Consider the following 57,671-nt stretch of genomic DNA (forward strand, 5'->3'; position numbering starts at 1 on the left):
AAAACATGGGTTCGACGTTTTTGTGCTTTGATTCCTTCGTTCTCTCATTTAAAGTGGATGTTTGAGTGGTTTATCCGGCACACTACCTTTGATTTCGCTACTCTCCAGATGTACGGAGTTTTTTCAAAAATCAAATAGGAGTCCTATATACTCAATTGAATTAAATAATAGTTTTTACTAAACTTCTTAAACCAGAATGAATTTCAAGATAAGCTTTGCACTAAGGGAAATCTCAATCTTATGTAATTATACTAAGCTTTCATAGACCTTACCTAATAAACTAAATAAATTTTAGTCAAGTGAGATTAGTATTTAGTATTAGCTATCTTCTGAGCGCACTTTGGCAATGGCTTTGCCCTGCCTCACGAGGTTTCTAAACTAACTACAGAACTACATAATTAAGGTGTGTATTTGCAATTCTCAAAAAAACTGTAATTTAACTTTAACAATGGGGAAATATAAAAGTAACATTTTCTCTCATAATCAAAGCCGAACAAAAAGGTAACAATTGCCTTCGTGTTCCAATTATAGATTGTCTATGCAACTTAGTTATCTACCGCTTGCTTGGCTCAAGAACATTGAGCAGTCTATTGTCAAACAACAGTTGATTTTGAAGCCAGACACACCTTTGCCGCAAATCCTGGCATTGATGAAAAGAGCGATCGCTCCCATGCGGTTGAGTTGTACAGCCTTTTTCAGAATAATCCCGCAATTGGAAGGCAACTCATGTCAGGCATAAGCCCATTTTCTGTTTCTAAGCAACCACCACTGATCTTAGTGGCTGATGATGACAAGACCATCCGAGTATTGTTGCGTAAAGCTATGGAACAAGAAGGTTATCGAGTGGTTGAGGTCAATGACGGTAAGCAATGTTTAGATGCTTACGAGACTATCAGACCTGATATAGTTTTGCTAGATGCTATAATGCCTGTCATGGATGGCTTTACCTGCTGTAAGCACTTACTCCAAATTGCCAGGAATAATTTAATCTCAGCCCTTGCAACCTTTGATACTGACTCGACCCTTAATAATAATGTCATCTCCAAGATATGGGAGCGTACTCCCATATTGATGATCACATGCTTGGACGATGAGGACTCCGTAAACCGTGCTTTTGATGCAGGGGCAACTGATTATGTCACTAAGCCAATTCACTGGCCTGTATTGCGTCAGAGGTTGCGGCGACTGCTACAGCAAGCGCAAGTATACAAGCAATTAGGTGCTGCAAACCAAGCTTTGCAGCACCTGGCCAATGTTGATGGCTTAACTGAGTTGGCTAATCGTCGCCGTTTTGACGATTATCTCAATACTCAGTGGATTAATCTCGCACAGGAGGGATCTCCTTTGTCAATGATTTTGTGTGATATCGACTATTTTAAATTTTATAACGATAAGTATGGCCATCCTGCTGGGGATATCTGTTTACAAAAGGTGGGTGCTGTCTTAAACACGAAGGCACAAAAACATCAAGATTTAGTAGCACGTTATGGTGGCGAGGAATTTGCTGTGATTATGCCATACACCAATGCCTCTGGTGCAGTTCACGTGGCCAAAGTGATACAAGCGGGAATCAAGGATTTGCAAATTGTTCATGATGGATCTGCCGTGAGTCAGTATGTCACTCTCAGTATGGGGGTGGCGACTGTTGTCCCTACTTGGGAATCTTCACCTTCAGATTTGATTGTGCAAGCAGACAAAGCACTCTACCAAGCAAAGGCGGGAGGACGCGATCGCATTGTGTCAAGTGATTAATTGTCATTTGTCATTTGTGAATGACCAATCCTTAAGAAGGATAAACTGGCAGTGTGAAGTGGAACCATGCTCCGTTATTGGGGGCAGAGTCCACCCAAATTTGGCCATAATGTGCCAAGATAATACGTTGGCATAAACAAAGACCAATGCCGTAACCTTCTTTACCTTCATCCCGTTGCAGGCGGAAGTGGTTTTCAAAAATGCGATCGCGATTCTCTACAGGAATCCCAGGCCCAGTATCGCCAATACTAAACTGAACTTTTTGAGTAGTGCGGTGCAATCCGGCTACGCTAATCTTGCCACCTTCTGGAGTGTATTTGATGGCATTATCCAACAGATTTACTACCACTTGGCGGATGCGTTCTGGGTCAGCATATACATAAGGTAAGTCACTAGGAATATCTGTTTCTACCTCTTGGGCTTTGGCGGTGTAGCGATCGCACAATTCTTCGATTACATCCAAGCATACTTTACCTAGTTGTACTTTTTGTGGTAGTACGCGAAATTCTGTATCCTTACCACGACCTACCTGCAAAAGGTCGGCAATCATTCGGTCAATGATCTTAGTTTGATTGCGGGCTTGTTTTAATAAATGCGCCGTCATAGTTGGTTTGAGGCGGTGGAATTGCCCTGTCTCTAGATTATAATTAGATTGGAGGGTTTCCATTGCGATCGCGGCGGCAGTTAGGGGATTGCGAAGATCGTGCGCCAGCATAGCAATCACCCGGTCTTTAAACTGTAGCTGCTCTTGGAGATTATCTTTTTCCTGTTTCAAGCGAAAAATTTCGTCTGAAAGTCGGATTAATTCAGCAGAAACAGCAACTGAATGGATAGTAGATTTGGGTAATATCGCCCGACCATTTTCGTCCATACGTTCTTGCAAGTCTTCCTGTAATTTTAAATAAGCGTCTACAGCGACTTGCCAGCGAGGCCACCAGTTTTTCAGTTGCGCTATGATATTACTCCCAGCTAAAACCTGTCGTGGTTCAGGATGGATTTTGATTAAAGCTGGCGTTGCTACCAACTTAAAATGTTCTGCTAAGTAGGGTTGTTGTTCAACATCAATAGTTTGAAGTTCAAAACTATACTCAGCCTGCAATTCTTTTAAGTAAGCGCGTATTCGCTGCACCTGTTGTCGAGACTTTGGGCGGCCATCGACAAAAAGTAACAGCTGGAGTGGAGCCTCAGAATAAATAGGCAGATCCTGGGAAGCTTGCATGTAATCGTGTTTCAGCACTGGTAACAACCCGGTGACGCTTTACAGAAAGTAAAATGGACTGACGGTTGTCGATGGTCGTTGTTTTCTCTTCAATTCAATTTAATATCTATTTTAGATTTTTAATCCTCTTATCAGTTCTGCGTTTTGAGATAAGACATATCTTTTCAGCCTTTTGCGCTCTTTTGGGTAACTTTGTCTCCAAAAAACACCCAAGTCCCTTGAATATAAGTCTTAATTTGCCCTAGATAAAAATTTTTCGCTAGAGCCAGCACGTGAAAGGTTTAATACTATGTCAAATCAGCTAGTGGATCGGCATGTCAATTTGAATACTCGCTTTGAACAAGGCATCGCCCAACCAAACGCAGATGCTAATTGTATCTAATCTATCAGGAAGCTGTTGATTGTTCAGACCAAATTTGTAGAGGGTTTTCTCAACCGCCAGTGCATCAGATGAAGTGTTTTTTTGCCTTTACCCAATCATTGGTAAGATTGAGAAAACAGCTATAGCTGACCTTTGCACTGCCTCTATAACTTGCGAAACATACTCTGTAGCTAGCTTTTATTTTAAGAACCGCTACCCTATCCCAGAAGAACAGGGAGGGATTGCCTAAGAGAAAGCTTGGGATAACATAGAGGCGATCGCACTTTTAGAGTTAGTACTCACTGCTTTCGAGACTCCCAGGAAGCTCTTGACTTACAGCACAAGTAACACTTTCCCCAGGAAATCTATTTATAGATATTAGGGAAACTGTTGCGACACTTGACTGCTTTGCCTATAACCCCAGTCGCCAACAATAAAGAACTTACGCCAAGTTCCTGGAATTGCTTAACACTGGCATTTTCCAGCTATTGCCTTATTAAGCTTACCATCGTCAGATGAATAATTTCCAGAATCGATTGTAAGCCAATATTTAGCGAACTCTATTTGTTCCCCTCCTTGGGTGATGCTCAGGGGGGCTTTAGTCCTAGTCTATCACTTCAGTTGCTTGGCGATCGCATTAAGCTAGTGCAACACGGCGGAATTCAAAATGACGCTCTCTGCGAGACGTTAAAAGCGAACGATGACTCGCTCTAAGCGTAGCCATGCCGTAGGCTTTACGCTGCGTTATCCACCAGTCGCACAGAATTCAATTCTGTTAGTGGTAGCGGGGCGTTTAGCCCATTCTGGCTCTTGACTCCTGAATTCTGTTTGATAAAACTCTTGTATAGCAAGTATTTCAGATTTATTTATATTTTTTTCCAAAAATGTTAGTTTGCCAGAATTTTAGGGAATTCTATAAGTAAGCATGGGAATTATCAAAACCTAATGGCTGTAAAACAAAGACAATACGGTAGCTTTTGCTACCGTTTACTCATTTTTAGAGATATCATCTTCACCAACAGAGATATTTGCTAAGAATGAAGTGCTGAGTCGGTAGTGTCTTTAGATGATATTGAGAGGCAAAGGAGCAGAAAAGAGTCATGAGAGAAAATTCCCAATGCCCAATTAATGAACAGTCTGCGCTAGGGTAGGAATTGAAACTCAATTTGTGATTTCCTGTGCTTCCCTGTAAACGTCCAGCTGTATTTCTAATTTGGGCTGTTCTACTGACTTCTTTAACAGCCTGTGCTAATAGTCCAGTCGCCAAAAATCTTGAGGAATCTTTGGCGGCAGATCCTAAGCTACAAAGCAATCCAGTTGTTTTTGGAGAATCTCAGCGTAACCAACCACAAGCACAGTCAAACGCATCAACAGTTCAGTTACCATCTGATTTTCCTAAAGATATCCCACTATATTCCAATGCCAAGCTACAGGAAGTTACACCTGCTAGCGGCTCAGAAAATAAAGTCTCAACTCGCTGGTTGACTTCCGATCCCAGCAACTTTATTGCTAGCTTTTATCGCACCCAGTTTCAAACAAATAACTGGCAGATTTTGCAACAGCCAACAGATGATACGGGAGGTGCTTTTGAGGCACGTCGCAACAATTTGCTGTTGAAGGTTTCTATTCAGCCTAAATCAGTTACTAACGCCACACCCAATCAACCCCAAACCGCCACTGAATTAGTGATTGAGTACGTACCTAATAGTATTGCTACGGCACAACCTACTCCAACTACAAATTCTAACGAAACGACTACCGTCATCCCTCAAACAGCAAATCCACAGTTCATTGGCCCATTACCACCTGCAAACTTGGCAGCACAGCCACCAAATCCGACTAATAACCCAACAACTCCTACAGCCACAACCGAATCTCAAGAATTTAACGATCTGAATAAAGTACCGCAAGAATGGCGGCAACATATCCAAGACTTAGCCGCATTAGGTGTTTTATCCCTAGAGCCAAAGGCAACTAAGAGTAATTCTACTATCACAAATAACCAGTTTGAACCCGGTAAAATCGTTACACATCGGGAATACGCCCGTTGGCTAATTGCTGCTAACAATGCTATGTATGCGAGCAATCCAGCTAAACAAATTCGCTTGGCATCAGAAAGCACTCAACCAGTTTTTAGTGATGTTACCGCCAAAGACCCTGATTTTCCAGCAATTCAGGGATTAGCCGAAGCTGGGTTAATTCCCAGTCCTTTGTCTGGAGATTCTACAGTAGTTTTGTTTCGTCCTGATGCACCCCTAACGCGGGAACAATTACTGCTGTGGAAATTACCTTTAGACACTCGCCAAGCCTTACCCTCTGCTAACTTAGATGCAGTTAAACAAACCTGGGGTTTCCAAGATGCAGCGCGAATTGACCCCAAGGCTTTAAGAGCGGTGTTGGCTGATTACCAAAATAGCGAGCAATCAAATATTCGGCGAGTGTTTGGCTATACGACTCTGTTTCAACCCAAAAAACCAGTAACTCGTGCTGAGGCTGCTATGACTTTGTGGTATTTCGGCAGTCAAGGTGAGGGTGTGTCAGCTACTGAGGCTTTGAAATTAAAACGAAATTAAAGTGATGTCTACAAAGGGTTACGCCATTCTGTTGCGGTTGGTTCATCAATAGCAGAAAGTGGTAAATACCCACGCCTTAGCATGGAAAGTTTGCGATTTCTTTGTAATAGACTTATTTTTTATCAAGAAAATGTAAATCTAAGTATTTTCAGCGTTTTTACCTGTGTTTGATGAATTTTTGAGGCATAGTTAGGTAAAACAACGTAAATTAACTCAAATACACGTACTTAGTTTGAATTAACTCAAAGGATGAGTTGTGAGCGATCGCCTTTTCATTACTTTGAAACAAACTAAAAAATACCACAGGTAAAACAAATATGAAAAAACAAGCTGTAGCGGCAGGATTTGTTCTATTTTCTTTCATGTTGCCGACCAAAGCCTCGGCTGCGAGTTTTGATCGGCTTTTTGTATTTGGCGATAGTCTTTCTGATACACGCAATACATACAATGCTACTGGTAAAACATTTCCTCAAAGCCCACCTTACTTTGAAGGACGTTTTTCCAATGGGCCGCTTTGGGTAGAATATCTGGGAGATCAGTTAGGGTTAAAGCCTACTTTATTCACTACTATTCCTGCCACACCTCCTACCCAAGGAATAAACTTTGCTTTCGGTGGTGCTAGCTCTGGTTTAGATAATGCTGTTGTTCCCAATGTGGGATTACCGGGAGTACTCAAACAAGTCCTTGGTTTTGCTGGAAATCTGCAAGCAAATAATCAAACTGCTGACCCAAATGCACTTTATACATTGTGGGGAGGTGCTAATGATTTCTTTTTTCTTAACCCCGAAGACTCGACCACGCCAATCAGTAATATATCCCTGGCGTTAAATACTCTGGTAGGAGTCGGCGCGAAAAATATTTTGGTGTTTAACTTGCCAGATTTGGGACAGCTACCAGCAGCTAAAATCAACGATCGCAATCCTGCAACCCTTAGCAAATCTACTAATGATTTTAACTTAATTTTAGCACAAACTGTCAGCGCTTTGAATCAAAACCCGAATCTCAACATCATCTCGGTTGATACTTATTCTTTATTTAATCAGGCAAGTGCATTAGGTTTTACAAATGTAACCGAGTCTTGTCTATCTAGGCTAGATATATGTGACCCAGGTAACAACAAGTTTCTCGTCTGGGACGGTTTCCACCCAACGACTGCTGCTCATAAGGTGATAGCAGATGTTGCACTGGCGGCGATTGAGGCTAAGTCTGTTCCTGAACCTGCGATAAACTTGGGGATTTTAGCGCTTGGTGCTTTTGGTGCAGTAGGAATGCTAAAGCGTCAACAAAAAAGATCGGTACTTATGACAACAGGTCGGGTTGTTGATGCACAATTGTCTCATACAACAGTTGAAAATTAAACTAACTGTATTGATGTGGGATTACGATCGCTTATTTGAAATTATTGAAGAATTAGTTATGCACCACTCTCCTAGTGGTGCAGAAGCTGAGATTAACCAGTTGTTGATGCAAAAATTTGCAGCGCTGGGTGTAGAAGTGTGGTGCGATCGCGCCGATAATATTATTGCCAAGATTCCAGGGAAAAATCCAGACCGTGCGATCGCAATCACCGCACACAAAGACGAAATTGGCGCAATTGTCAAGAGTCTCGGTGATGCAGGTCGTGTGGAAGTCCGTAAACTCGGCGGTTCTTTCCCGTGGGTTTACGGCGAAGGTGTTGTGGATTTATTGGGAGATAACCAAACCATTAGCGGTATTCTCAGCTTTGGTTCCCGCCATGTTTCCCATGAATCTCCTCAAAAAGTCCAACAGGAAGATACTACTGTGAAGTGGGAAAATGCCTGGATTGAAACGAAGCTCACATCTGCTGAATTAGAAGCAGCTGGCATTCGACCTGGAACTAGAATGGTAATCGGCAAGCATCGCAAGCATCCAATTAGGTTAAAGGATCATATTGCCAGTTACACCTTGGATAACAAAGCCTCTGTTGCCATTTTGCTAGCTTTGGCTGAAAACCTGAAACAGCCAGTTGTTGATGTTTATTTGGTAGCTTCAGCCAAAGAAGAAGTAGGAGCAATTGGGGCACTATTTTTCACCCAAAATCAACGCTTGGATGCGTTAATTGCTTTAGAAGTTTGTCCATTATCCGAGGAATATCCTTTTAAAGATGGGGAAAGTCCTGTACTTTTATCTCAAGATTCTTATGGGATATATGATGAGGGGCTAAATGGACAACTGCGCCAATCTGCCAAACAACTCGATATACCAGTCCAGCTAACGATACTGAGCCAGTTTGGTAGTGATGCTTCAATTGCGCTGAAATTTGGTCATGTAGCGCGTGCTGCGTGTTTGGCATTTCCTACCCAAAATACACATGGCTATGAAATTGCTCATTTAGGTGCGATCGCTAATTGTATCGATTTGTTAAAAGCTTTCTGCGAAACTGAGTTTGAGTGATTGGTAATTAATAGGAATGCGTAGCTTGCCACCGTAGGCATCCTTTTTACAAGCATTATGCTAGATGCTTGATTTATGTCAAACTCTAGTATTGAAGAATACTTTTATCAAAGCCGATGATGGGATTTGAACCCACGGCCTGCTGATTACGAATCAGCTGCTCTACCACTGAGCCACATCGGCGTACACAATCTAAGAGTATAACATGATTTAATCATGGTAAATCAAAATCCTAAAAATCGCCTTAATCCTGAACAGTATGCCAGCCTCAAAGCAGAAATAGCCGCTCCTTATCGCGGCTTCCGACAATTTTTCTATATCGCTTTCGGTGCTTCTGGTTCACTCGGTGCATTCGTCTTTTTCTTCCAAGTCCTTGCCGGACGAAATGTTGAGAGTGCAATGCCAAGTTTAGCTCTCCAATTAGGAATCGTTGCCCTAATGGTCTTTCTCTGGCGCTGGGAACAGCGTCGGCAACGAAGCGCTCAATCGGTTAAAAATCCTAATTCCTGAAGGAATAAATTTTAACTTGCCACATTCAAATCCCACTAGTTGAAATTCAAACCGGACATCAATGACCCTGTGTTTTTATGTTTAAAAACACCTAAAATTAATAAAATTGGTTCTTCAGTACTTGTTATGCTAAACTAATAATCAAAGTGCCAATTTAATAAGCATCTTACTCTAAAATTATTAAAGTTTCTGAACCCATAAGCTGAACGCTTAATTAGCTTGAGTTTGTTATTGATGCCTTCAACAGCACCACTTGTTGTTTTATTATCAAAGTAAGCTACTATTTCATCAAACCATCGGATAAAAGTATTGTTACTATTTGGGAAATATTTTTTAGCTTTTGATAACCATATACCCAATTTAAAGACTGCCGGATACCAATCATTCGTTTTATTAAAAACTCTTCTAAGTTTCTCTTTCAATTCATGCATTAATTTTAGACTAGGAGACACAGCTTTCACCTGAATAAGTTTATTTTTTTGCTCTTCGTTTAAATCTGACTCATTTTTAAGTAAAACATATTTACTTTTATTTAATCCTGATAATACTTGCTCCTGTTTTAATTTTTCTTTTGATGTCTTTGCTTTTTTTATTAACTCTTGTATATTTCGTTTTTCTCTTTTTCTCTCTGTATCTAATTCCTTATTTATCTGAACCATAACGTGAAATCTATCTGCAACTACTTGAGCTTCAGGCATTAGTTCTGCTACCAAGTTTTTATAACCTTTCCATAAATCTATGCTGACTTCCTCTATTTTTTCTAATACCTCAGTTCCCTACCCTATAAGAGTTTCCTTTATTATTTCTTGAGTCCGTCCACTTAAAATAGCAATCAGTTTGGATGTATCTAAATCTATTAGTACTGCACAATAATTTCCTTTTCCTTTAACTAGAGCTATCTCATCAATTCCAAGTCTTTTTAATTTTAAAGGTTTTGAATCTGATAATTCTAGCGCTGCGTCTTTTAACATACCTTCTATCTCTTCTGTTGTGACTATCCCTTTTGAAGCTACAGTGTGAATATCGTTTTCTAAAACTTCTTGTATCGTTTTCTTTGCAAGCCGCTTTGTATAAGTTCTTTTCTTCCTGACAAAATCTAAATTTTCACTAAACGGTTTTTTACATATTTCACATTTGAATTGCCGCCTATTAATTTCTAAAAATACTGGCTGTTCTCCAAAAGGTAAGTCTTTAACAATATGTCGATGATTTTGATGTAGTTTCTGACTTGAGGTGCCACACCTGGGACAAGTACTATCTATTTTTTTTGATTCTGTTTGTAAAATAATTCCAATTCCATAGTGAAGGCGATGCGATATAACTTTTATATCTCCTAAATCAAGAAGTTCTGTTAGAATCTTAATATCTCTTTTGCTAGTCATGACTGTAAATTTATATAAAAATAGTCTGAATGATATTTACAGTTAACAATAAATACTCTTTATAAGTCAATCCCTATAATACTTTTAGCAGATTACTTATACTTATTCTTGACATTATTTGATATCTATTATTAATTATTTAGCATAACAAGTACTGAAGAACCATAAAATTTACAATATTGGAAGCGCCAGACAGGTAATTTCTTAGTCTGGCGTTTCTAATTTGCTAAATAGGCATTTACTGAACTGTTACCAAATAGGATGAAGGAATTGGTTGGGCACGTCCAGCATTGACGAGTGCCTGGTAAACAAAGGCAGCAACTTCGGCTCTAGTCGCTTCACGATTAGGATTGAGTTGCTTTACTGTGGGATAGTTAATTACTAGTTGTCGTGCAGTTGCGGCCGCAACAGGTGCGATCGCATAATTAGGAATCTGGGCAGCATCAGTGTAAAAGGAAAGGACATTCTGATTACTTGCAGTTAAGCCCAAACCATTAGCTAAAGCGACTAATGCCTGCACTCTAGGAATTTGCTGCTGTGGCTTAAAAGTGCCATCGGGATAACCAGAAACAAATTCACTTTGGTAAGCAGATTGAATTGCAGCATAAGCCCAAAAATTGGTTGCTACATCTTTAAACTGAATGCCTGCGCGTTTAACTGGTGGTGTTAAAGCTTTAGTGACAATAGTAGCGAATTGAGCGCGGGTTACAGGTTCATTGGGTTTAAAGCTGCCATCAGGAAAGCCAGCAATAATATTTTGAGAAGCTAAAGCTTCGATGTAGGTTTTTGCCCAGTAATTGGCTGGCACATCTTTAAAGGCTACAGGCCCTCCAGGGGGTACATCAACAGATGCGGCAACAAAATCTACTGAGCCAAAAATCTTTTTCTGATCGATATCATTACCAACAGCGACAATTCTACTGGTTTTAGTGGCGTTGTTCACATCATAACGAGTGTTATTGCGGATAAGATTGCCACCAGGATTTTCGTTAGTGCCGAGGTCGGGTTGAGCATTGACAGTCGCTACTACGCCATCGCGCTTATTGTTCTGAATGACATTCTTACGTAATATGGGCTTCGCTGACTCTGAGATAAAAAGACCATCTTGGTTTTCGACGATTTGGTTTTCCACAACTAGGGGTGTGGAAGTGCCACCGATCGCTAGACCAAAACCAGTATCCTGAAATAAGTTACCCCGAATTTCTCCTTGAGCAGCTTTAGCAATTGAAATCCCATTACCTTTGTTTTGCACAAAGAGGTTACTTTCAATTTTGGGATTGCCTGTACCTGTAACAAAAACACCTTCTCTGACACTGTTAGCAAAAGTACTGTTTTTGATAGTAGGATTAGTTGACTCTACCCACACAGCTGTACCCCGACTATTTGGGTTGGTGACGCTTACACCGGTAATAGTCGTATCTTGTTCGGCAAGGATGGTAATGTCCTGTCTGGCGAAGGTGCGACTAGTGTAGAAACCTCCACCTGTAATTAATATTGCCTGACCTTTACTAGCTTCATCACCCCGCAGTGTTACTCCTGGTTTAAGCAACAACGGAAAGGTTTCGCCACTTTCCTGGTTATAGTTCCCAGGTGCTAATTGAATAACTGCACCTGTTTGGGCTTGACTGAGAGCGAAACTGATGCTTTTGTAGGGTGCAGCTGAGGTTGTACCACGACCAGCACTATCTACACCAGCCGAGGGATTAACGTAAATTGCTGCGGCGGTTGTTGGAACTTGCGCTGTGAGAGTTGGGGTAATACCTTTTGGGTGAGTAGCACCAGCATTAACCTCACTCGGTAATAGTATTGACCCACCGGAAACAACTAGCATTGCCGTTAATCCGGCTCCCAGACGCAAAGTATATCTGAGATGACTGCTAGAAAGAAGGCGAAAATTTTTCGCAAGAGAAATGTGAAAACCCCGATATTTCATTTTTTGAGTCTGTGATGTGCTGAATTATGGTATATCAAACAAGGGCTAGCAGCCTTGTAGCTGCTATAAAACCCATGCAAAACTATACTGGATGATTAGCACTGATTCAGCTAAATTCCCTAGATAGATCACAGAACTTATACATTTTAGGGGCTACCTCGCCGCAGAAAAATCGGTATTATTCACAGGACTTACGCAAACAATAGCCGAAAATAAAGATTTTCAGGTAAGGAAAATTTCTGTAAACACAAAGTAGCTACTCTACGAGTTCTCCAAGGAAGTACCCACAGGGTATTGCCACTAACGCGTGTAGTTTTGCGTCAGTTCTAATTCAGAAGATTCTTTGGCGTGGCAATATCCCAAAGCAATTTGTCAATATTTAACGGTAAACTCTGTATTTTTAAATAGAGGGATGAATAGTAAAATTAGTCAAGCTATTGATACACAGTCTTGGCCGCAGGCTTTATGAGCCGCCTTAGCAATTTCTGCAAATTAAGACAGGCAGGTGTTGCTGATTAAATTTATTAAGAATTATTCACACAAATAAAGTGGAAGTTGATGGCGATCGCTTAGAGGGTCTATACCGTCAACTTCCTCCCTAGCAAACATTACATTTAGTAAGCTAAAGTTTCTAAAGTTTCCCTTAAATACCTTTGTACCTGCTGCTCTAGGCGAATTCCGTGTAATTGAGCATCACGTTCTAGTTGCCAGCGTTGGAAACCAGAACTAGTGGAAATAGCACATTTGAGGCTATACCAAATTTCAGGATCAGCACAAAATTGGCGATCGCTAGAAGCTGGAATTTGAGCCATAGTTCCTTATTCCTTTGTTTTAACTTCAAGGGTAATTGGGTATTGGCCATGGGGTATTAACAATTCGTAATTAGGTTACGACCTATAGAGAGAGCGAGGACTCTGACCCAACGCTTGCGGACTCGCTAACGCTGCGCTATCGGTTTAATTACGAATTAGTAAGGGATTTCCAAGGAATAAATTATCCCAAAAAACGAACCACAGAGACAAGACCGCGCTGCCGCGCAGAGAACACAGAGAGAGGAGAGATTAAGAGGATTTTTGTATCAGTTTTGGAATATTTTTTTATTTGGAAGTCCCTAATTACATCATGGCTGTTATGAATCTGCATTAATCCTAAACAAGGATTGCAACAATCGGGGGACGATTTGATTAACCCGTACCCCTAAAATAGTAAAATCTTGCTTAATCTTTTCTAAAGATAATGGTTCTATGCCAGCAAATTCTGTCTCATTAATCACTAAAACTCGCATTACACTCACAGGTATTTGTAAAAATAGATTGCTGCCTAAAAAGGCTAATCCCGCAAACACTAGTGCAAGGCTGCGCCATTGTGGAAGGAATTTGGCTGAATTTGCTACTAATGGGGCAATTTGGTAAAGATGCCACAGCACCCAAACCGACAATACTGCTGCCACTAATGCCAGAATACGATTTAACTTTGTATTAATTAAACAGAGAATTTTTCGCTGCCGTTCAGTCAGATTTTCTGGCTTTAGGGCTATTCCTAAAAGAGCAAATATATAAAAAGGGCGACGTAACTGCATCCATAGCAGGGGAAGAATACCAATGGCAGCAACTAAAGATAGCTCCATCCAGACTGGCAAAAACGGCTCGCCTACAGACAAAAACAATAAGCACAGGACTAAAAAAACAGGCAATGTCGCTAATCCAGCGACGTGAATCCACAAAATAGGTTCAGAGCGAAATGAATGCATATTATAAAAAGTTGTGAGTTAAGAGTTAGGAGTTAGGAATTAGTAGTCTTTAACTCCTAACTCCTAATTTATTACTCCTAACTTCTAACCATTTTACCCTCAACACTATCTCGTTAAGGTGAGAGTGCGGCGCTTCGTAACCATCTGATAGGATTCGATGATGTCACCTTCAACCCAATCATTGAATTTATCCATGCCGACACCGCATTCGTAACCGGCGTTGACTTCACGAGCATCTTCTTTCATCCGTTTTAGGGAATCAAGAACGCCTTCAAAGATCACCTTACCGCCGCGTCGGACTCTGACTTTGCAGTTGCGAACTAGCTTGCCAGATTGAACGTAACAACCGGCAACAGCACCGCGACCGACTGGGAAGACGGCCCTGACTTCGGTTTGACCCAAGGGTTCTTCCACCAACTCTGGTTCCAAAAGACCTTCCAAGGCATCTTGGATATCTTCTAGGAGTTTGTAGATGACGTTGTATTCTCGGACATCTACACCTGCTTCATCGGCGGCTTGTCTAGCACCACTGGCAAAGGTGGTGTTGAAGCCAATGATTACAGCGTTACTGGCAGCTGCTAAATCGATATCTGTCTCGGTGATTTCCCCAGCAGTAGCCAAGAGCATCCGAATTTGGACTTCGTTTTGGGGGATTTGCTTGAGCGCTCCCACAATGGCTTCCACAGAACCTTGTACGTCTCCTTTCAAGATCAAGTTGAGTTCTTTCAACTCGCCTTCTTGGGCTTGAGCGGACAGGGTAGTAAGGGTAACACGACCTTGTAACAGGCGGGATAGGCGTTGTCTATCGGCGCGATCGCTAGCGAGTGATCTGGCTTCTTTTTCGTTCTGGAAGACCTCGAACTCGTCGCCTGCTGCTGGCACATCACTTAAACCCAATACCTCGACAGCAAAGGAAGGAGAAGCAATGTCTACTCTCTTACTTCTGTCATCCACCATCGCCCGGACTTTACCGAAGGCCGAACCAGCTACTAAGATATCTCCCACACGCAGGGTGCCATTCTGAATTAGCAGGGTAGCAACTGCTCCCTTGGCTTTATCCAGATGGGCTTCAATGACAGTTCCTTTGGCAGTACGATCTGGGTTAGCAGATAGTTCTCCAACTTCTGCTACTAGCAGAATCATCTCTAAGAGCGTATCTAGATTTTCACCTCTGATGGCGCTCACGGGAACCATAATTGTCTCACCACCCCAATCTTCTGCGGTCAGACCATATTGGGTAAGTTCTTGTTTCACTCGCTCTGGCTGTGCCCCTTCTTTGTCAATCTTGTTGATTGCAACGACAATTGGCACTCCCGCAGCTTGGGCGTGGCTAATGGCTTCAATAGTTTGGGGACGCACACCATCATCAGCAGCCACTACTAACACGGCAATATCTGTTACCCTAGCTCCTCTAGCCCGCATCGCTGTAAAGGCTTCGTGACCAGGGGTATCCAAGAAGACGATCTGCTGTGGTTTGCCCTCATGTTCTATATCCACATGGTACGCACCGATGTGCTGTGTGATGCCACCAGCTTCGCCAGCAGCCACTTTTGTTTTGCGAATTGAGTCGAGCAGGGTTGTTTTACCGTGGTCTACGTGACCCATGATTGTCACGACTGGCGGACGGCGGTGGAGATATTCTAAGTCTTCTGCGCCGACCATTTCGGTAATTTTCCGAGCTTCTGCTTCTCGCTCGACGGTTTCAACTTCTATTTCTAGTTCTTTTCCTACCAGGGTAATTGTGGGAATATCTAGATTTTGAGTGATACTCACCGCCATGCCTTTGAGGAACAGGATTTTCACAATCTCTGTATCGGCAACCGCTAAAACGTCAGACAACTCTTGCACAGTCAAGGGGCCTGTGATCGTCACTTTTGCTGGGCGATCGCGCTTTGGATCGACTTCTTGTTGGCGACGGTTATTGTGATGGTCACGGCCAGAACCCGATCTAGAACCAGGTTTTCTACTTCCTCTAGCAGTTGGGGCGCTAACAAGGCTTACACCTGGCATCTGTACAGGTCGAGTTGCTTTTGGTTTGGGAGGACGGGCGATGGAAAGGCTAACTTGGACGGTTGCTGGTGAGTCGATATCGTCATCATCCAACAAATCTTCTTCAAATTCATCGTCCAGTATGGGCTTGATCCGCTTGCCTTTAACGCCAGCTTTAGCCTTCTCTTTAACTTCGTCGATTATTTCCTCTTCTACCCACTTTTTGCCCCCTTTGGTCGGGCGAGGTGGGCTTGGGCGTTTCAAGTTGAGGAGATCGGGTGGTGCAACTGGCTCATCACCCATTCCTTGAGATTTGCCGGCTAATCCTGACATCTGTCTGGGTGGAGTAGCGATCGGCATTGCGGCTGCTACACCTTCACCAGGACGCGCTGGCCTTGGTCTTGGCCCGTCTCCTATTGATGGTGCAGATGGTCTATTGACCCTCTGCTCTGGTCTGGTGGGTGCAGGGGTGGATCGAGCCTGTCTTTGTGGTGCGCCTGGTGCAGACTGGTCAGTTGGGAGTTTGGCAACTCTCGGCTTAACTTGTTCGCGATCGCCTTCAACAGGTTTTACCCGTTGGTCGCGTTTGATGAGAATTGGTTTATCTGCTTGAGACACCTGCTCATCTTGTACCTCGGCAACTTCAGCCGCCGGTCTTGGCGGTGGGGCAGCTAATTGCGGTTTGATCGGTTTTTCCGCTTTCGGTCTGGGTGCAACTACTTTTTCTGGTTTTTGCGATGCTACTTTTTCCGGTGCCTGATTTGGATTAGGCGTTTGTTCCAAGTCGGTGACAGGAGGTTGCTCTTGAGTCTCAGATTGAGTCCGGGGCACAGGTCGAGTTGGTGCTGCCGGCTTCATGGGTGAGACTGGTGTAGCGAAAGGCCGTGGAGGAGAGGGAGGATTAGCTTCAGACAAGGCAGCTTGGGTATTGTTGGCAACTGACGCATCAGGGGCGTTGGAGGTAGTATTTCTCAATATTGTGGGTTTGCGTATTTCCAAAATTTGCTGTTTGTGGGGTGCAGCAGGTCGGTTACGTCCGCCGTTTGGTGGTGAATTTGGTTTATGGCTGGTTGTACCTAGTTCCTTTTTGGCCGACACATTCGTAGTTGCAAGCTTTTCTGCTGCCGCCCGGATGTTTTCTGCCTCGGATTCTGAAATCGTGCTGCTATGACTTTTGACTGAGATGTCGAGCTGCTCGCAAATTGCTAATAGCTCTTTGTTATCCAAATTCAATTCCTTTGATAATTCATAAATTCTAACTTTGCCGTTGGTCATCCACTCTTCCCCTTTAATTTACAGTTTTAGCGGATGGTTGCCTGGTTTGCGACATCTCCATCCTTGGATTACTGTTTTTAGACTGCCGTTTAGTTTTTGCCGGTGCCTCCAATCAGGAAAGAGAGATGTTTCGGTTTAATAATGGCATCCCCACCAGAAATGATGGTTGAGGGATACCCATAAAAATTTTTTAAATAAAAGATTTTTATCGGAACCCTTGATGCCGAACTGCGCCTGAGCGCTACCAGGTTGCCATTTTGTAGTTTCTTGTTTTGTTGATTCTGAATCTTCCACAACACAATCGATTACATCTTGTTCTGGGAATGTTGCCTCGCCCCTCTTAACTTTATTGGAGAGCCGAATGCCTTTTACACCCATTTACTATTTTGGCACTAACCTTAACGTTTGATAGAGGATGTGATAAAAGCACGACTTCGGCTTTCGCACAATTCCTCTGGTGATAACGTCACAAAGTTGTTCCAATTAAATTTGGTTTTGGGTATTGCTGCTGGCTAGACGTTGCGACAAGCTTTGGTACAGTGCTTCTGGCACTGATGCATGTAGCGATCGCCCTAGTCGATTTTTTTTTTGAGCGGCTTGTAAGCAACTCATTTGTGGACAAATATAGGCGGAACGCCCCATGCCCCGATCTAATTGTACCTTTCCTGATGGAAAGACGCGGACAATCCGCCAAAACTCATTTTTGGAGCCTACTTTCCGGCAACTAATACAGCGCCGATAATTTGGTTTCATCAGTTTTCTGCGATCGCAGTCCAGCATTCTGAGTGTAAAAATAAGTTTTTTATTACTATTTTTTACTTATACCAAGCCGTCTTCTAAGAAATACTCCTTGAGACGCAGACTACAATCAACATTATCAAAACTTTACAAGATTGAGTAATTACTCGTCATCATTACTGTCAAAATTATCCTCCTCTTCTAATTCGTCCTGATTTTCATCTTCTAATTCTTCCTCAAAGTCAAGATCATCATCCTCTTGCTCTGCCTGATATTTTGCTCTTACAGCCGTAAATTTCTCATCTTCTCCTGCATAGTCATATTTAGCTTTGTCTTTGATGTCTATTTTCCAACCAGTCAGGCGGGCTGCCAAACGGACGTTTTGTCCTTCTTTCCCAATGGCTAAACTAAGTTGATCTTCAGCCACGAGTACGTGAGTTTGCCGGGATTCTGGATCCATTAGGCGTACTTCATCTACCCGTGCTGGACTTAAAGCATTAGCGATGTATGTTGCTGGGTCTGGCGACCAGCGAATTACATCTATTTTTTCACCGCGTAATTCGTTGACTACCACTTGAATTCGCGATCCCCTGGCTCCGATACAAGCACCAACTGGGTCTACATCGCGATCGAGGGTATCTACTGCTATTTTAGTCCGGGGGCCGACATAACGGGAAGGGGGGTTTGCCTCCCTCGCTACGGCAACAATCCGTACCACTTCATCTTCGATTTCTGGGACTTCGTTGGCAAACAGATAAACCACCAAACCAGCATCAGCGCGAGACACAAGCAACTGTGGCCCTCGTTGCTGACCTTGGGAGACTTTTTTGAGATATACCTTGAAGGTGGCATTTGCCCGATAATTATCGTTGGGCAACTGTTCCCGTTTCGGTAATTCAGCTTCTACTTCTGGCTGACCAAAATTACTGGTGACTGCCAAAACCACTGATTGCCGCTCAAACCGCAGGACTCTTGCTTGCAGGACAGTTCCTTCTAAATCTTGGAACTCTTCTTGCACCATCTGGCGCTGTTGATCCCGTAATTTTTGCGCCAATACTTGCTTGGTTTGCATGGCCGCCATCCGACCAAATTCTCCTTGGTCGGGGGTCACATCCAGTACAACAGAGTCCCCTAACTGCGCTTCGGGGGCTACTTGTTGAACTTCGTCTAGGGATATCTGATGGTCTGTGTTATTGACTTCTTCAACAATAGTTTTGGTGGAAAGAACGCGAAATCCCTCTCCGTCAATATCGAGTTCTACTTCAAAATTTTCAAAATAATCTTCGTCAAACTGTTTACGCTCTAAATTTTGGGCGCGACGATAACGTTCGTAGCCTTTGAGTAGTGCTTCTCTAATAGCTGATTGAACTGCAAGACGGGGTAAATTCCGCTCACGACTTATACTTTCAATTAATTCTTTTAATCCAGCTAAAGTAACCATTGACATAAGCAATCTCCTTTAAAAATTAGGGACTGGGGACTGGGGACTGAAAACTACGCATTAAAGCCAGGGATTAGAGAATAGCTTTCCACTAATCCCTAACCTCTAGCCCTTAGCTCGTAACCTCTAGCCTCTAGCCAAGCGGCTCTAGTCTGTAACTCCTAAGCCCTAGCTCTTTGTTTATCGGCGCTCGTCTAGCTGCACCTTCGTAATTAGGGAGCGGGGAATTTCGACTACACGACCTTTTTGGTTTAAGTAAAGTGTTGTCTCATCCCGGCGAATCAACTGACCTATCCACTCTTGTTGTCCGTCGTAGGGTGGCGAAGTGAAGATAATAACAGGAAATCCTTTAAAGGAAATAAATTCCCTGTCCGTTAACAGTTGTCGCGAAATACCAGGACTAGACACTTCCAAGACATAAGCATCTGGAACGAATTCCGCAGCATCTAAGGAGGCTTCTAAAGCACGGCTCATCCTCTCGCAATCATTCAATCCGGTGTCTTGCTGAGGATTGCGAATGTCTACCCGCAACACTGGTGGACTTTGGTGAGTGTGAAAAACCACGTCAACCACTTCCAATCCCAGTTCTTCTGCTACTGGTGTCGCCAAATCAATAATTTGTGGAACTAAAGGATGAGCCATGTGAGAATTCAATAAAAAAAGTGGGCACTGACCCACTTCCTGCGATAGGTATATCTTCCAAGAAGTCTTGTGACGAACCAATGATGGTTCGCCCTCATACGAGTTTAGCGCATTTAATGGATAGTCGAGTATAGGGCATGGGGCATTGGGGATTGGGCATTAATTCGTTATTCTTTCTCCCCCTGCTCCCCCTGCTCCCCCTGCTCCCCTGCCCTCTGCTCTTTCTACCCTTAACGTATTTCTGGGAGAGCGGTACTTTTATTAACCACTGATGGAACGGATGGTTGTGTGCGTAGCTGCCTGGTTTGCTCGATAATTTGATCTATGTCTTCTTGGGACAAACGCTGAACGTAGTTAATTTTGATTTCCTCTAAGAAGTCAAAGAGTAAACTCTGAATTTCGGAAAGTACGTGTTTTTCCTTTATTTCAGATCCCAAGGCTTCGCTAAACCTTTGTACGAGTTGACTGGTAAGTTTTGCGCCAACAGGGTCTTCAACAGCGCTAACTAAATTTTTGTAAAGATTAGTTGTGATTTGGGTCGCAAGTTGTTCGCTTAACTGGGTTTGGGCCTGTCCTACGCCAGGGAGATTCTGGAGGTTGCGGTAGATGGGGACTTGATGGAAGACGGTTTCGATGTTATGGCGCAAAATGGCAACGATCGCAGGTTGAATATCAGGTAACACATGGTAAACAATTGTTTTGACCAAAAGACTGGCGATCGCTTCCACTTCATTTACATTATTAATATCTATGTAGGGACGTAAATTTTCTTGTTGTGAGAGCCACTGTGTTAACTCACCTCGCTGAATTGAACCCTGAATCTGGTTAATTACTCTTACCACTACTACTTCTGTGAGTTCTTCGGCAAAATTGGCGACAATCCCCTGATGAATTTGCTTTCGCACTGGATGGAGATTCAATAAATGCGCTCGATCGAGGCGGACTAATACAGGTAAGATTCGTAGCCAACGCCAAAATGGTAGTATTAAAAATAGGTCGTACCAATGCCACAATAGTGCTTCAAACCAGCTTAAACCAGGATGTCGGCGTTTGATGAAGAAGGTACGTCCCAGTAATTCTACGCCAAATAACATCACAAAGGGTAAGTCAAGAATCCAAAAATTATCAACCAAATCGCCATTTTCACCGATTTGGCGGTAGTAGTTTGTGGCAATCAAAGGGCGAATGCTTTCGTTGAAAAAAATTATTTCTTTAAGCCAGCCATTTTGTGATAGGTAAGACTGACTCCAAAAAGTGGCAAAGGACTGTTTTGCAGATTCATTACCGATGTGCGATCGCATCCGCTTTTTGATTTTTTCTAGAGTACCACTCTTATTGGCTCCCGCAAACGGGTTACTATCAATCATCTCGCTGCTAAGACGACTTATTTGTATTAGCGTGCTATTTACCTGAGAAGACTCTAACCCTGTTTGCCTGACTTCTTCTTCTAATGCGTCTATTGTTTCTAAATAATTTTTTGTGTCTCGATGGGGTTCAATACCTTTTATTGGATCGTATATCTGAATAACTTGGGGAAGTTTTCGCAAGTAGAAATCTCGCCAAGGTACGTAACTTAAATTAAACAAAACTAAACCTAAATTTACAGTGGCAGTAATTGCCATAAATCTTTCAAACCAAAGATTCCGCTTTTTAGAAGATTTTATGTCTTTCATTTTTTGGATATTTAGAATATAAACTCTTTCATCTATTAATTTTCGTCTCTTTCTAACCAAGTACACGAATTTGCAGCTGAGTAGACTTCAGTATTGGTGCATGTATGTGCACTTGTATCAATAGAGTCTTAAAAGAGGGACTAGAGGCAATGAGCTTTACCCCATTGTTAATTGTTTTTTAACCCAGGTTGCGAGGCTTGGTTCGTATACCCGCGAATAACCTTCACCAAGGCTTAAGTTGACATCAATACATATATATGCATTTATCCCGTATTTTAGTATTCAAAGGGTGTATTCGATTCAAATGATAACCTCTGGATCTCGACCGACACAAGATACCTCTTTTGATAGATGACATAAAATGCTTTCTGTATATCTAGTTGGCTTGGGCAAAATTTATTCAAAATTTATTCAAAAATCGTGAAAAAAGTTATTAAACAAACTTAAAATGCAGCTGTTAAGATTTATAATCCTGCTGATTTAATCCAAAGGAGTTTTAAATATGTGGTGTGGATTTGGAAAATCAAGCGCGACTTTTGCTGTTACTTGCCTGATAACAGCTAGTGTGGTAGTTGCAGACACAGGTTTCGCAGCTCCTCAACGTAGCTATACGCCCGAGCAATTCCGTGCTGTGTTGCGAGGATTCGGTTATAACGTCAAGCTAACAAATGGTGCTTTGACGGATGAGGAAACAAAAAAGGCAATTCGTGAATTTCAGACAGGTTATAAGCTAAAACCAGTTGATGGGATAGCAGGGCCAAAAACCCAAGCTTATGCTGCTAACATCGTTCAAATTCTGCACACAAATTTGAATGCAGTGGTGAAGCCTAATCCTCCCCTCCCACGCGATCATTTTTATGGTTCCCGTACCGAAGCAGTGGTGAAGGAGTATCAAAAGAAATATCAGTTGCAAGAAACTGGAATTGCTAATTTAGCACTCCGCCAAAAACTGAATGAAGAAGCCAAGACAGTCTTCAGTCAGCCAACGGCTACACCATCACCTAAGCCGACAGCTAAACCGACAGCTAAACCAACAGCTAAACCAATGGCTACACCAATGGCGACACCAACAGCTAAACCAATGGCGACACCAACGGCGACACCAACGGCGACACCAATGGCGACACCAATGGCGACACCAATGGCGACACCAACAGCTACACCAATGGCGACACCAACAGCTACACCAACACCCTAATCGCCACAAAAAACCCCTACCCCAAAGCCCTTAAAGTCATCTAATTTAGTTCTTCTAAGGGTCTGCCCTTGGGTGTAGGTAGGTAGAATGGAACGGCGCGGCGGTCATTGTAAGGTATGGCAATGTACTGCACACTGGGCTGACCTCCTTGTGGCTGTGGGTACAAATCTATGAGATCGTAAATAGAATGGGGCAGTCCGACGGTTACGGGCAGCCCCATTTCTATTGCTTCTTTAATGTAGGCGTGCCAAATCGTGACGTAAACGTGTATTTTCACCTTCTACTCTAGTCATATATATTTTACTGACGATACGATCTCCTGCCTCAAGAAAACTAGAGTAAACAATACATCCATCGGTAACATAAAAATAGCACTGCCAGTAGCAAACAATGCCCCACAAAGGTTTAAATGTTTCAGTACTATGGTCTCCTAAAACCCAAGCAAAAATGCCTTCTCCTGGCAAAGACGCTGCGCGATGACGAAAGTGGTTTACTGCTGTGCCATAACCAAAACCCCTAATCACAGGTGTAGTGAAAGTACAAGCCGTTCGTACTGAGTAACTGAACTTCTCAAAAACTCCAAGATAAAGCTTAAAAAAATGACTAGAAAAATATTAACTGGACTGAGTTCAGCAGCCTACGAACACCCTTTCGATCGCAAAGCCTTGGCTTCTCTGCAAAATATGCCTGGTGTCTCCTTGTTACTCAAGAAAATTAACGAATACGGCATCGATCGCTTACTCAGGCTGCAAAGCCTTGGTAGTGAAATTAAAATTTCGTCCCGTAATTTTCCCCAATTACATCAAGCATTTGTAGAAACCTGCGAAATTCTTGATGTTACTCCACTTCCTGAACTGTATCTATTTCAAGGCACAGGCCACATTGAAACCTATATTGTTGGGGTAGAAAAACCCCTTGTTGGTATCAATTTAGATGCAATGGAGTGGCTCGATCCAGATGAGTTACTTTATGTTTTCGGACATGAAATTGCTCGCATTAAGAGTCAGCACATGGTTTATCACCAAATGGCAATTGTGATGCCAACTTTGAAAAATTTGTTAAGTAGTACCACGCTGGGTGTGGGTGGCTTGATAGCTGGTGGTATGGAATTGGGTTTGTATAATTGGCGGATGATGGCTAGGTTTACTGCCGATCGCGCTGCAATGCTTGCTTGTCAAGATATTGACGTAGCAACTACTACACTGATGAAACTAGCAGGTTTGCCAGATGAGTACTTGACTGCTGCTGTCATCGAAGATTTCCTTGTTCAAGCCCGTGAGTTTGCATCCAATAACTTTGATAGTGTGGATCAGGTCACTAAAGTATTAAGCTATACAGAGTCTGGGCTTTCTTGGGTAGTTATGCGGACTGGTGAATTATTAAAATGGGTTGATTCTGGAGCTTATGATAATTTAATTCAACAGAACAATTTAAACATATTAGAAGAATCAGAAGAATCAGAAGAAAAAGAACAAAAAGAAGAAAAGACACCAGAAGAGAAGGAAGGGTGGAATTTTTTAACTTCTTGGTGACTTAATAATTCGTAATTCGTAATTAATTATATAGAGTTTTCTAATCATACAAGGTACATCATAGCCCCCTCATCGCTTGCGGGGAGGGGGTTGGGGTTCTTGTACCTCACTCAACTGAGAACCGCTATAGATACAAGCAAGTCAATATAATAATTACAAATTACGAGTTATTATCACAGACAATCAAGCTAAATTTTTACGTCCCTTGGTTAGATAAAGTAGAGTTAAGAGTAACGGCTAATTTATCAGCAATTCCCGCAACCCAGTTTTCATCTTGTTTGGTATAACTGCGAGGAGCATTCGCTCCCAAAATTAGCGCACCTTGGTTGCCAATCGGTTGACAAATTACACCTTGAGTGTTCTCTGGTAAATAATCAAATTCAAGCCTACCTGGATATATTTTTAGAGCAACTAGATAAATTGGCTTTTGTTTTTCGAGTACCTGTTTTAAGATTACTCCTGGTACAACTTCAGATTTAGTACCCAAAATACCGCGACGCAACAAAACTTTACCTTGGTAATAAACCACTAGCGATCGCGTTACTGTATTAGTCAACAATAAATGAGATGCCCAGGCTAGCTCTATTTTCACGGCTTCGGGTAAATCTGCTGCTAATACAAAACCTTCTTCTCCAATTAATTCTACAATATCAGGCGATCGCGGCTGAACTTGCTGCCAAATTAAACCCGTCAAAATTAACACCGCACTCAAAATCACCCCTACCACATCACCACGCGATTGCGACTGGGTTAATTCCGGTGTCAATAAACGGTTAATCAGCAAAAGCACTGCGCCTAGCCCACCCACCACAATGGGTAGACGACGCAAAACTCGATTGTTATTGTAATTTGTCATTTGTCATTGGGGACTGAGGACTGGGAATTAGAAAGAATTTCTGCTCCTCTGCTTCCTCTGCTTCCCATCCTTCCCTCCCCCCTCATCTCTCACTCCTCCCCTGGTTCAATAATTCGCTGGAAAAGATAACCAGTACCCCGCGCTGTCAGAATCAATTCTGGGTTGCTAGGATCGTCTTCTAACTTTGCCCGCAAACGGGATATATGCACATCTACTACGCGGGTATCTACATGACGTTCTGGCGTATAACCCCAAACTTCTTGCAAAATTTCCGAACGAGAAAAAGCTTCTCCAGAGCGACTGACTAACAACTCTAACAAGCTGAACTCCATACCCGTCAATCGAATTCGCTCATCGCCTTTGTAGACTTGTCGCTTATTCGTATCGATTTTAATATTAGCAACATGGATTACCCCAGAACTGGGAATGCCAGAAGCACCATTTTTATCTACCCGCCGCAGTACTGAGCGAATCCGGGCTTCTAGCTCCTTGGGGGAAAATGGTTTAACTACATAGTCATCAGCACCCAATTCTAACCCGGTGATGCGATCGGCGACATCACCCAAGGCTGTTAGCATAATAATTGGGACATCTGATTCTTTTCGTAATTCTTGACATACACCATAGCCGTCTAGCTTTGGCATCATTACATCTAAAACTACCAGGTCAGGCTCAGTTTTGCGAAAAATATCCAATGCTTCTTCCCCGTCGCCAGCCGTCACGACATCGTAGCCAATCATGGAAAGACGCGTTTCCAAAATCCGGCGAATGCTGGCTTCGTCGTCTACCACCAAGATTTTTTCTTTATGGCTTTCCAAGTTTTCAACGCTCCTTCACTAAAAATTTACATGATTAATTTTTAATACCATAATATTAAGATATCATTCCATCAATTGATTTGGAAAAAGCTCTAAATACTACTATGATTAGTTTTTAGTTTTTTTCAGGAATTAAGTAAATATTAAGATTATTTAATAAGATTTAAGATGGCAAAGCCAAAAACTTTTTACACTTGCAACGAATGTGGGGCAGAATCACCCCAGTGGTTTGGTAAGTGTCCAGCTTGCGGCACTTATAACTCTCTAGAAGAACAAATTTCTATTCAATCCTCAGTAGATGTACCCAGCCGGGGAGGAGTTAGTAGTTGGCAATCGGCTCAAGGTAATGGCAAATCTCACAGTAAACCAGCTAAAGCGCGAGCCTCCTTAACATTTGACCAAATTACCGATCGCCAAATAGCTCGATGGGAGTCTGGTTATGGAGAATTGGATCGGGTGCTTGGGGGTGGCATTGTCCCAGGTTCTATGGTGCTGATTGGTGGCGATCCAGGTATTGGAAAATCTACTTTGCTACTGCAAGTATCAAATCAATTAGCACAGAAATATCGCATTCTTTACGTAACTGGTGAAGAATCCGGACAGCAGGTAAAATTACGAGCTTCTCGTTTGGGAGTATCAAAAACCCTAAGTGTAGTGAATGAGGAGGAGGTAACAGTAGTAGTAGATCCGACACTTCCTATAGATCCTGACAGTATAGGTGCAGATTTATATGTGCTGCCAGAAACAGATTTAGAAGAAATTTTACGAGAAATAGATTCTCTAAAGCCAAACGTGGCGGTGATTGATAGTATCCAAACAGTATTTTTTCCCGCTTTGACTTCAGCCCCCGGTTCAGTGGCTCAGGTACGGGAATGTACAGCAGCACTGATGAAGGTGGCGAAGCATGAAGATGTCACCATGCTGATTGTGGGACATGTCACCAAAGAAGGAGCGATCGCCGGGCCAAAAGTTTTAGAACATTTAGTGGATACGGTGTTGTATTTTGAAGGCGATCGCTTTGCCTCCCATCGGTTATTACGCACAGTAAAAAATCGCTTCGGTGCAACTCATGAAATCGGCATCTTTGAAATGGTGGCAGATGGATTGCGAGAAGTTGACAACCCCTCAGAATTATTTTTAGGCAACCGTGACGATCCCGCCCCTGGTACGGCTATTGTCGTTGCTTGCGAAGGCACTCGCCCGATAGTTGTGGAATTGCAAGCTCTTGTAAGTCCCACCAGCTACCCTTCACCCCGTCGGGCTGGTACTGGCGTAGATTATAACCGCTTGGTGCAAATCCTCGCCGTCTTAGAAAAACGGGTGGGAATTCCCATGTCTAAGTTGGATTCCTACGTTGCTTCTGCGGGTGGGTTGAATGTGGAAGAGCCAGCAGTAGATTTAGGAATTGCGATCGCGATTGTTGCCAGTTTCCGCGATCGCATCGTCGATCCTGGTACAGTCTTAATCGGTGAAGTTGGGCTAGGTGGACAAGTGCGATCGGTTTCCCAAATGGAACTGCGGTTAAAAGAAGCTGCTAAGTTGGGATTTAAAAGAGCGATCGTGCCAAAAGGAACAAAATTTCCCGATTTAAATATTGAGATATTACCAGTATCTAAAGTAATAGATGCGATTATCGCCGCCATCCCCCATCAAGAATTGACAGCCGATGATTTAGAACCCGATGAAGATGAGTAACTAATAGCTGCTAGGGGCAAACATATTGTTGCATCCAAACAAGAACTGCTACAGTCGCGCATTTGAGGTAAAAATATGAATGGCACAATAAAACAACTTTAATAAAAAGTCAATAGCTCTTTATTTTCGTTAGAGTGGGATAACAATCAAAGTGTGAGGATTGATACTACATGCGAATCTTGTTAGTGTATCCAATATTTCCCAAAACCTTTTGGTCTTATGAAAAAATCTTAGAATTAGTCGATCGCAAAGTTTTATTACCACCTCTGGGTTTAGTGACAGTAGCCGCCATTCTGCCGCAAGAATGGGAATTCAAGCTAGTCGATCGCAACATTCGTGCAGCAACAGAAGAAGAGTGGGCATGGGCAGATGTAGTAATCCTCTCCGCGATGATTGTCCAGAAACAAGATTTACTTGACCAAATCCAGGAAGCAAAAAAACGTGGCAAGTTAGTCGCAGTTGGCGGCCCTTACCCAACCTCTGTACCTCACGAAGTTGAAAATGTTGGCGCAGATTTTCTGATTCTGGATGAAGGGGAAATCACTCTGCCGATGTTTATTGAGGCAATTCAACGGGGTGAAACTTCTGGCATTTTCCGCGCCACAGAAAAACCTGATGTCACAGGCACACCAATACCCCGCTTTGATTTATTAGAATTGGATGCTTATGACATGATGTCGGTGCAGTTTTCGCGTGGGTGTCCCTTCCAGTGCGAATTTTGCGACATTATTGTTCTCTACGGGCGCAAACCACGCACCAAAGCCCCAGCACAACTGTTAGCAGAGTTAGATTACCTCTATGAATTGGGTTGGCGGCGGGGTGTGTTCATGGTGGATGACAACTTTATTGGCAACAAGCGAAATGTAAAGTTGTTGCTGAAAGAGTTAAAAGTCTGGATGGCAGAACACAAGTATCCCTTCCGATTTGACACTGAAGCTTCAATTGACTTAGCGCAAGATGCAGAAATGTTGGAGTTAATGGTTGAGTGCGGTTTCTCGGCGGTGTTTTTGGGAATCGAAACGCCGGATGAGGATAGTTTGCAAATGACTAAGAAGTTTCAAAATACTCGTAGTTCTCTAACTGAGGCAGTGGAAACCATTATCAAAGCCGGATTGCGCCCAATGGCTGGGTTTATTATCGGTTTTGATGGCGAAAAAGTAGGTGCAGGCGATCGCATTGTCCGTTTTGCAGAACAAGCAGCAATTCCCTCAACTACCTTTGCCATGTTGCAAGCGTTACCTAATACTGCGCTTTGGCATCGCTTGAAAAAAGAAGGGCGACTGCGGGAAAATCAAGATGGAAACATCAATCAGACAACATTGATGAACTTCCTTCCTACCCGTCCGCTGGAAGAACTTGCCAGAGAATATATTGAAGCCTTTTGTACTTTATACGACCCAGTAAGTTACTTGGATCGCACCTATCGCTGTTTCTTGATGATGGGTTTACCAAGTTGGAAAGCGCCAGCAAAAATGCCAGAGTGGATTGTTGTAAAAGCATTACTAATTGTGATTTGGCGACAAGGAATCAAACGGGAAACTCGTTGGAAATTCTGGCATCATTTGTTTAGTATTCTCAAGCATAACCCTGGAGTGATTGAGCATTACATCTCTGCTTGCGCCCACAACGAGCATTTTCTAGAATATCGCCAAATTGTGCGCGATCAAATTGAAAGTCAGCTAGCTGAATATCTAGCACAAGGTGCAGAAACGCCTTATGTGCTAGTAAAAGAAAAAGCCGAGGAAAAAACTGAAGCGGTAGTCAGTTAGGTGTTTTGACGACGGAAATTGACAAGCGAGCGATCGCATCTTCACCCGTACAAACAAGTGTACGGGTGAATTTACATATATGGTTAGTGGCATTTATGAATAAAAGCAGTTCTTCGAGAGGCAAATTTTCCCCTATCCTCTGCCTCTTCATCTACCGCGATCGCGTTCTAAATCATCAATTACCCTTTGTAAATACCACTCGTCTGACATTCCAGGAAAATAATCCTGCTTTTGCTGAATCAATCTTTCAGCAATTTCCCAATATCCCCCAACCATTCCTAAAAGTCGCTGATGTAGCTGGTTATATTTTTGCTTTTTGGATTGGGGACTAAATTTTTGGATTTTTTCTAGGCTACTTAAGACTTGTTGATAATTTCCCCAGTCTTCTTGTTCACAAAAAATACTCGCCGCCCGTTGATAATCTTCCACAGCGTTTTGGATTTCTTCTAAACAAGTATAGGCAATGCCGCGATTGTAATAAGCTTGAGCATCATCAGGATTTATTTGCAGTGCTTGGGTGTAATCTTGAATTGCACCGAGATAGTTACCCGTTGTCCGATAGGCATTACCTCTGGCAATATAGACTAGGGGATCTTGTGGTTGCATCTGGAGTGCTTGGTTAAGATCCGCGATCGCACCTTGATGATCTCCCAAGATAGAACGGGCTTTACCTCGATTGCGGTAGACAATGGCATCTTGAAAATTTAGTCTCAATGCTTGATTAAAATCTGCGATCGCTTCTCGATAATTTCCCATTTTACAACGCACAACTCCACGACAGCAGTAGGCTTGGGCATCTTGCGGATCGGCTTTTAATACCCAGTTTAAATCTGCCAGTGCCTCTTGGGTATCTCCCTTTTCAGCCTTTTCTAATAACTGCGTGAAATAATCATTGGTGGATAAAATTGGCGCATTGGTAGAACGCGATTGCTGTACAACAGGTAATTCTTGGGGTTGTAACTGTTTAATTCGTTCCAGGCACAGGCGACAGTTTTCTTTATCCTGTTGTTCTAGATATAATTGTGCAGCCTTTTTAAAATTAGCGATCGCATCTTGAATATAACCCTGTTTGCGCCGCACCATCCCCCGCAGATTATAAGCCGCAGCATAATTCAGATTGAGACGAATAGCGCGTTCAACATCCTCTAGCGCCCCCGGTAAATTTTTCAGCGCCACCCTAGCGAATGCACGACAATAATACGCCTCTATACTCTCAGGATTCAGCTTTAGGGCTTCGGTATAATCTGAAACAGCCTTAAGGATTGCTCCTGAGTCATAATATGCTAAACCCCGTTGCAAGTAAGCTTCAGTTAAGTAAGGTGTCAGTTGTAAAGCATGATTAAATTCCTCAATTGCTCCGGCGTAGTCTTTTCGCCTAGCCTTTTCCAACCCTCTATTGTAAAATTCGTCATTCATAGCATTTGTTTGGTTGATTCAGTTAGTTGAATTCCAGCAAGCTTGCTTTGTAGCCTAACTTATCCACTCACCCTTAATATTCTAAGTATTCAGCGTGGTTTTGCTTCATTTCGGATTTGCAGTGAATTAAAACCAACACATCCCGGAAATTTTATCAGAGGGATTTACCCAATTAAAGATTTTGCACCTCCAGATTACAGATTTATTAACTGATATGGCAACTTTAGATAAACCATTATCAGCCCAATGATTTCCAATTCCAAATAAAAAAACTGGGGAAATGACTACATTCAATTCCCCAGATTTCAGAGATTGTAAAATAAAAAGATAGATCCCCGACTTCTTTGAGAAGTCGGGGATCTAAACACCACAAAATATTTACAGTTAATTAGAATTATTCTGAAAGTAAGCTAGGAGAAGTCAGTACAAAAACATCCCAACTTCCTTGAGCGTCAGCTTTTGGTTTTATGGGATTGGCAAAGTGGAAAAACTCATGATCGTTAACTAATAAAAGTTCCCCCGGATTTAGAACTTTGCTAAATACAGGTTTTTCTTTTTTTGTAGTATAAAGATGTGTTTCTCCACCTTGGATATTATCTCTATCTACTGAAAATAAGCCAATAAAATCAGTACCATCTTGATGGATACCTTCAGGCGCTGGATTACTAAAATTATCTGGCGAACAACTAATTCTAATTTGATGAACTCCGATTTCAGCTTCAGGATGAAGTTTACAAGAATCACTAAATGCTAAGACAAGATTTCTAAAAATATCAAGTTCGATGAGTGCATCATCTAACTCTGTAAACTCTCTTTTTATATCACCTAATAATGGATTATACTCCTTACTTTGAAAGAAGTATCCATGAGGTAATTTGATTAACTCATTTCCAGAAACTGTGAACCGAGATAATCTTCTGGAACGATAGTTGCCTTTGATATAAGGGTCAACAGGCATATTACTAAAAAATGGCTTGAAACCTTCGAGATTGATTGAATTTACTTTTCTTAAAGTAAACAGAAAAGCATATTCTAATTCCGTCGCTGTCCACACTTTTTGCATAGGATTTACCTCCTTGCACGTTGAAAGTCTCCCGAATTTTTTTATGGGAGGCTGATAACACTTAGTGTATGCTACTTTTTATTACTATGTTGTCAATTTAACTACAAAAATTGACAATTTATGATATGTAAACTTGCTTGATTTCTGCCACGCAATGGAGTCGCTGCTAAAGAGATTTGCTGTTGAGAGTTAGGTGAGTAAGGAATCGGCGTATATTTACTAGCAGCAACAAGGTTTTATAATGACAGATTGGCTTTACCGTTACCCAGCTTTATATCCCGGTATTTTACTCAAGCGTTACAAGCGGTTTTTTGCTGACGTTCAACTTACTTCTGGCGAAATAGTGACAGCACATTGTCCCAACACAGGGCCAATGACTGGAGTATCGACTCTCCAAAGTGCTGTACAGCTTTCTAAAAGCGATAATCTTAATCGCAAATTGGCTTACACTTTAGAACTAATTCAGGTACATGATAATGAGCCGACTTGGGTAGGCATAAATACTTTTTTGCCCAATCGGGTGGTAAAGTTGGCTTTAGCGCAACATCTTTTCCCGGAATTAAGCGAGTATAGCCAAATCAAGAGTGAAGTGGTTTATGGGCTAGATAAAAAAAGTCGAGTGGATTTTTTCTTGACGGGGAGTGATGAGGAACGCCCAATTTATTTAGAAGTGAAAAATACAACTTTGTCTGAGGGAAGATTAGCTTTATTTCCCGACACGGAAACTACAAGAGGACAAAAGCACTTGCGAGAACTAATGGCGCTGCTACCTGTAACTCGTGCGGTGATGCTTTACTTTATCAATCGTGGTGATTGTACAGAGTTCTCACCTGGCGATCGCACAGATCCTGTCTATGGTAAATTATTACGGGATGCGATCGCTCTCGGTTTAGAAGTCTTGCCTTGCCGTTTTGACATTTCCCCCGAAGGTATCCGTTATTTGGGTTTGGCAAAACTAAAAATTTGATTACACCTAATTAAACAATAAATCCATCTAGATCCTTTCTAGATGGATTTGTTGGTAGTTGGTATTTACTGGAAAATATCCAACCAAATTGTAATCAAGATACGACTATAGGTAGTCGCAGTCTCAGAAATAGCGTTTACTATTCTGAAGTTTGATTATGCAGGAATCAAAACTGTGTCAATTACGTGGATAACACCGTTATCAGCAGCAACATCTGCTGTTGCAACTTTTGCATCATTGATCTTAACGCCATTAGAAGCGTCAATTTTTACATCTGAACCTTCAACTGTTTTAGCTGTCTTCAGTTTAGCTACATCAGCAGCCAGTACTTTACCTGAGACAACATGATAGGTCAAGATTTTCTTCAGCTTGGGAATATCTTTCAGTAATGCATCTACTGTACCTGCTGGAAGCTTGTTAAATGCTTCATCGGTGGGTGCAAACACGGTGAATGGGCCATTGCCATTCAGTGTACCTTCCAGACCAGCCGCTTGGATTGCTGCAACTAGTGTCTTGAAAGAACCGTTGTTAGTAGCAGTGTCAATTATGTTGGCCATGTGCTTTACCTAGTTCTGTGTAACTTGTTACAAATCTAAACTGTTTTCCCATAAAAGCTATCTATCGTTAGACGTATATCAAATAAAAAATTTTATTGATACTATAAAAGTTTATATATATTTTTATACAAACAGAGAATTATATGTATATACCGCAGGTATGGCTGCTTTTTCCTTTTTCTACACATCAAACAGAGAATTATATGTATATACCGCAGGTATGGCTGCTTTTTCCTTTTTCTACACATCAATAGGTGCGATCGCAGCTTACTAGTACAAAAATACCAGTGCAGTACTAGCTTACCAACAAAGTCACAATGCACAGCTAAACAAAATGGTTTTTTTGGTAATAATAAATTTTTAGATATTTATTTATTGTCTGATAATTTTGCAAAAAACCTATATAAAACAACTATTTCAGGGTATTTTTAAAATTCATATATCCTTCCTTAACTTTTTGTCAGGATTCGTTAACCAAAATTGTTGGTAATAAATGTATTTAACTGATATTATTTCATCACTAAATACATTTCACTCGCTGTTTGGGTAATTCTACTTGGAAATAATAAACGGCTCATCACACTAATGCTTTTAGCAATTGCGATCGGCCATTTATTTCCAGAAATTTGTCATGCGTAGAAATTACGCCAAAACCGCCTCTAACTCACATTTATCCATATCCTCTGCATTCTGTGTGGTTGATTTTTCTGTTGCCTGTGCGTAAGTCAGGTATTTCAACCATGAAACTTTTCGGTAATATTTTCCCCACACTATAACTTTCATGAACAGAAGAAGACTTATTGCTTGGATGGCTACAGCAGTTACCAGCATGATGTTGGTAATAGGCTTGCAGTTTGTCAATTTCTCGCCAGCACAATCTGCAACCACCCTTAACGTGTATGCGGCTGTCAGCTTAACAAATGCGCTGAATTCCATTAAAACTCAGTACCAAAATGCTAACCCGACTGTCAATATTGTTTATACGTTTGGTGCTTCTGGTACTTTACTGAGCCAAATACAAGCGGGAGCGCCAGCAGATATTTTCATTTCAGCTGCCACCGACCAAATAGATGTCTTGCAGAATTCTAGCCCAAGTAAGTTGGTAGCAGGTAGCCGTAAAAACATTGCCAGAAACAGTCTAGTTTTGATTAAACCTACGACACCTCCTATTAGTGCTGGTAGTGCTGCTCTCACTAGCATCAATGGTTTGACCAACGCCAATATTACTGGTATTGCGATCGGTGACTACACAGGTACTCCTCCAGTTGTGCCAGCAGGAAATTATGCCAAACAAGTTCTCACTACCCGAGGTATTTTCAATACTGTTAGTCCTAAATTATCCCTTGCTCCCAATGTACGTGCCGTTTTAACTGCTGTTGAAAATAAAACTATCGTAGTTGGAGGTGTAAATAAAACTATTGACGCAGGTTTTGTTTATACAACTGATGCTTTCATTTCTAACAAAGTAAAAGTCGTAGAAACTGCCAAACCGTCAGAGAGCGATCCAATTGTCTATCCATTGGGTATACTCACCAGAACTACAGTTCTATCAACGGCACAGAGTTTTTCTACCTACTTAAGTGGTACTACTGCCCAGGGTATTCTTCGATCTAACCAATTTAAGGCACCTTGATCGCCAGAAAGTAAATCAATCAAGTACTCGCTGTCGTTAATTTTGAACTATTTGGAGTAATGTTTCGTGAAGTTTACTAAAAAACTCTCAATTATTATTTGTGGTTTGACCACTGCCTTCGTTCATACTGCTGTAATTACCAATACTTATAAATCAGCAGCACAAGCAGATGGAGCAAATCTGATTTATAACGGGGACTTTGAAATGGATACTCTCGTAGATCCTAATGATGCTACCATTTCAAATCCTAATATTACAGGATGGGTTAAGTCTGGCGATCCGATAGATACAGCAATTATTAGAATTAGCAACTTTCCTTACACTGGTAACCAAGGGGTATCGCTTGGGAACGTTTCAGACATTAGCTATCTATCACAGACTATCCCTACAGTTAAGGGTCAATACTACCAACTTACTTACTATTTAGCATCAACAGAGGAGGCACCTGACCTAAATAATAAATTTCAGGTTTTTATAGGTGCAAAAAAGGTTGATGTTAAAAAGGATATTGCTTTTCAAGGATACACGCAATACTCGTTAGTTTTTAAAGCGAAAGAAACATCCACAGAGATAAAGTTTGGTTCCAAAGCCGAATTTGCGTTTTTATATTTGGATGATGTGAGTGTTAAAGCTATACCTTAATATGAAGGGAAAAATTGAGTTTAATAAAACTAACTCTTCTAAACTAGGATGAAGTATTTAGCTTTCTTGACACGACTGAGAGTCAGCATGGATGTAACTATAGCGGTTCTCATTTGCATGAATTACAGTAACCCCTCTCCAAAGCATCACACAGGGGAGTATTTGCGTGCCTCAAGTACGGGGTGAGGTTCAGACTGTATTGCGCTGAAGTGAGAACTGCTATATCAACTTGTCTTAATTGTCGAAAATTTAAATTATTAGGAGTCAAGTTTCGTGAAGTTAACTAAAAAACTCTCAATTATTGTTTTAAGTGTTACTACTACCTTAATTAGCACTGCTGTGATTAACAATACTTATAATGTAGCAGCAGAAGCAGCAGAACTTGTTAAAAACGGAAGTTTTGAATTCGATCCCCTCGTAGATCCTAATGATCCCAACCTTACAAATCCTAATGTTACAGACTGGATTAAATCTGGCGATCCGATCGATACATCATTAACTAAAATTAGCAATTTTCCTCAATATGATAGTGGTAATCAGGGCTTATCACTTGGTGGATTTGTAAACCTCAGTTACATATCACAGACGCTTTCTACACAACCTGGTCAAGAATACGAACTTAGTTACTATTTAGCATCTGTAGATGAGGCCCCTTGGCTTGATAATCAATTTCAGACATTTGTAGGTGGAAATAAAATTTTTGATCAAAAAAATATTTCTTTTCAACCATACACGCCATATAAATTCAATTTCACAGCAGACGCATCATCCACAGAGTTAAAATTTGGGAATGTGGATAAATATGCATTTCTCTACTTAGATGGTGTGAGTGTAAAAGCTGTGCCTGAGCCATCAGCTATTGGAGGAGTAGCAGTTGCAGGATTACTAGGAATTTGGCTGAAGAAAAAGAAGGCGATTAGCTAGTGCATTAGGGCAAAAAAAGCGACCAGCCTTGTTTTCTATATCTATTTACCTTGGGGAGATACGAGACACGAACAATATAGGAGCGACTTTTTCTGATGTTCGCGCTTGCGTCTTTGAAGGAGAAGGCTGGTCAATTTTTTCAGAGGTTATACACTACAAATAATAGTTATTTTGCCCCTATTGGAAAAGGTAAAAATTCAGTACCTAGAAGTAAAAATATAAAATTAATTGAGGATAATTCTTAGATAAAATAAGGATTTTTATTGGTGCAAGTGACCTGAGAAAACTACGAATTTATATTTCAATTGTCATGTCAGGCTTTGTTTACCAAATAATTTGGTATATACCTACTTTAATGGTATAATCTCATCATTCTATCCCTTTTACTCTCTGTTTAAGTAAACTTACTGGAAAATTATCAATTTCCATCGTCGGAAACGCTTTGGGTAATTCCGGCTTGGTTTTTTGTTTCCAGGTATCGATATATGCGAGTGATGGGATTTCATCTAAAACTATAACTTTCATGAACAGAAGAAGACTTATCGCTTGGATTGCTACGGCAGTCACCAGCATGATGCTGGTAATAGGCTCCCAGTTTGTCAATTTATCGCCAGCAAACTCCACAACTACACTTAAGGTGTTTGCGGCTTCTAGCTTAACAAACGCGATGAATGACATTAAGACTCAGTACCAAAGTGCTAACCCAAGCGTCAGCATTGTTTATACCTTTGGTGCTTCTGGTACCTTACTTAGCCAAATACAAGCAGGAGCAACAGCAGATATTTTCATTTCTGCTGCCACTGACCAAATAGATGTCTTGCAGAATGCAACCCCAAGTAAATTGGTTGCAGGTAGCCGTAAAAATGTTGTCAAAAACCGTCTAGTTTTGATAGCCCCTACGACACCTCCTGTTAGTGCTGGTAGTGCTGCTCTGACTAGCTTCAATGGTTTGACTAATGCCAACATTACTGGTATTGCCATAGGTGATTACACAGGTACTCCGCCAGTTGTGCCAGCAGGAAATTATGCCAAACAAGTTCTTACTAGCCGAGGTATTTTCACTACTGTTAGTCCTAAAACATACCTCGCTAGCAATGTGCGTAACGTCTTAACTGCTGTTGAAACTAAAACTCTTGTAGTTGGAGGCGTAAGTAAAACTATTGATGCAGGTGCAGTTTACAAAACTGATGCTGCAATTTCTACCAAGGTAAGAGTTGTAGAAACTGCCCTAACAACAGAGAGTGATCCGATTGTCTATCCACTGGGCATACTCGCCAACACTACAGTTTTATCGACAGCACAGAGTTTTTCTACCTACTTAAGTGGTACTACTGCCCAGAATATCTTCAAAAATACTTACGGGTTTATCTTGCCTTAATCACCACAAAGTAAATCAATCAAGTACTCGCTGTCGTTAATTTTGAACTATTTGGAGTTATGTCTTGTGAAGTTCACTAAAAAACTCTCAATTATTTTTTGTAGTTTGACTACTGCTCTCCTTAATACTGCTGTGATAACCAATACTTATAAGTCAGCAGCACAAGCAGATGGAGCAGAACTGATTACCAACGGGGGATTTGAAAACGATTCTCTTGTAGATCCTACTAATCCCAACGCTACAAATCCTAATATTACAGGATGGATTAAAACTGGCGATCCGATTGATACATCAGGTACTAGGATTGACAATTTTTCTAACACTGGGAACCAAGGCTTATCGCTTGGTGGATTTTCAGCCTTGAGCTACATATCACAGACTATCCCTACAGTTGTTAATCAATACTACAAACTTACTTACTATTTCGCATCCACAGAGGAGGCACCTGACCTAAAGAATAAATTTAAGGTTTTTGTAGATGGAAGCAAGGTTTGTAAGAAAAAGGATACTTTTTACCAACCCTACACACAATACACGTTTTATTTTAAAGCCAAAGCAACATCCACCGAGATCAAGTTTGGTTCCAAAGCCAAGTATGCATTTTTATATTTGGATGATGTGAGTGTCAAATCTACAGATCAAGCAGAGGAAAACTCTCAGTGCGATCGGATAGATGATGGGGATGAATAAACCACAGATCGCAAGCGAACCTTCATTCTCTTAAAATCCCAAGCGATATCTGGCTCTATAGTGTTGAGAATTCCACTTAAATTCATCTGATTAAAAACTTCATCATCGGTTTATGGAGAGATTATCTATGGTGAATAGCTAACTCTTCTCAACCTAGATAAAGTGGTTGTTTTTCTTGACACCAATTAGAGCCAGTCATTGATGTAACTATCAACTTGTTTTAATTGTCGGAATTTGGAATTATTTGGAGTAAATTTTCATGAACTTACCTAAAAAACTCTCAGTTATTGTTTTTAGTTTTACCACTACATTAGCTAGTACTGCTATGATTACTGGTACTTATATTCCAGTAGCACAAGCACAACAATATAATCCCAACTATGTTGTAGATCCTCAAGACCGGGTTTTTAACGGAGGATTTGAAGTCGATCCCCTCGTAGATCCTAATAATCCCAACACTACAAATCCCAATATTACAGGATGGAATAAATCTGGCGATCCGTTTGATACATCAGGAATTAAAATTAGCAATTTTCCCCAAAGTGGTAATCAAGGTTTAGCGATTGGTTCATTTGTAAATCCTGCTTACATATCCCAGAATCTGGCTACGACTATCGGTAGTAACTATAATCTCAGTTTCTTTTTAGGAACAGATGAAGATAGCAGTCAAGTTAATAATATATTTCAGGCATTTATCGATGAAAGTAAAGTTTTTGAGAAAACAAATAGTATAAATACTGCTGGAAATCCCTTCACACAATATGACTTGAATTTTGTGGCGACAAAATCATCTACAGAGTTGAAATTGGGTGGTAGAGATAGTTATGGCTTTTTATACTTAGATAGTGTGAGTGTAAAACCTGTGCCTGAACCATCAGCTATTGGAGGAATAGCAGTTACTGCTGGATTATTGGGAATATGCCTGAAGAGAAAGAAGGCAATTAGCTAAAAAGAATAGCTCTTTTTTGTCACTTTCGGAAAACAATAGAGCGTAGACGCGTAGCGACTTGTGGTTAGACATAGCTACACAATCTTAATGGAAAAGGTGCGATCGCTCTATTGTTTCTATAGTTTCCAGCGTCAATGTTTTCTGACAATACTAGCATTCAACTTTCAGATAATGTTTGGCTTAACGTTATAAAAGCAATATAGAGTATTGACAAATACAGTAGCTCGAAATCAGTTATGAGAAAATAATCAGGTTGTGAATGTCACTAAGTATTGGGTGCAAAATGTGGAGACGTTTGCTAACTGAATTGAACGAAGCCTATTGAAAACTTCGTGAAATCAAAAGCGCATTTACACACAAACTTATAAGGTAATTAAAATGACTTACGATTCAGAAGATGTGCAAAAAATCCTTGAAATAGCACTCACTCGCAAACAAAAAGGTGAATTTTCACGAGAACAGCTTCTAGAAATGGCATCGGAGTTAGGTATTTCTTCTGATATTTTAGAAAAAACTGAAAAAAAGTGGTTAGTTCAACAAGAAGAGGAACGATTGCGACACACATTTAATACTTTCCGACGCAGAGCCTTTTGGGGGCATTTTGTTTCCTTTTCAGCAGTGAATTTATTCCTCATTCTCTTGAATTTCATCACTAGTCCTAGTTATTTTTGGGCTATTTTCCCACTATTAGGATGGGGGTTAGGACTATTTTTTCATTGGTGGGGTGTTTATCAGAGTAAATCAGAGGATTACGAAATAGCCTTTCAGAAATGGCGTTCACAGATTTAACAAAAAGTCAAGTCAAATTCAAATAATTTTTGGGTGCGATCGCTTCACCTTACTCAGTGCTGTTAGTGGTAGCCAGGCGTTTAGCCTGTGCTGAGTGAGGTAAAAAGTACTCAGTCCTTTTAGCACGAAGATATTTGCCTCGCCCCTTGCGGGTGGTCTTTCAACTCAGCACTCTTCAAGCGCCCTTCTGAATAAAATTTTCCCTTAAATCTGGGGCATCCTGAAACTTAAGTAGTTCTATAATCACACCCTGTAATCTCTGTGTTTACTAATTTGCCAAAATAGAGATGTAGGCTAGAAGAACTAGGCTTTTAGCATAGCTTGATTGCCTACACTTAGGAGTAAGGGTTGGCTGGTTTGAATGAAATAAATAAGAGGAAGGGAATATGGACAACAGCAACTGGTTGCAACAGTTAATGGTGGTCGGTCTTGGCACAACGTCTTTAGTGGCGGATAAACTGCGTCAAGTTAGTGATGACTTAGTTAAAGACGGTAAGCTCAATCCTGAGCAAGCCAAGGCAGTTATAGACGATCTTGCCCAGCAGTTAAAGTCGGAGCAAGGAAACTTCGATGTCCAAATGCAACGACAAATGCGAAATATGATGCAAGATTTGGGGGTAGCTCGCCAGTCGGAAGTTGATGAACTGCGCGGTAGAATTGACCGTTTAGAGCGTCAATTACGCGATTTAGAAAATAAGCTTTGGCGTTAAGATGTCCTTTGTGATTTAAACTAATTGTGTCCTATTGGTAATCTTTTTGCCAGGATACTTAAGTAAGGAGAACTGATTTTGAAACCAATTTTCCTCAGCGTGGCGTTCATGCTGGTGTGTGTTGTGCTTTTGGTTGTGGGGCAAGTAAGCAGTAAACAGAATACCGCCATTGCTGCCGAATTAACCCAAACGTCGCCAGAGGTCACAACTGTAACTGAAAACAATATCTTAATTGCGAGTAATACTATGTCTGATGCTAATACCGTAACCACTCCCTCTGGATTAAAATATGTCGAGTTAAAAGAGGGAACTGGGGCAACTCCTAAACCAGGACAAACGGTTGAAGTTCACTATGTCGGCACTTTAGAAGATGGCACTAAGTTTGATAGTTCACGCGATCGCGGCCAACCCTTCAGCTTTAAAATAGGCGTAGGACAGGTAATCAAAGGTTGGGACGAAGGACTTAGCACCATGAAAGTAGGCGGTCGTCGCAATTTAATCATCCCCTCTGAGTTAGGTTATGGCTCTCGTGGGGCTGGTAATGTAATTCCGCCTAACGCCACTCTGCTATTTGATGTGGAATTGCTGGGCGTTAAGTAGGAACTAGGATATGGGGCATTGGGTATTGGGCATTGGGAATAAGTAAATAATCTAACTTTTAATCTTCTGCTCCCCAGTCCCCAATCCCCAATTTAATAGCTAAATTTTTAAATTTTGAAACTTTGTAAACTGTGGATTAAATAAAAGTTTTGCAGTCCCTGTAGGCCCGTTGCGGTGTTTAGCTATGATTACTTCTGCAATGCCGCGATCGGGAGTATCAGGAGAGTAGTATTCATCGCGGTATAACATTATTACTAAATCCGCGTCTTGTTCAATACTTCCGCTTTCTCTCAAATCTGACAACATCGGACGCTTATTAGTACGTGCTTCCACCCCTCGACTCAACTGAGATAGGGCAATAATTGGTACAGATAATTCCCGCGCTAAACCTTTGAGTTGACGGGTAATTTTTGATAATTCTTGTACGCGATTATCACCTGCTCCTTCCATCAATTGCAAGTAATCTATTACAATCAAACCCAGGGTTCCTTGCTCTGCTTGGAGTCTTCTTGCCTGACTACGCATTTGTGTAACTGTAATATTCGGCGTGTCATCAATATAAATCGGCATCTCAGAAAGGATGCCAATAGCACGGCTTAAAGGTTCCCACTGTGTTTGACTGAGGCGACCAGTCCGCAGATAACTACTTTCAATTTGCGCTTCGCTAGCTAATAGCCGTTGCGTCAGTTGCTCTTTGGACATTTCCAAACTGAAAATAGCAACTGCTAGTTTCTTCCGCTCGTCAATGTTATCACGCCTGATAATAATTTCGTAATTAGCAATATATTGTGCAATGTTCATCGAAAAGCTTGTTTTCCCCATTGCAGGCCTAGCAGCCACAATAATCAAATCAGAGCGCTGAAAGCCACTGGTCAAGGCATCTAAATCGTAAAATCCACAGGGAATTCCAGGTAAAGCGATGCCTTGATTTCGATCTTCAATATCCTGGAAATTATTAATTAAAGTATCAGAAATGTGAACTAAACCCGATTGGGGACGTTCTTGAGTTACACCAAATACTTTCTGTTCTGCTTGGTCTAAAACAGTTGGTAATTCGGTTTCTGTCTCGTAACCAAGATGTACAATTTCATTGCCAGCTTTAATTAACTGTCGCCGCAGGTATTTTTCTGTCACTAACGCTGCTAAACCGTCGATGTTCACAGCTGACACTGTACGGTCTACCAGAGTTGCTAATTTATTTCTACCACCAATTCGGGCAAGCAAATCATGGTCAGTCAGCCAACTTGTAACTGAGAGTAAGTCTGTGGGTTTACCTTGGGCGTGGAGCCTCACAGCAGCTTGATAAATATCTTTGTGGGCGCTAATGTAAAAAGCTTCGGGAAGGAGGCGATCGCTAACTCGACTAATCGCTTCTGGATCTAGCAAAATACCCCCCAAAATCGCTTCTTCGGCCTCAATATTTTGTGGGGGGAGGCGATCGCTACCATCGCCTTTAAAATTCAGTTCTTCAGCCATAAACGATTTTAGTTTTGACGATTTTGCTAGAGACGCGAAAAATCTTTGTCTGTAAAGGAGTTAGGAGTTATTATTCACCTTTACTCCTTTATCCTCGCGCCCCCTTCAGAGTTAACTAGCGACGACTTGAATATCGACTTGTGCCGCTACATCAGAATGCAGCTTGATTTCGGCTTGATAAGTACCAAGGTGGTTAATATCAGGGATGGTAATTCCACGCCGATCCACTTCTTGACCGGTGGCTGCCTTAATTGCATCTACAACATCTTGGGTAGTAATAGTACCAAAAATTGCTTCGTTTTCACCAACTTGCTTGGCAATTGTCAAACTACCAACTTTTTCCAGAGATTCTTTTTGCTCAAGAGCTTGTTGTCTGAGTTCTAATTGCCGTTGACGCTCTTGCTCACGACGGCGTTCTACCTGCTTGAGAATACCAGGGGTGGCATTAGTTGCCAATTTCTGGGGAATCAGATAATTACGAGCGTAGCCAGGAGCTACTTCCACTAAGTCGCCAGATTTCCCCAGCTTGCTGATATCTTGATTTAAAACTAACTGTACGCGTTTCGCCATCGTTTTTCCTGTAAAATCTGATTAGTTTGGGTAAGGCTTAGATAGCTCACAATGTCACTGCTGTATTCCCAGCTTCTTTGCTTACACCCTAAAGCTTACAGATCGTAGCGAAAGGAAGGGTGCGATCGCAACTATTCCCACTAAAAAGTTGAAGGAATGGGAAATTGGGAATTCCTAAAAGTTATTTTTCATTTCCCGTATCCGCGCAAAAGTTTGCACCCCATCGCTACTCTTAACAGTTGATTGTAATGATGGCTGATCCCAACGCAAAAAAGGATTGGTATGCTTCTCCACTCCCAGCAGCGAGGGAATGGTAGCTTCCCCTCGACTCCGGTAAGCTTTGACTTCATTGAAGCGTCTTTGTAAGTCGGCGTTGTCGCCATCCACAGTTAGAGCAAATTGCAGATTGTTCAACGTGTATTCGTGGGCACACCAGACGCATGTATTATCAGGTAGAGAGCGCAGTTTGCTTAAAGAGTCTACCATTTGGGTCGGTGTTCCTTCAAACAAGCGACCGCAACCGCCAGAAAATAAGGTATCGCCGCAAAATAAATCGCCTGTCTCACCAGCTTTTTCGGGGGGAAAGTAGTAAGCGATGTGAGCGCGGGTATGTCCGGGAACGAAGATAACTTCAGCTATGCGGTCTGCAAACTGGACGCGATCGCCTTCTTGCAAAAACACCTGCTGTCCAGGAATTCTCCCACGATCCTCGGCTCCTCCATAAACTATCAATTGGGGGAATTGTTCGATTAATTGCTTATTACCACCCACATGATCGTTATGGTGGTGGGTGTTGAAAATTGCTACCAACTCAGCTTTTAATTGTGCCAGTTTCTTTAATACTGGTTGAGCCTCTGCTGGATCGACAACAGCCGCGATATTTTGCTTGTCGTCATGTACTAAAAATATATAGTTGTCTGAGAGTGCTTCCAGACGGATTACCTGCATTGCCTCTGCCTCTATTATGAGTAGAACGACTGGGAAAAACCAAACTATGTTAACAAAATTAAATTAGACTAAAACCCTCTTCCCTCGTGCCTCCTGCCTAATTATGATGATAAATATTCACGCCAACCTACTTAAAACAGATGTTTGGTATTCGGCAACAAGGCTACTTGCACAAACTACATCCAGTATTTATACTTTGTCCAGTATGGCTGTAATTTACTATTAATTATATACACACAACTATATTAGTTTAGTAAATACACTTAAAACACCCAAAACAAATTGCAATTTCTCAGTGAATTTTCTCTGGTAATAACCGCAAAGACAAAGTTATATTTATTTTGTAATTTGCTGTTAAAAGTATACAGATAAATTCATTCATCGGATATATTTACTTCCACTTATTAAAATTATTTTTATGTGGATAATCTTAGATTTTGAAAGTTTTAGCCAATATCATTAATTTTAATCTTTCTTGGCTGTATTTATGTTAGTTATTTCTGTAAAATCTGGACAATTAGGAAACAGATTATTGTCATTTGCTAATTTTATAGCATTTGCAATTGAAAATAATTTTACAGTTATAAACCCAGCTTTTGAAGAATATGCTGATTTTTTTATGTCAACCTCTCAGGATTTTTTATCTTGTTATCCCCCTCCAGTGGTTTCAATTCCAGGAAATAAATTGCTACGCAAGCACTACTATAATTTTAATCGTTTTTTAGCTGAAAGTGGCCGGTTTAAGACAATTAATATTAAGCGCGATCAACCTTTTAACTGGAGTGATTCAATTATTACAAAAGAGTTGAAATCAGACTCTACATTTTTTTTTCAAGGATGGATGTTTCGTGATGGATGGTTTGTAGACGATCTCTCAAATCTGCAAAAACATGGAGAAAAAATTCGTGCTTACTTTCAACCTTTAAATAAGTATCAGCTTAATGTAGCAAATCTCATATCCCATATACGTGGCGAGACTGATGTGATAGTTGGAATCCATATCCGTCATGGGGATTACCAAGAACATCAAAATGGCAAATATTTTTATTTATTTGAAGAGTATTTAAAGGTTATGGAATCAGCTAAAGCACTATTTCCTAACAAAAAAGTGACATTTTTGATTTGCTCCAATCAGAGGCAAAAGGAAGATTGTTTACAACATTTCTCTTATGTTTATGGCAATAATCATATAATTGAGGATATGTATTCTTTAGCTGAATGTGATTATATTATTGGCCCACCGAGTAGTTATAGCATGTGGGCATCATTTTATGGCAAGCGGCCTCTCTATATGATTAGGGATGTAAATAAAACCTTAAAAATTGAAGATTTTGTCCAATTTTACCAATGGCAAGGAGTTTTTTACCCTAACGAGGACTGGAGTAAAAATGTTTGGGAATGGACACATTAAATTAGCTCGGCTAGGATTAAAAGTAATAATTATTTAACTTGTTTTATTTATGAAGACAGAAACTAGAGGTTTTATTACAATCTTAACCGGACTCTACTCTTTTCAAGATTGTATTCATTTTTTAGCCGCGGTTAGAAAGTTTCATCAAGAGCCGATTATTATTTTAATTGACCAAGTACCAATAATTCTTTATCCCTTGCTCAAGGCTTTCAAAAATGTAATTTTAAAGCCAGCACCTGCAAATGAAAATACTGTTTTAGCATCGCGGCAAGCAAAATTGGCTCTATATGCAGCTTCTGAGTTTGATAAAACGATTTACCTAGATTCAGACATTTGTTTACTTTCGGATATCAATGATGTCTTTGACTATTTAGATGAATATGACTTTTTGCTCACTGAAGATGTTCAACCTTCTATTTTGAAAGCCACAAATTTATTACGTGGTAAACAAGAAGACCTTTTGCCAAATGTTTTGCCAATTCTGCAATCAGTAGGTTTACCATTACAAGCAGATAGTGTGCAGTATAATGGCGGTTTTATGGCTTTTAGAAAAACAGAAGTAACCAAGATATTGTTTGAAGAATTTAAACAGTATTTTGAGATTGTCAAAAATAACCAAGATAAATTACTCCTAAAAGATCAAGGGGCATTTGCTTCTGCGATCGCATCTGTACGTCCTTACATGAAAATCCTACCACCTACCTATAATTATCTCAGTAAGTGGCAGGATGCTTATGATATTCAGGATAAAATTAAAGTTCTTCACTGTACTTATCCTTATCGACCTCAATATGCTAAAGATATTAGTCGTTCTTTGTATACAAGGATTTTTGACAGATTCGCTAAAGTGTTTTTACCGAATCAAGTGACAAATCCTTGGCGAATTAAATAAAAATAAGTAAAAAAATAGTGAAAAAGTTTTCCAAGATATCGCTGTTGGTTTCTGATTTATCAAGCGCAGCTATTTTGCGTGCATACTTGATAGCGACAGCCCTAAGAAAATTAGAATATGAAGTTGAAATTATCGGGTTTTTATTTGGAAATAACCTATATCGTAATTTGCCGTTAGAATTAAATGTTTATAATTTACCAGGCAAAAACTTTCCAGATTTTTTTGGAGAAATCCAAAAAATTTTACCAAAAATTAATGGAGATATAATTTATGCAATAAAACCACAAATAGCGAGTTTTGGAGTTGCCTTATTAAAAAAAATATTTAGCCGCAACCCGTTAATTTTAGACATAGATGATTGGGAACTTAGTTGGTATGGTGGCGACGACTGGCATTATAGTCTTACACCCAAACAATTAGCCAGAGATTTGTTGAAATCAGACGGCGCACTCAGGAATCCTTATCATCCTTTGTACGTGAAATGGATGGAAGGTTTGGTAAGTCATGCTGATGCTGTGACAGTGCATACTAACTTTTTGCAGCAGCGTTTTGGCGGTACATTTGTCCCCAATGGTAAAGATACTGCTTTATTCGATCCCTCTGGATATGATGCTGAGTCCAGCAGAAATCGTTATGGTTTATCTGAATATCGTATTTTAATGTTTCCTGGTGCGCCAAGACCCTATAAAGGTCTAGAAGATGTTCTCATAGCACTCGATAAAATTAATCAACCAGATTTAAGACTAGTGATTGTCGGTGGCAGTCCTTATGATGATTACGATCGCCAACTTCAAGAAAAGTGGGGACGCTGGATTATCAAATTACCAAAGTATCCAGCTGATGTTATGCCTGATTTAGTAGCAGCTGCTCACATTGTAGTCGTTCCCCAGCGAGATACCCCAGAAACTCGCGCTCAATTTCCCCTGAAGTTGACAGATGGAATGGCAATGGCTAAACCTGTATTATCAACACGCGTTGGAGATATTCCTAAAATTTTAGGTGATACTGGTTATTTAGTCGAACCTGCCTGTCCTGAACAGATTGCTGAAAAAATTCAATTGATTTTTGAGAATTTAGAGTCAGCAAACCAGAAAGGTATTAAGGCAAGAGAAAGATGTGTAGAACACTATAGCATAGAGGCTATGGCTTCTGTACTTAAGTCAGTAATTGCTCGGTTGTGAATATTTATAGGTCGTGATGCATAGTTTGATTTATTTGAGAATTAGCTACTTTAGCAATTAATTGGTGAATAATATTAATAAGTGAAATTGGCATAAAAATATCCAATGTCTACCAGAAAACTACTACTAAGATTCGCTAAACCCTATCCAGGTTTGATTCTGCTGACAATATTGTTAGGATTTTCTGGAGCTTTATTTAATGGGATCAGCACAGCTTTAATTGTGCCGGTGGTTTTAAAAATTGTGGGGCAAGAAGTAGATTTAAGTACTGCCCCTCCCATCTTAAAAAGGTTGATATCTCCCTTTGATAATACTCCAGAACCTTACCGAATAGCAGTAATGGCTGGGGCAATTATATTCACAATTCTTTTAAAAAATTTAGCAACTTATGCCAGCACATTAGCATCGAGTTCTTTAACCCGAAAGCTGACATCTGATATGCGCGAAACTGGGTTAAGGCTATTACTAGAAATTGATATAGATTATTATGCCAAGACAAAGGTTGGTGATTTAATCAACCGTCTTGGTGGAGAAATTGGCCGGGCTGCAAGTGCTATAGGTAGTACGGTCAAGATAGTTATTCTGGTAATCACAGTTTTAGTTTTTGTCGCTTTATTGCTGTCAATTTCTTGGCAGTTAACAATTGCTGCTACCCTTTTGCTGTCCTTGGTGACGTTAATAAATCAGTATGCCATTTCTCGGTCGAGAACTTTTGGCAAACAGCTTAGTGAGATGTCTAGAGCATACTCAGTCTCTGTACTGGAAACTTTGAACGGAATCCGATTGGTAAAGGCGACTGGAAATGAACAAAAAGAATATCAACGGATTAAAAAATTAATTCGCGATCGCGAATTAGCAGATTTTCAATCTCAGGTTAATTCGGAAGTGATTACACCTCTGAGTGAGGTAATGGGCATTACAGCTTTACTGCTGATTGTACTTTTGAGCAAAACCTTCTTTGCTGACCAAATTTCTTCTCTTTCTACCGTACTGCTGACATATTTATTAGTGCTACTGCGAGTGCTGCCATTAATTTCTCAGTTAAATACTATTCGCAGCAACTTTGCCAGTACCGCCGCCAGTGTAGATGTGACGAATGAATTTTTAAGCCTGGACGATAAACCGTTCATGGAGAAGGGTAAACTTCCCTATACAAAATTAGAAGAGGGAGTGTCTTTTAATTCTCTTTGCTTTGCCTACCCTGGTCATGAAAAGTTGGTACTCAAAGACGTGAATTTATATTTACCGCGCGGTACAACCTTAGCATTGGTAGGCGGTTCTGGTGCTGGTAAATCCACTTTGGCAGACCTTTTGCCCAGATTCTACGACCCGATCGCTGGCAGTATTACCATTGACGGCACCGATTTGCGGGAGTTCGATCTTATATCCGTGCGAAAGCGGATGGGGATTGTCAGTCAAGATACCTTTCTTTTTAATGACTCGGTGCAAAATAACATCGCTTATGGGCGAGCAGAAGCTACTGAGGATGAAATTCTGACAGCAGCCAAACGGGCAAATGCTTATGAGTTTATCAGCAAATTGCCTCAAGGATTTGATACCCTAATTGGCGATCGCGGCGTGATGTTATCTGGTGGACAAAGGCAAAGATTAGCGATCGCCCGCGCCCTGCTGCAAAATCCCGAAATTTTGATTTTAGATGAAGCCACCAGCGCTTTAGATACGGTTTCCGAACGCTTAGTACAAGCTGCACTTGACGATCTTAGTCGCGATCGCACCACCTTAGTAATTGCTCACCGCCTTTCCACAGTCCAAAAAGCCAATCAAATCGCTGTATTAGAGCAGGGACAGGTGGTAGAAGTAGGAACCCATGACGAACTTTTACAAAAGGGTGGTTACTACTCACGCTTGTACTCAATGCAATTTGCGGAACGTCCTGAAACTCTTACCAAACACAATCAAAGTTTGCTCCGCATCTCTCACGAAATTCGGACGCAGATGAACTCGATGATTGGGTTTCTACGCTTATTACTTGATGATTTAGTAGACGACTCCCAAGAACGGCACGAATTAATTGAAGACTCTTATAAATCAGCCTTGAGAATTCTCAACACCATTGATGTTTTTGAGGATGTTATTAATTTGCAAATCAGTGGGCAAATGCTCTCAATCTCTGACCAAAATCAAAATATTATCAGTAAGCATTATCAAATTTTTAATCAAATTTCCGTTGAGTTTCGGACTTCTCTCAATCTCATACTTAGCTCTCTCCGCTCTCTAGCTGATAACTTGACATCCACCACAGAAGAACAAAATGGTTTAATTACTGAAAGTTATGAGTCGGCTATATATCTGCTCGATGACTTAGGAAAATTTGAGAATAGTATTAATGTCTAAAATTATGAAAAATCCTCCTTTAAAACAGCACTATATTTTTTTTATTGGTGAAGAACTACCCCAGCCAGAGGCTCACCTAGTGCAGTCTACAAATGCAGCCAATGCCGCCGCCAACTTGGGATACTCAACAGTTTTGGTATACCACGACAAAGGAGCAAAAGCTAGTAATCCAGTTAATTTATTACGTCCTTTTCAACCGAAAAAAACACCAGTAGAACTTGTTCAATATTACAACCTCCATGACAAATTAAAAGTTGCTCCCTTACCAATGCCTTGGCCAATTGACCATTTTCGGAGCAAATTTACTGACTCTAACACCATTGCCAGTAAGTATTATTTACCATTTCATATACTTCCAACTACTAAACTTGTCCACAGTCGTAACTGGAATTTTATCAAAGCTGCCATCAAAAATGGTATTCCGGCAATTTATGAACACCACCACCATGAAGAGAAACCCTTTGAACTAGAAATTGTTACAAATCCACTTTTGCAAATTGCTGTAACCGTTGTAGACACAATCCGCGAAAGCATGATTAAAAATGGGATGCCCCCAGAAAAAGTAATTAAGCTGCACAATGGTTTTAACCGCTTATTTATGGAAAGACAACCAGAAAAAGCGGCAGAATGGCGGAAAAAACTGTTGCGAGACGAAAGCCAATCTTTAGTAGTTTATGCGGGAGCTTTGCAGCAATTTAAAGGTATTGATGTACTAATTGATGTGGCTAATGAAATGCCTAATGTGCAATTTGCCTGTGCAGGTGGCAAGCCAGCAGAAGTTGAATACTATCAGAAATTAGTAACAGAAAAACAGGTTCATAATATTAAATTTTTGGGCTATATCTTGCATAATGAGTTAGCATCTTTGCTACAAGCAGCTGATGTTTTAGCTCACCCTCATTGTTCGGGAAAAGCGGCAACTTTCACGTCTCCCTTAAAGCTATTTGACTACTTCGCTTCTGGAACTCCCATTGTTGCGACGGAAATTCCTTCATTAGTTGAGTTTCAAGATACTCAGTCTATTACTGCTTGGTGTGAGCCAGATAATTCCAGCAAATTTGCCGAAAGTCTGAAGCGGGTTTTAGAAACTCATCCCAGAAAAATAGAAGGTTATCCAGATAGTATCGAGTTTGTTAAGCAGTTTTCTTGGGAAAATCGAGCGGCAAAAATCCTTAGTTATGTTGATAAATCTCTGCTTCCTCTAGTTATCGCATAAAAAAGAATGTAGAAGACAAATAACTAATAACTAAAATGACTATCAAAACTGTAGGTATGATTAGCAGCTATCGAGGTTTAGAAACTAGAGCCGATTGGCTGTGGCAACAAACCCCGCATCAATTTGGAGTTTGGGGCAATATGCAAATGCAAGCACTAGCAACCAAACCAGATTTTCTACTGATGTATCAATTTGATTTTCCCCAAGCAGCGCCACAAAAATCTTGGTTAGATAGTTTTCGCAAACAGCGCCAGAAATCAGTAGTAAATGTTGATTCTCTACTGCGTGGTGTCAACAAAGAGCGAATTATTTATTTGCTAAGGGAACCGCCTTTAGATGAAATTGTCGAAATAACTAATCATAATTATCAACAAGCCCAGAAGTATTGCAGCTACATTTCTGGCCCCGATGATTTTGCTCCCACTCCTGACTATATGCCTGCTATTTGGTATCACTCAAATTCATTTCAAGATTTAAATGAAATGCCACCGCCTCAAAAGGTTGCCCCATGTAGTTGGATTACTTCAGGAATTAGTCGCACAGCCAAGCATCGCCAGCGTTTAGACTTTTTGCAGTCCCTACAATCTAGTGGCATTAAATTTGATTTATATGGGCGAAACTTACCAGAATCGGCTAAAAAGTCAGGAGAACTAGGTAACAAATGGTATGGCATGGCTCCATACTATTACAATTTGGCAATTGAAAATTATGCTGATAATAATTGGTATGTGAGCGAGAAACTTTGGGATAGTTTACTTGCGTGGTGTTTACCAATTTACTATGGTGGCCCGGCTGCTGATAAATTATTGCCACCAGGTAGTTTTTTGCGGCTGCCCAGTTTAGATGAAAAAGGTATTGCCTACATCAAAGAAGTTACAGCTACACCTGATGCTTGGTATGCTGCCAAAGATGCGATCGCAGAAGCACGTCAAATCATTTTACACAAATTAAACTTGCTTAACTGGTTATCAAATTTTGTCGATAAACACTCATAAATTATGAATGGTATTTGTACCCTTGGCAATGATTATGTTTTCGATCAACTGGTGGCTCTGCTCAACAGTATTGATGTTATTTTAGGCTCAGAAACTCCTGTTTGCATTTATCCTTTCGACGATCGGACACAGCGAATTGCTGATGAAATAGCTAAACGCCCTAATGTATTTCTTTACGACGATTGCGAATCAATCAACCGTTGGGATCAATTTATGCTCTCAGCAGCACCAGAACGATTGAATCGTAGTAAATCACGTTTGTATGGCGCTCACCGTCGTTTTTGTGCTTTTGATGGGCCATTCGATAAGTTTATCTATTTAGATGCAGACACCTTGGTGATGAACTCACTAGCAACAGTGTTTGAAAAGCTAGATACTTATGATTTTGTTGTCTACGATTTTCAATTTAAAGACGTTAGTAAAATATACAATGTTAATTCTCCTAAATTACAAGAAACTTTCGAGCAAAAGCGGATAGATTCTGAAATCTTTTGCTCAGGTTTCTATGGCGCGAAGCGGGGAATATTTAACTCAGAACAAAGAGATTTACTGATATCCCATTTACAAAATGGTGAGGCGGAAATATTGTATGGCGGTGCTGGCGAACAACCGTTGATTAACTACATGGTAATGAGGTCTAATCTTTCTATTTATAACTTTGCTCGGCAACTACCAGATAATCAAAAAACCGGATGTTCTGCTACATCTAAGCACTTCGAGGAACGAGAACACCTTCTTTATGACAAAGGTAATCGACTAACTTATCTTCATTATATTGGTATTCCTCCTGAGATCAATCAAGCAGTCTGTGCTGGGGAAAATATTGAGTTTCCCTATCGAGATTTATTTCTCTACTATCGTTACTTACACGAACCAGAGAAGTTTCCAGTCTTTACAAATCCTCCTAAGAATTATAATGACGCTCCAGTACCAAATTTACTTACAAGAGCTTTGCGGAAATTTAAGTTAATTAACCAAGGATAATTTATGAGCAAGGGAATTTATATTGTTGCTAATGACCGTGTTATCGATAATGCGATCGCTTTACTCAATAGCATTCGTTACTATGACCCAGAAGTAACCATTTATCTCATACCATTTAATGAAGATTATCACAAGGTAGCAGAGCAGCTTACTACCTTACACAACGTGCAAATTTTTCCAGATTTAGAACTTATTGATACATTTACCAAACGCATCGGAGAAATTTTTGATAGAGATTTCCTCGCCTTACCCAATAAGATGCGTAAACTTGTGGCGTGGTTTGGCCCTTTAGATGAGTTTATCTATATTGATACAGATATTGTCGTTTTTGAAAAAATCGCCGACAATTTAGACAAACTTTCAGAAGTCGATTTCTTCTGTTGTGATTACCATCATGCCAATGACAAGCTGCGAAATATCTTTTCCCCATTTGTGAAAGAGCAGGAAATTTTTTCCGATGCCCAACTTCAAGACGTTTTTAACAGTGGTTTTTGGGCTTCGAGAAAAGGAGTTATTACCGAACAACAAATGGATGAAGCTTTGCGAGAGTGTGCGGCGCATCGTGAATATTTCGATTTTTCTGAAGGAGTTACAGATCAACCAATTTTAAATTATCTTGTTCTCAAACTAATTTCTAAACGGGGAAATCTCGTTAAAATTCCTGGGGGTGGGCCTGGTAGTTGGGCTGGTTCACAAAATTTCCAACAGCAAGATTACGCCCTCTATGACCGAGGACAACGATTAAAATATCTCCATTGGGCTGGTACGCGAATGAAAACTGGTAGTCCCTATTGGCAATTGTGGGAACACTATCGTTATCTCCATGAGGGCAAATTCGCTTTCATCCCCAAACTGACTCGCCGTTTATTTCCCTTTGTTGCTGCCCGCACTTAATATTAGGAGTATCCCAATGATTGATGGCATTTACATCCTAGCCAATGATGTTGTCTACGATCAACTAGTTGCTTTACTTAATAGCATAGAAGCTAATGCTGGTAGACCAATTCCTGTTTGTGTAATTCCATATAATGAGCGGTTAGACAAGGTAAAAGCAGAGGTTGCAGCTAGAGATAATGTCACCTTATTTGAAGATTATGCTTCCATAGCTCGTTGGGAAGATTTTGGCACTCGGATCTGGAAAGCTCATCCAAGAGCATTAAAACTGTGGCAAGAATATGGCTTACCAGAGAATTATCGAGTAGAAAGGCATCGAAAACTTTGCTGTCTGGATGGCCCTTTTAACAAGTTTATCTTCTTTGACGGAGATACGTTGTTAATGAAACCACTGGATGATGTTTATCAAAAGCTGGATGAATATGATTGGCTCACGAATGACTTTCAATATAAGTCGGATTTGGATTATATTTTTAACTGGACAGAAGATAAACTAGAAAAAGTTTTTTCTCTCAAAAATATTAGTAAGAATGTTTTTTGTTCAGGTTGGTTTGCTTCTAAAAAGGGTGTGTTTGATGATGCAATGTTAGCAAACTTACTAGAAAAGTTAGAAGCAGGCGAAGCTGATGCACTAGCGTGGGCAGATTCCGATCAAACAGTTCTCAACTATTTAGTTTTACGAAGTGGGATATCTTACTATAATTACGCCGCTCATACTTCAGCGACTGGGAACCACTGGAGTTCTAAATTTGATGTTGTAGATAATATTCTTTACGACCAAGGAAAACCCCTGACTTACATTCACTATATGAGTGTATCTTCTTCAGATTTCGCGAGGCTTTGCACTGGTGAAGATGTTAATATCCCATATCGAGATGTGTTTTTGTATTATAGATATTTAAAGTCACCAGAACAAAGACCCAAAAGCTTTAAGCGTCAGAATCCATTAATCCGTCTACAAAAGACTACTACAAGTTTTTTAAATCAAAAAGTCAGCAATATTAAGCTTAACTATCGTAATTTTAAGGATAAAATTACTAAATAATTAAGCAAGGTAAGACTTAAAGTTTTTTGAATTTGTAACTAATTTATTGCTCAATTATCGGTAATAAAAATTAAAGTCTTTCAAAGTTATAATTCTTAAACGGAGGAAATTATATAAATACTTAAGAGTTTTATTGATTTTAAGTATAATTCTTTTCCCAATGAAGCGTTCGGGGTATTCTAGCTTTGCTTGTTGCTCAAAATATATTGCCATGTCCTCCATTTTCGACTCTCCCTTTTTGATTCTGACGAATTCAACTCTATTCTTAAAGAAAGAGATACCCTCCATTGCACTCCATCTTACAGGTAAACCAGCTTTAGCAGCTGCTAAACCTATTGCATTTCCTTCGGAGTCATAGAGTCCGTTTAACTCACAATAAGATGCGATAATTTCCCACTGTTTAAGAAATTCTATTTCCTTTCCAGAGTCTTTTGTAACTGCAAATAAATATTCGTAGACAAAGTTAATATTTTCATTTTCTAGTTCTAGATTTAACTTTGAAGCAGCCTTTTTAGCCACTTGAAACTCCTTCAAAAGTTTGGCATCAGGATTACCAGCTAGAACCTTAGCATACTTTTTAGGCATATTTTCACAACCCCTTGCCGTTATTCCTGCTCTTGAAATCCATTGCGGAAATTGTGGAACTGGTGCCAATATTCGCATATCTGCATCAATGAATATGCATGAATTGAATAAAGATAAACTCTTGGCTATTGCAAATCTTTTGTCATGGTAAAACTTCACACTTTGTTGTCTATGCTGAAATGCTAAAACGTTAGACTGTTGGCTAAAGTCGCTAGGAGAGTCAGTTAAAACAATAAAAGAACTATTGGGTGAATATTTTTTGATATCTTTAGCTAATAACAATGCAAGATCGCGATAGTTCTTACCACATGCTAAAGTACAAAAACAAAATTCTTTTTTGTCTTGATTCATAGCTTTTTACGCTCCTTCTAATCTGCAAATTCATAGTTGCTACCTCTTTGGGCAGATATATGAAATTTTCAGTATTTATACGTAATTTTAACGCAATTAACTCTTAGATTTATGAAATAGCAATAAAAAATAAGTATTCACCACTAGCTAACGATCTCATCTTTAGTAGACATCATTGCTGGCGGTGAGAATTTAGGGTAATTTTATATGTTGATAAAGCGTTCTACTATCTAAGAAAAAGAATCTAAACATCTAAATCTAAAGATTGCATACCTTCGCGTTCTATAAAGGTCATCATACTTCCTAGTTGCAACCAAACTAGCAAACAAGTAAACAGACTAATTGGTAGACCAACTCCCAAAGCCAAAGTGGAGGGAAAGCCAAATATCTCTAAACCTGAAGAGAGAAATAGACAAGTACCGCCGGTTATGCCGATAAATGGCACAAGTAATTGTTTCAGTGAGGAACGTGGCTTAGTATTTTCTCCTCGTTCGCTTGGCCAATTCTGCACAATTACTTTCAAAGTGCCAGATAATGCCAAACCAGATGTTAATGCTGTCAAAAAGCCAACAAGTAAGAGGAAATAAGGCGGTTGTAGAGGAAAATAGTACATTAAAACTCCTGATTTATATTAAAGATTTTTAGTTTTTACTTGCTGACTGGTTTTCAGAAAAAGGCACTGGGAATGTAGTTTTTGGGAGAATAGCTGCTGCACTTTCTCTAGATAAATTTGTTAAAATGCCGATCGCTACATTTAATAAACGATCCGGTTTTAAGTCATCTTTAACCAGGTTCCACAGGCGTTGGACATCTTCGGTGTGGAGGCGGTCATCTTCGGTGAGAGCCAGCACTAGCTGCCGCCGCAGAAATTTGCCTTCTTCGGACATCAAAAACTGGAATCCCATCTGGGCTGTGGGCAAGACATCAAA

52 protein-coding genes, 1 tRNA gene and 4 pseudogenes (1 of these 57 running past the window's edge) are annotated in these 57,671 nt (G+C 40.6%); 30 read left to right on the forward strand and 27 right to left on the reverse strand.

Features of this window, described 5'->3' with window-relative positions; all coding sequences use genetic code 11:
• The 3 genes and pseudogenes from V7K55_RS27005 to V7K55_RS27015 all read left to right on the forward strand — a co-directional run.
• Window positions 1-138: pseudogene (locus tag V7K55_RS27005) on the forward strand (IS630 family transposase); the annotation flags it as partial.
• A gap of 400 nt (window positions 139-538) precedes the next feature.
• Complete coding sequence (locus tag V7K55_RS27010) at window positions 539-739, forward strand: hypothetical protein (protein ID WP_094331674.1); 201 nt, start codon at window positions 539-541, stop codon at window positions 737-739.
• Window positions 727-1,752, forward strand: a complete 1,026-nt coding sequence (locus V7K55_RS27015) for a PleD family two-component system response regulator (RefSeq protein WP_334836397.1) — start codon at window positions 727-729, stop codon at window positions 1,750-1,752. Before V7K55_RS27010 ends, V7K55_RS27015 begins: the two co-directional genes overlap by 13 nt.
• A 31-nt stretch (window positions 1,753-1,783) precedes the next feature.
• On the opposite strand, the gene V7K55_RS27020 is transcribed toward V7K55_RS27015, so the two are convergent.
• Window positions 1,784-2,989 carry a histidine kinase gene (locus V7K55_RS27020; protein ID WP_334836400.1) on the reverse strand — a complete coding sequence of 402 codons (1,206 nt, stop codon included), beginning with the start codon at window positions 2,987-2,989 and terminating at the stop codon, window positions 1,784-1,786.
• Window positions 2,990-4,510: 1,521 nt separating this feature from the next.
• Between V7K55_RS27020 and V7K55_RS27025 the strand changes: the two genes are divergently transcribed.
• The 3 genes from V7K55_RS27025 (at window position 4,511) to V7K55_RS27035 (ending at window position 8,320) form a co-directional block, all read left to right on the forward strand.
• On the forward strand, window positions 4,511-5,905 hold the full coding sequence (locus tag V7K55_RS27025; protein WP_334836402.1) for an S-layer homology domain-containing protein: 1,395 nt from the start codon (window positions 4,511-4,513) through the stop codon (window positions 5,903-5,905).
• A 317-nt stretch (window positions 5,906-6,222) separates the two neighbouring features.
• Window positions 6,223-7,263 carry an SGNH/GDSL hydrolase family protein gene (locus V7K55_RS27030; RefSeq protein WP_334836404.1) on the forward strand — a complete coding sequence of 347 codons (1,041 nt, stop codon included), beginning with the start codon at window positions 6,223-6,225 and terminating at the stop codon, window positions 7,261-7,263.
• Between the two features lie 13 nt (window positions 7,264-7,276).
• Window positions 7,277-8,320, forward strand: coding sequence for a M42 family metallopeptidase (locus V7K55_RS27035; RefSeq protein ID WP_334836507.1), 1,044 nt, complete (start codon window positions 7,277-7,279; stop codon window positions 8,318-8,320).
• Between the two features lie 111 nt (window positions 8,321-8,431).
• Here V7K55_RS27035 and V7K55_RS27040 read toward each other — a convergent pair.
• Window positions 8,432-8,503, reverse strand: a tRNA-Thr gene (locus V7K55_RS27040).
• A 33-nt stretch (window positions 8,504-8,536) separates the two neighbouring features.
• Between V7K55_RS27040 and V7K55_RS27045 the strand changes: the two genes are divergently transcribed.
• On the forward strand, window positions 8,537-8,830 hold the full coding sequence (locus V7K55_RS27045) for a DUF3493 domain-containing protein (RefSeq protein ID WP_334836406.1): 294 nt from the start codon (window positions 8,537-8,539) through the stop codon (window positions 8,828-8,830).
• Window positions 8,831-8,964: 134 nt separating this feature from the next.
• Here the strand turns inward: V7K55_RS27045 and V7K55_RS27050 are convergent.
• The 10 genes and pseudogenes from V7K55_RS27050 to V7K55_RS27095 all read right to left on the reverse strand — a co-directional run bounded on the left by V7K55_RS27050 (window position 8,965) and on the right by V7K55_RS27095 (window position 21,653).
• Window positions 8,965-10,212, reverse strand: a pseudogene (locus V7K55_RS27050) (ISL3 family transposase).
• A 238-nt stretch (window positions 10,213-10,450) separates the two neighbouring features.
• Window positions 10,451-12,145 (reverse strand): DUF1565 domain-containing protein, encoded by a 1,695-nt coding sequence (locus V7K55_RS27055; protein WP_334836408.1) that lies wholly within the window; start codon window positions 12,143-12,145, stop codon window positions 10,451-10,453.
• A gap of 614 nt (window positions 12,146-12,759) precedes the next feature.
• Complete coding sequence (locus V7K55_RS27060) at window positions 12,760-12,957, reverse strand: hypothetical protein (protein ID WP_334836410.1); 198 nt, start codon at window positions 12,955-12,957, stop codon at window positions 12,760-12,762.
• A gap of 317 nt (window positions 12,958-13,274) precedes the next feature.
• Window positions 13,275-13,895, reverse strand: a complete 621-nt coding sequence (locus V7K55_RS27065) for a low-complexity tail membrane protein (protein WP_334836412.1) — start codon at window positions 13,893-13,895, stop codon at window positions 13,275-13,277.
• Window positions 13,896-14,000: 105 nt separating this feature from the next.
• Window positions 14,001-17,159 (reverse strand): translation initiation factor IF-2, encoded by a 3,159-nt coding sequence (infB, locus tag V7K55_RS27070; RefSeq protein ID WP_334836414.1) that lies wholly within the window; start codon window positions 17,157-17,159, stop codon window positions 14,001-14,003.
• 135 nt (window positions 17,160-17,294) lie between these two features.
• Complete coding sequence (locus V7K55_RS27075) at window positions 17,295-17,537, reverse strand: hypothetical protein (protein ID WP_334836416.1); 243 nt, start codon at window positions 17,535-17,537, stop codon at window positions 17,295-17,297.
• Window positions 17,538-17,642: 105 nt separating this feature from the next.
• The gene (locus V7K55_RS27080; protein ID WP_334836418.1) at window positions 17,643-17,912 is read right to left on the reverse strand and encodes a YlxR family protein; all 270 of its coding nucleotides are present in this window, start codon (window positions 17,910-17,912) and stop codon (window positions 17,643-17,645) included.
• A 148-nt stretch (window positions 17,913-18,060) separates the two neighbouring features.
• Entirely contained in the window at window positions 18,061-19,344 is a 1,284-nt protein-coding gene (gene nusA, locus V7K55_RS27085) for a transcription termination factor NusA (RefSeq protein ID WP_334836420.1), read from the reverse strand.
• Window positions 19,345-19,518: 174 nt separating this feature from the next.
• Window positions 19,519-19,980 carry a ribosome maturation factor RimP gene (rimP, locus tag V7K55_RS27090; protein ID WP_334836423.1) on the reverse strand — a complete coding sequence of 154 codons (462 nt, stop codon included), beginning with the start codon at window positions 19,978-19,980 and terminating at the stop codon, window positions 19,519-19,521.
• Between the two features lie 230 nt (window positions 19,981-20,210).
• On the reverse strand, window positions 20,211-21,653 hold the full coding sequence (locus tag V7K55_RS27095) for a hypothetical protein (protein ID WP_334836425.1): 1,443 nt from the start codon (window positions 21,651-21,653) through the stop codon (window positions 20,211-20,213).
• A 502-nt stretch (window positions 21,654-22,155) separates the two neighbouring features.
• On the opposite strand from V7K55_RS27095, the gene V7K55_RS27100 reads away from it, so the two are divergent.
• Window positions 22,156-22,851: a peptidoglycan-binding protein gene (locus V7K55_RS27100; RefSeq protein WP_334836426.1), complete on the forward strand. Its 696-nt coding sequence runs from the start codon at window positions 22,156-22,158 to the stop codon at window positions 22,849-22,851.
• 40 nt (window positions 22,852-22,891) lie between these two features.
• Here V7K55_RS27100 and V7K55_RS27105 read toward each other — a convergent pair.
• Window positions 22,892-23,089, reverse strand: a pseudogene (locus V7K55_RS27105) (SDH family Clp fold serine proteinase); the annotation flags it as partial.
• Window positions 23,088-23,361, reverse strand: a pseudogene (locus tag V7K55_RS27110) (IS1 family transposase); the annotation flags it as partial. The pseudogenes V7K55_RS27110 and V7K55_RS27105, both read right to left, overlap by 2 nt.
• An 89-nt stretch (window positions 23,362-23,450) precedes the next feature.
• On the opposite strand from V7K55_RS27110, the gene V7K55_RS27115 reads away from it, so the two are divergent.
• Window positions 23,451-24,383: a M48 family metallopeptidase gene (locus tag V7K55_RS27115; protein ID WP_334836428.1), complete on the forward strand. Its 933-nt coding sequence runs from the start codon at window positions 23,451-23,453 to the stop codon at window positions 24,381-24,383.
• A 196-nt stretch (window positions 24,384-24,579) separates the two neighbouring features.
• Here the strand turns inward: V7K55_RS27115 and V7K55_RS27120 are convergent, their stop codons facing one another.
• On the reverse strand, window positions 24,580-25,239 hold the full coding sequence (locus tag V7K55_RS27120) for a cofactor assembly of complex C subunit B (RefSeq protein WP_334836430.1): 660 nt from the start codon (window positions 25,237-25,239) through the stop codon (window positions 24,580-24,582).
• An 89-nt stretch (window positions 25,240-25,328) separates the two neighbouring features.
• Window positions 25,329-26,057: a response regulator transcription factor RpaB gene (gene rpaB, locus V7K55_RS27125; RefSeq protein WP_334836432.1), complete on the reverse strand. Its 729-nt coding sequence runs from the start codon at window positions 26,055-26,057 to the stop codon at window positions 25,329-25,331.
• 168 nt (window positions 26,058-26,225) lie between these two features.
• On the opposite strand from rpaB, the gene radA reads away from it, so the two are divergent.
• The gene (gene radA, locus V7K55_RS27130; RefSeq protein WP_334836434.1) at window positions 26,226-27,752 is read left to right on the forward strand and encodes a DNA repair protein RadA; all 1,527 of its coding nucleotides are present in this window, start codon (window positions 26,226-26,228) and stop codon (window positions 27,750-27,752) included.
• A gap of 170 nt (window positions 27,753-27,922) precedes the next feature.
• A complete protein-coding gene (locus V7K55_RS27135) occupies window positions 27,923-29,521 on the forward strand; it encodes a B12-binding domain-containing radical SAM protein (protein ID WP_334836436.1) in 1,599 nt (532 codons plus the stop codon).
• Here V7K55_RS27135 and V7K55_RS27140 read toward each other — a convergent pair.
• From V7K55_RS27140 to V7K55_RS27155, 3 genes are all read right to left on the reverse strand, one after another.
• A complete protein-coding gene (locus V7K55_RS27140) occupies window positions 29,514-29,645 on the reverse strand; it encodes a hypothetical protein (RefSeq protein ID WP_334836438.1) in 132 nt (43 codons plus the stop codon). The two genes, V7K55_RS27135 and V7K55_RS27140, sit on opposite strands and share 8 nt — an antisense overlap.
• Before the next feature lie 23 nt (window positions 29,646-29,668).
• Complete coding sequence (locus tag V7K55_RS27145; protein WP_334836440.1) at window positions 29,669-30,937, reverse strand: tetratricopeptide repeat protein; 1,269 nt, start codon at window positions 30,935-30,937, stop codon at window positions 29,669-29,671.
• Between the two features lie 394 nt (window positions 30,938-31,331).
• On the reverse strand, window positions 31,332-32,000 hold the full coding sequence (locus V7K55_RS27155; protein ID WP_334836442.1) for a 2OG-Fe dioxygenase family protein: 669 nt from the start codon (window positions 31,998-32,000) through the stop codon (window positions 31,332-31,334).
• Window positions 32,001-32,241: 241 nt separating this feature from the next.
• Between V7K55_RS27155 and sfsA the strand changes: the two genes are divergently transcribed.
• Entirely contained in the window at window positions 32,242-32,967 is a 726-nt protein-coding gene (gene sfsA, locus V7K55_RS27160) for a DNA/RNA nuclease SfsA (protein WP_334836444.1), read from the forward strand.
• 155 nt (window positions 32,968-33,122) lie between these two features.
• On the opposite strand, the gene V7K55_RS27165 is transcribed toward sfsA, so the two are convergent.
• Window positions 33,123-33,524 carry a fasciclin domain-containing protein gene (locus tag V7K55_RS27165; protein ID WP_094341130.1) on the reverse strand — a complete coding sequence of 134 codons (402 nt, stop codon included), beginning with the start codon at window positions 33,522-33,524 and terminating at the stop codon, window positions 33,123-33,125.
• A 781-nt stretch (window positions 33,525-34,305) separates the two neighbouring features.
• Between V7K55_RS27165 and modA (V7K55_RS27170) the strand changes: the two genes are divergently transcribed.
• The 3 genes from modA (V7K55_RS27170) (at window position 34,306) to V7K55_RS27180 (ending at window position 36,723) form a co-directional block, all read left to right on the forward strand.
• A complete protein-coding gene (modA, locus tag V7K55_RS27170; protein WP_334836446.1) occupies window positions 34,306-35,157 on the forward strand; it encodes a molybdate ABC transporter substrate-binding protein in 852 nt (283 codons plus the stop codon).
• Between the two features lie 66 nt (window positions 35,158-35,223).
• Entirely contained in the window at window positions 35,224-35,799 is a 576-nt protein-coding gene (locus tag V7K55_RS27175; protein WP_334836448.1) for a DUF642 domain-containing protein, read from the forward strand.
• Between the two features lie 273 nt (window positions 35,800-36,072).
• Window positions 36,073-36,723: a DUF642 domain-containing protein gene (locus tag V7K55_RS27180; RefSeq protein WP_334836450.1), complete on the forward strand. Its 651-nt coding sequence runs from the start codon at window positions 36,073-36,075 to the stop codon at window positions 36,721-36,723.
• Window positions 36,724-37,092: 369 nt separating this feature from the next.
• Here V7K55_RS27180 and V7K55_RS27185 read toward each other — a convergent pair whose 3' ends face one another.
• Window positions 37,093-37,401, reverse strand: a complete 309-nt coding sequence (locus tag V7K55_RS27185; RefSeq protein WP_334836451.1) for a hypothetical protein — start codon at window positions 37,399-37,401, stop codon at window positions 37,093-37,095.
• Here V7K55_RS27185 and modA (V7K55_RS27190) point away from each other — a divergent pair.
• The 6 genes from modA (V7K55_RS27190) (at window position 37,391) to V7K55_RS27215 (ending at window position 41,839) form a co-directional block, all read left to right on the forward strand.
• On the forward strand, window positions 37,391-38,101 hold the full coding sequence (gene modA / locus V7K55_RS27190) for a molybdate ABC transporter substrate-binding protein (protein ID WP_334836453.1): 711 nt from the start codon (window positions 37,391-37,393) through the stop codon (window positions 38,099-38,101). The genes V7K55_RS27185 and modA (V7K55_RS27190) overlap by 11 nt on opposite strands.
• A gap of 132 nt (window positions 38,102-38,233) precedes the next feature.
• A complete protein-coding gene (locus tag V7K55_RS27195; protein WP_334836455.1) occupies window positions 38,234-38,791 on the forward strand; it encodes a DUF642 domain-containing protein in 558 nt (185 codons plus the stop codon).
• A gap of 259 nt (window positions 38,792-39,050) precedes the next feature.
• On the forward strand, window positions 39,051-39,740 hold the full coding sequence (locus V7K55_RS27200; protein ID WP_334836457.1) for a hypothetical protein: 690 nt from the start codon (window positions 39,051-39,053) through the stop codon (window positions 39,738-39,740).
• A 378-nt stretch (window positions 39,741-40,118) separates the two neighbouring features.
• Window positions 40,119-40,529 (forward strand): 2TM domain-containing protein, encoded by a 411-nt coding sequence (locus V7K55_RS27205; protein WP_334836458.1) that lies wholly within the window; start codon window positions 40,119-40,121, stop codon window positions 40,527-40,529.
• Between the two features lie 386 nt (window positions 40,530-40,915).
• Complete coding sequence (locus tag V7K55_RS27210; protein WP_334836460.1) at window positions 40,916-41,239, forward strand: phasin family protein; 324 nt, start codon at window positions 40,916-40,918, stop codon at window positions 41,237-41,239.
• Window positions 41,240-41,317: 78 nt separating this feature from the next.
• The gene (locus V7K55_RS27215; protein ID WP_334836462.1) at window positions 41,318-41,839 is read left to right on the forward strand and encodes an FKBP-type peptidyl-prolyl cis-trans isomerase; all 522 of its coding nucleotides are present in this window, start codon (window positions 41,318-41,320) and stop codon (window positions 41,837-41,839) included.
• 99 nt (window positions 41,840-41,938) lie between these two features.
• Here V7K55_RS27215 and dnaB read toward each other — a convergent pair whose 3' ends face one another.
• The 3 genes from dnaB to gloB all read right to left on the reverse strand — a co-directional run bounded on the left by dnaB (window position 41,939) and on the right by gloB (window position 44,833).
• Window positions 41,939-43,315 (reverse strand): replicative DNA helicase, encoded by a 1,377-nt coding sequence (gene dnaB, locus V7K55_RS27220; protein ID WP_334836464.1) that lies wholly within the window; start codon window positions 43,313-43,315, stop codon window positions 41,939-41,941.
• A gap of 111 nt (window positions 43,316-43,426) precedes the next feature.
• Entirely contained in the window at window positions 43,427-43,885 is a 459-nt protein-coding gene (gene rplI / locus V7K55_RS27225; RefSeq protein ID WP_334836466.1) for a 50S ribosomal protein L9, read from the reverse strand.
• Window positions 43,886-44,059: 174 nt separating this feature from the next.
• Complete coding sequence (gloB, locus tag V7K55_RS27230) at window positions 44,060-44,833, reverse strand: hydroxyacylglutathione hydrolase (RefSeq protein ID WP_334836468.1); 774 nt, start codon at window positions 44,831-44,833, stop codon at window positions 44,060-44,062.
• A gap of 487 nt (window positions 44,834-45,320) precedes the next feature.
• Here gloB and V7K55_RS27235 point away from each other — a divergent pair, with 487 nt between their 5' ends.
• The 9 genes from V7K55_RS27235 (at window position 45,321) to V7K55_RS27275 (ending at window position 55,806) form a co-directional block, all read left to right on the forward strand.
• On the forward strand, window positions 45,321-46,244 hold the full coding sequence (locus V7K55_RS27235) for an alpha-1,2-fucosyltransferase (protein WP_334836470.1): 924 nt from the start codon (window positions 45,321-45,323) through the stop codon (window positions 46,242-46,244).
• 49 nt (window positions 46,245-46,293) lie between these two features.
• Entirely contained in the window at window positions 46,294-47,136 is an 843-nt protein-coding gene (locus V7K55_RS27240) for a hypothetical protein (protein WP_334836473.1), read from the forward strand.
• Window positions 47,137-47,153: 17 nt separating this feature from the next.
• Complete coding sequence (locus V7K55_RS27245) at window positions 47,154-48,317, forward strand: glycosyltransferase family 4 protein (RefSeq protein ID WP_334836475.1); 1,164 nt, start codon at window positions 47,154-47,156, stop codon at window positions 48,315-48,317.
• 105 nt (window positions 48,318-48,422) lie between these two features.
• Window positions 48,423-50,672, forward strand: coding sequence for an ABC transporter ATP-binding protein (locus V7K55_RS27250; protein ID WP_334836477.1), 2,250 nt, complete (start codon window positions 48,423-48,425; stop codon window positions 50,670-50,672).
• A gap of 4 nt (window positions 50,673-50,676) precedes the next feature.
• Window positions 50,677-51,888 carry a glycosyltransferase family 4 protein gene (locus tag V7K55_RS27255; RefSeq protein WP_334836509.1) on the forward strand — a complete coding sequence of 404 codons (1,212 nt, stop codon included), beginning with the start codon at window positions 50,677-50,679 and terminating at the stop codon, window positions 51,886-51,888.
• Between the two features lie 35 nt (window positions 51,889-51,923).
• The gene (locus V7K55_RS27260; RefSeq protein ID WP_334836479.1) at window positions 51,924-52,883 is read left to right on the forward strand and encodes a glycosyltransferase family 10 domain-containing protein; all 960 of its coding nucleotides are present in this window, start codon (window positions 51,924-51,926) and stop codon (window positions 52,881-52,883) included.
• A 3-nt stretch (window positions 52,884-52,886) separates the two neighbouring features.
• Entirely contained in the window at window positions 52,887-53,867 is a 981-nt protein-coding gene (locus V7K55_RS27265; RefSeq protein WP_334836481.1) for an Npun_R2821/Npun_R2822 family protein, read from the forward strand.
• 3 nt (window positions 53,868-53,870) lie between these two features.
• The gene (locus V7K55_RS27270) at window positions 53,871-54,761 is read left to right on the forward strand and encodes an Npun_R2821/Npun_R2822 family protein (RefSeq protein WP_334836483.1); all 891 of its coding nucleotides are present in this window, start codon (window positions 53,871-53,873) and stop codon (window positions 54,759-54,761) included.
• 16 nt (window positions 54,762-54,777) lie between these two features.
• Window positions 54,778-55,806, forward strand: a complete 1,029-nt coding sequence (locus V7K55_RS27275) for an Npun_R2821/Npun_R2822 family protein (protein WP_334836485.1) — start codon at window positions 54,778-54,780, stop codon at window positions 55,804-55,806.
• 54 nt (window positions 55,807-55,860) lie between these two features.
• On the opposite strand, the gene V7K55_RS27280 is transcribed toward V7K55_RS27275, so the two are convergent.
• From V7K55_RS27280 to V7K55_RS27290, 3 genes are all read right to left on the reverse strand, one after another.
• Window positions 55,861-56,742, reverse strand: coding sequence for a hypothetical protein (locus tag V7K55_RS27280; RefSeq protein ID WP_334836487.1), 882 nt, complete (start codon window positions 56,740-56,742; stop codon window positions 55,861-55,863).
• 244 nt (window positions 56,743-56,986) lie between these two features.
• On the reverse strand, window positions 56,987-57,355 hold the full coding sequence (locus V7K55_RS27285; protein ID WP_094341150.1) for a hypothetical protein: 369 nt from the start codon (window positions 57,353-57,355) through the stop codon (window positions 56,987-56,989).
• A 28-nt stretch (window positions 57,356-57,383) separates the two neighbouring features.
• Window positions 57,384-57,671, reverse strand: the final stretch of a protein-coding gene (locus V7K55_RS27290; RefSeq protein ID WP_334836490.1) for an ABC1 kinase family protein. 1,437 nt of this gene lie beyond the right edge of the window; only the last 288 of its 1,725 coding nucleotides appear in the window; the start codon falls outside the window, past its right edge; the stop codon is at window positions 57,384-57,386.

This window comes from Nostoc sp. (assembly GCF_036919895.1).
GTDB lineage: Bacteria > Cyanobacteriota > Cyanobacteriia > Cyanobacteriales > Nostocaceae > Nostoc.

Coding starts and splice junctions, on each gene's coding strand:
- V7K55_RS27095 (WP_334836425.1), bottom strand. CDS start 21,653: ATGAAAGACATAAAATCTTCTAAAAAGCGGAATCTTTGGTTTGAAAGA.
- V7K55_RS27145 (WP_334836440.1), bottom strand. CDS start 30,937: ATGAATGACGAATTTTACAATAGAGGGTTGGAAAAGGCTAGGCGAAAA.
- V7K55_RS27015 (WP_334836397.1), top strand. CDS start 727: ATGTCAGGCATAAGCCCATTTTCTGTTTCTAAGCAACCACCACTGATC.
- nusA (WP_334836420.1), bottom strand. CDS start 19,344: ATGTCAATGGTTACTTTAGCTGGATTAAAAGAATTAATTGAAAGTATA.
- V7K55_RS27260 (WP_334836479.1), top strand. CDS start 51,924: ATGACTATCAAAACTGTAGGTATGATTAGCAGCTATCGAGGTTTAGAA.
- V7K55_RS27200 (WP_334836457.1), top strand. CDS start 39,051: ATGAACTTACCTAAAAAACTCTCAGTTATTGTTTTTAGTTTTACCACT.
- V7K55_RS27065 (WP_334836412.1), bottom strand. CDS start 13,895: ATGCATTCATTTCGCTCTGAACCTATTTTGTGGATTCACGTCGCTGGA.
- V7K55_RS27115 (WP_334836428.1), top strand. CDS start 23,451: ATGACTAGAAAAATATTAACTGGACTGAGTTCAGCAGCCTACGAACAC.
- V7K55_RS27010 (WP_094331674.1), top strand. CDS start 539: ATGCAACTTAGTTATCTACCGCTTGCTTGGCTCAAGAACATTGAGCAG.
- modA (WP_334836453.1), top strand. CDS start 37,391: ATGAATGACATTAAGACTCAGTACCAAAGTGCTAACCCAAGCGTCAGC.
- rplI (WP_334836466.1), bottom strand. CDS start 43,885: ATGGCGAAACGCGTACAGTTAGTTTTAAATCAAGATATCAGCAAGCTG.
- V7K55_RS27165 (WP_094341130.1), bottom strand. CDS start 33,524: ATGGCCAACATAATTGACACTGCTACTAACAACGGTTCTTTCAAGACA.
- V7K55_RS27285 (WP_094341150.1), bottom strand. CDS start 57,355: ATGTACTATTTTCCTCTACAACCGCCTTATTTCCTCTTACTTGTTGGC.
- V7K55_RS27185 (WP_334836451.1), bottom strand. CDS start 37,401: ATGTCATTCATCGCGTTTGTTAAGCTAGAAGCCGCAAACACCTTAAGT.
- V7K55_RS27255 (WP_334836509.1), top strand. CDS start 50,677: ATGAAAAATCCTCCTTTAAAACAGCACTATATTTTTTTTATTGGTGAA.
- V7K55_RS27275 (WP_334836485.1), top strand. CDS start 54,778: ATGATTGATGGCATTTACATCCTAGCCAATGATGTTGTCTACGATCAA.
- V7K55_RS27280 (WP_334836487.1), bottom strand. CDS start 56,742: ATGAATCAAGACAAAAAAGAATTTTGTTTTTGTACTTTAGCATGTGGT.
- V7K55_RS27270 (WP_334836483.1), top strand. CDS start 53,871: ATGAGCAAGGGAATTTATATTGTTGCTAATGACCGTGTTATCGATAAT.
- V7K55_RS27045 (WP_334836406.1), top strand. CDS start 8,537: ATGGTAAATCAAAATCCTAAAAATCGCCTTAATCCTGAACAGTATGCC.
- modA (WP_334836446.1), top strand. CDS start 34,306: ATGAACAGAAGAAGACTTATTGCTTGGATGGCTACAGCAGTTACCAGC.
- V7K55_RS27060 (WP_334836410.1), bottom strand. CDS start 12,957: ATGGCTCAAATTCCAGCTTCTAGCGATCGCCAATTTTGTGCTGATCCT.
- V7K55_RS27155 (WP_334836442.1), bottom strand. CDS start 32,000: ATGCAAAAAGTGTGGACAGCGACGGAATTAGAATATGCTTTTCTGTTT.
- V7K55_RS27100 (WP_334836426.1), top strand. CDS start 22,156: ATGTGGTGTGGATTTGGAAAATCAAGCGCGACTTTTGCTGTTACTTGC.
- gloB (WP_334836468.1), bottom strand. CDS start 44,833: ATGCAGGTAATCCGTCTGGAAGCACTCTCAGACAACTATATATTTTTA.
- radA (WP_334836434.1), top strand. CDS start 26,226: ATGGCAAAGCCAAAAACTTTTTACACTTGCAACGAATGTGGGGCAGAA.
- V7K55_RS27035 (WP_334836507.1), top strand. CDS start 7,277: ATGTGGGATTACGATCGCTTATTTGAAATTATTGAAGAATTAGTTATG.
- V7K55_RS27135 (WP_334836436.1), top strand. CDS start 27,923: ATGCGAATCTTGTTAGTGTATCCAATATTTCCCAAAACCTTTTGGTCT.
- V7K55_RS27055 (WP_334836408.1), bottom strand. CDS start 12,145: ATGAAATATCGGGGTTTTCACATTTCTCTTGCGAAAAATTTTCGCCTT.
- V7K55_RS27205 (WP_334836458.1), top strand. CDS start 40,119: ATGACTTACGATTCAGAAGATGTGCAAAAAATCCTTGAAATAGCACTC.
- V7K55_RS27080 (WP_334836418.1), bottom strand. CDS start 17,912: ATGAAACCAAATTATCGGCGCTGTATTAGTTGCCGGAAAGTAGGCTCC.
- infB (WP_334836414.1), bottom strand. CDS start 17,159: ATGACCAACGGCAAAGTTAGAATTTATGAATTATCAAAGGAATTGAAT.
- V7K55_RS27235 (WP_334836470.1), top strand. CDS start 45,321: ATGTTAGTTATTTCTGTAAAATCTGGACAATTAGGAAACAGATTATTG.
- V7K55_RS27075 (WP_334836416.1), bottom strand. CDS start 17,537: ATGGGTGTAAAAGGCATTCGGCTCTCCAATAAAGTTAAGAGGGGCGAG.
- dnaB (WP_334836464.1), bottom strand. CDS start 43,315: ATGGCTGAAGAACTGAATTTTAAAGGCGATGGTAGCGATCGCCTCCCC.
- sfsA (WP_334836444.1), top strand. CDS start 32,242: ATGACAGATTGGCTTTACCGTTACCCAGCTTTATATCCCGGTATTTTA.
- V7K55_RS27250 (WP_334836477.1), top strand. CDS start 48,423: ATGTCTACCAGAAAACTACTACTAAGATTCGCTAAACCCTATCCAGGT.
- rimP (WP_334836423.1), bottom strand. CDS start 19,980: ATGGCTCATCCTTTAGTTCCACAAATTATTGATTTGGCGACACCAGTA.
- V7K55_RS27210 (WP_334836460.1), top strand. CDS start 40,916: ATGGACAACAGCAACTGGTTGCAACAGTTAATGGTGGTCGGTCTTGGC.
- V7K55_RS27240 (WP_334836473.1), top strand. CDS start 46,294: ATGAAGACAGAAACTAGAGGTTTTATTACAATCTTAACCGGACTCTAC.
- V7K55_RS27030 (WP_334836404.1), top strand. CDS start 6,223: ATGAAAAAACAAGCTGTAGCGGCAGGATTTGTTCTATTTTCTTTCATG.
- V7K55_RS27120 (WP_334836430.1), bottom strand. CDS start 25,239: ATGACAAATTACAATAACAATCGAGTTTTGCGTCGTCTACCCATTGTG.
- V7K55_RS27265 (WP_334836481.1), top strand. CDS start 52,887: ATGAATGGTATTTGTACCCTTGGCAATGATTATGTTTTCGATCAACTG.